This is a genomic window from Lysobacter sp. TAF61 (assembly GCF_052113485.1).
Lineage (GTDB): Bacteria > Pseudomonadota > Gammaproteobacteria > Xanthomonadales > Xanthomonadaceae > Lysobacter_J.
This window is the reverse complement of sequence record NZ_JBFRDH010000005.1, coordinates 225,696-279,238: the sequence shown is the minus strand read 5'-3', so window position 1 is coordinate 279,238 and position 53,543 is coordinate 225,696. Positions and strand designations below refer to the sequence as shown.

General features: G+C 65.0%; 62 protein-coding genes and 1 tRNA gene (2 of these 63 cut by a window edge). 32 read left to right on the top strand and 31 right to left on the bottom strand.

Annotated elements, in window-relative coordinates:
* From AB4Y64_RS13360 to AB4Y64_RS13325, 8 genes are all read right to left on the bottom strand, one after another.
* Positions 1–565 carry the start of a 4Fe-4S dicluster domain-containing protein gene (locus AB4Y64_RS13360; RefSeq protein ID WP_441816942.1) on the bottom strand. 998 nt of this gene lie to the left of the window's left edge, so 565 of the gene's 1,563 nt are visible here — the first part of the coding sequence; its start codon is at positions 563–565; its stop codon lies beyond the left edge, outside the window.
* A gap of 15 nt (positions 566–580) precedes the next feature.
* Positions 581–877: a hypothetical protein gene (locus tag AB4Y64_RS13355; RefSeq protein WP_441816941.1), complete on the bottom strand. Its 297-nt coding sequence runs from the start codon at positions 875–877 to the stop codon at positions 581–583.
* A 10-nt stretch (positions 878–887) separates the two neighbouring features.
* Positions 888–1,820, bottom strand: a complete 933-nt coding sequence (gene ccoP, locus AB4Y64_RS13350; protein ID WP_441816940.1) for a cytochrome-c oxidase, cbb3-type subunit III — start codon at positions 1,818–1,820, stop codon at positions 888–890.
* Positions 1,817–1,972, bottom strand: coding sequence for a cbb3-type cytochrome oxidase subunit 3 (locus AB4Y64_RS13345; RefSeq protein WP_441816939.1), 156 nt, complete (start codon positions 1,970–1,972; stop codon positions 1,817–1,819). The genes ccoP and AB4Y64_RS13345 overlap by 4 nt, the downstream gene beginning before the upstream one ends.
* A gap of 1 nt (position 1,973) precedes the next feature.
* On the bottom strand, positions 1,974–2,588 hold the full coding sequence (gene ccoO / locus AB4Y64_RS13340) for a cytochrome-c oxidase, cbb3-type subunit II (RefSeq protein WP_441816938.1): 615 nt from the start codon (positions 2,586–2,588) through the stop codon (positions 1,974–1,976).
* Positions 2,589–2,606: 18 nt separating this feature from the next.
* On the bottom strand, positions 2,607–4,046 hold the full coding sequence (ccoN, locus tag AB4Y64_RS13335) for a cytochrome-c oxidase, cbb3-type subunit I (RefSeq protein ID WP_441816937.1): 1,440 nt from the start codon (positions 4,044–4,046) through the stop codon (positions 2,607–2,609).
* A 203-nt stretch (positions 4,047–4,249) separates the two neighbouring features.
* Positions 4,250–4,456: a twin transmembrane helix small protein gene (locus tag AB4Y64_RS13330; protein WP_441816936.1), complete on the bottom strand. Its 207-nt coding sequence runs from the start codon at positions 4,454–4,456 to the stop codon at positions 4,250–4,252.
* Entirely contained in the window at positions 4,453–4,803 is a 351-nt protein-coding gene (locus AB4Y64_RS13325) for a hypothetical protein (RefSeq protein ID WP_441816935.1), read from the bottom strand. The genes AB4Y64_RS13330 and AB4Y64_RS13325 overlap by 4 nt, the downstream gene beginning before the upstream one ends.
* 128 nt (positions 4,804–4,931) lie before the next feature.
* On the opposite strand from AB4Y64_RS13325, the gene AB4Y64_RS13320 reads away from it, so the two are divergent.
* Together AB4Y64_RS13320 and AB4Y64_RS13315 are read left to right on the top strand one after the other, a co-directional pair.
* Positions 4,932–6,356, top strand: a complete 1,425-nt coding sequence (locus AB4Y64_RS13320) for an aminotransferase-like domain-containing protein (protein ID WP_441816934.1) — start codon at positions 4,932–4,934, stop codon at positions 6,354–6,356.
* Between the two features lie 57 nt (positions 6,357–6,413).
* Positions 6,414–7,208 carry a lytic transglycosylase domain-containing protein gene (locus AB4Y64_RS13315; RefSeq protein WP_441816933.1) on the top strand — a complete coding sequence of 265 codons (795 nt, stop codon included), beginning with the start codon at positions 6,414–6,416 and terminating at the stop codon, positions 7,206–7,208.
* A 19-nt stretch (positions 7,209–7,227) separates the two neighbouring features.
* Here the strand turns inward: AB4Y64_RS13315 and AB4Y64_RS13310 are convergent, their stop codons facing one another.
* Entirely contained in the window at positions 7,228–7,725 is a 498-nt protein-coding gene (locus tag AB4Y64_RS13310; protein WP_441816932.1) for a hypothetical protein, read from the bottom strand.
* Between the two features lie 180 nt (positions 7,726–7,905).
* Here AB4Y64_RS13310 and AB4Y64_RS13305 point away from each other — a divergent pair, with 180 nt between their 5' ends.
* The 8 genes from AB4Y64_RS13305 to AB4Y64_RS13270 all read left to right on the top strand — a co-directional run bounded on the left by AB4Y64_RS13305 (position 7,906) and on the right by AB4Y64_RS13270 (position 12,228).
* On the top strand, positions 7,906–8,421 hold the full coding sequence (locus AB4Y64_RS13305; RefSeq protein ID WP_441816931.1) for a hypothetical protein: 516 nt from the start codon (positions 7,906–7,908) through the stop codon (positions 8,419–8,421).
* A 67-nt stretch (positions 8,422–8,488) separates the two neighbouring features.
* Positions 8,489–8,677, top strand: a complete 189-nt coding sequence (locus AB4Y64_RS13300; RefSeq protein ID WP_441816930.1) for a CPXCG motif-containing cysteine-rich protein — start codon at positions 8,489–8,491, stop codon at positions 8,675–8,677.
* A gap of 391 nt (positions 8,678–9,068) precedes the next feature.
* Entirely contained in the window at positions 9,069–9,431 is a 363-nt protein-coding gene (locus tag AB4Y64_RS13295) for an EF-hand domain-containing protein (RefSeq protein ID WP_441816929.1), read from the top strand.
* Between the two features lie 111 nt (positions 9,432–9,542).
* Positions 9,543–10,262, top strand: coding sequence for an HAD family hydrolase (locus AB4Y64_RS13290; RefSeq protein WP_441816928.1), 720 nt, complete (start codon positions 9,543–9,545; stop codon positions 10,260–10,262).
* A gap of 150 nt (positions 10,263–10,412) precedes the next feature.
* Positions 10,413–10,895, top strand: a complete 483-nt coding sequence (locus AB4Y64_RS13285; protein ID WP_441816927.1) for a hypothetical protein — start codon at positions 10,413–10,415, stop codon at positions 10,893–10,895.
* A 2-nt stretch (positions 10,896–10,897) separates the two neighbouring features.
* Positions 10,898–11,065, top strand: coding sequence for a hypothetical protein (locus AB4Y64_RS13280; RefSeq protein WP_441816926.1), 168 nt, complete (start codon positions 10,898–10,900; stop codon positions 11,063–11,065).
* A 12-nt stretch (positions 11,066–11,077) separates the two neighbouring features.
* On the top strand, positions 11,078–11,674 hold the full coding sequence (locus AB4Y64_RS13275; protein ID WP_441816925.1) for a hypothetical protein: 597 nt from the start codon (positions 11,078–11,080) through the stop codon (positions 11,672–11,674).
* Positions 11,675–11,739: 65 nt separating this feature from the next.
* On the top strand, positions 11,740–12,228 hold the full coding sequence (locus tag AB4Y64_RS13270; RefSeq protein WP_441816924.1) for a GNAT family N-acetyltransferase: 489 nt from the start codon (positions 11,740–11,742) through the stop codon (positions 12,226–12,228).
* 16 nt (positions 12,229–12,244) lie between these two features.
* Here the strand turns inward: AB4Y64_RS13270 and AB4Y64_RS13265 are convergent, their stop codons facing one another.
* Together AB4Y64_RS13265 and AB4Y64_RS13260 are read right to left on the bottom strand one after the other, a co-directional pair.
* Positions 12,245–12,988, bottom strand: coding sequence for an SDR family NAD(P)-dependent oxidoreductase (locus AB4Y64_RS13265; protein WP_441816923.1), 744 nt, complete (start codon positions 12,986–12,988; stop codon positions 12,245–12,247).
* Positions 12,981–13,244, bottom strand: coding sequence for a hexameric tyrosine-coordinated heme protein (locus tag AB4Y64_RS13260; protein ID WP_441816922.1), 264 nt, complete (start codon positions 13,242–13,244; stop codon positions 12,981–12,983). The genes AB4Y64_RS13265 and AB4Y64_RS13260 overlap by 8 nt, the downstream gene beginning before the upstream one ends.
* Before the next feature lie 127 nt (positions 13,245–13,371).
* Here AB4Y64_RS13260 and AB4Y64_RS13255 point away from each other — a divergent pair, with 127 nt between their 5' ends.
* Entirely contained in the window at positions 13,372–14,280 is a 909-nt protein-coding gene (locus AB4Y64_RS13255; RefSeq protein ID WP_441816921.1) for a helix-turn-helix domain-containing protein, read from the top strand.
* 5 nt (positions 14,281–14,285) lie between these two features.
* Here the strand turns inward: AB4Y64_RS13255 and AB4Y64_RS13250 are convergent, their stop codons facing one another.
* The 8 genes from AB4Y64_RS13250 to AB4Y64_RS13215 all read right to left on the bottom strand — a co-directional run bounded on the left by AB4Y64_RS13250 (position 14,286) and on the right by AB4Y64_RS13215 (position 23,474).
* Entirely contained in the window at positions 14,286–15,203 is a 918-nt protein-coding gene (locus AB4Y64_RS13250; protein ID WP_441816920.1) for a catalase family peroxidase, read from the bottom strand.
* A gap of 856 nt (positions 15,204–16,059) precedes the next feature.
* Positions 16,060–17,325, bottom strand: coding sequence for a ThiF family adenylyltransferase (locus AB4Y64_RS13245; RefSeq protein WP_441816919.1), 1,266 nt, complete (start codon positions 17,323–17,325; stop codon positions 16,060–16,062).
* A gap of 10 nt (positions 17,326–17,335) precedes the next feature.
* Positions 17,336–17,809: a Mov34/MPN/PAD-1 family protein gene (locus tag AB4Y64_RS13240; RefSeq protein ID WP_441816918.1), complete on the bottom strand. Its 474-nt coding sequence runs from the start codon at positions 17,807–17,809 to the stop codon at positions 17,336–17,338.
* Positions 17,796–18,254 carry a DUF7665 family protein gene (locus tag AB4Y64_RS13235; RefSeq protein WP_441816917.1) on the bottom strand — a complete coding sequence of 153 codons (459 nt, stop codon included), beginning with the start codon at positions 18,252–18,254 and terminating at the stop codon, positions 17,796–17,798. Before AB4Y64_RS13235 ends, AB4Y64_RS13240 begins: the two co-directional genes overlap by 14 nt.
* A gap of 3 nt (positions 18,255–18,257) precedes the next feature.
* Positions 18,258–18,740: a hypothetical protein gene (locus AB4Y64_RS13230; protein WP_441816916.1), complete on the bottom strand. Its 483-nt coding sequence runs from the start codon at positions 18,738–18,740 to the stop codon at positions 18,258–18,260.
* Between the two features lie 162 nt (positions 18,741–18,902).
* Complete coding sequence (locus tag AB4Y64_RS13225; protein WP_441816915.1) at positions 18,903–22,220, bottom strand: UvrD-helicase domain-containing protein; 3,318 nt, start codon at positions 22,218–22,220, stop codon at positions 18,903–18,905.
* Positions 22,221–22,230: 10 nt separating this feature from the next.
* Positions 22,231–22,836, bottom strand: a complete 606-nt coding sequence (locus tag AB4Y64_RS13220; RefSeq protein ID WP_441816914.1) for a hypothetical protein — start codon at positions 22,834–22,836, stop codon at positions 22,231–22,233.
* Positions 22,836–23,474, bottom strand: coding sequence for a sigma factor-like helix-turn-helix DNA-binding protein (locus AB4Y64_RS13215; RefSeq protein WP_441816913.1), 639 nt, complete (start codon positions 23,472–23,474; stop codon positions 22,836–22,838). Before AB4Y64_RS13215 ends, AB4Y64_RS13220 begins: the two co-directional genes overlap by 1 nt.
* Positions 23,475–23,901: 427 nt before the next feature.
* Here AB4Y64_RS13215 and AB4Y64_RS13210 point away from each other — a divergent pair, with 427 nt between their 5' ends.
* Complete coding sequence (locus AB4Y64_RS13210; RefSeq protein WP_441816912.1) at positions 23,902–24,891, top strand: type II toxin-antitoxin system PemK/MazF family toxin; 990 nt, start codon at positions 23,902–23,904, stop codon at positions 24,889–24,891.
* A gap of 562 nt (positions 24,892–25,453) precedes the next feature.
* Here AB4Y64_RS13210 and AB4Y64_RS13205 read toward each other — a convergent pair.
* The 3 genes from AB4Y64_RS13205 to AB4Y64_RS13195 all read right to left on the bottom strand — a co-directional run bounded on the left by AB4Y64_RS13205 (position 25,454) and on the right by AB4Y64_RS13195 (position 29,180).
* Complete coding sequence (locus tag AB4Y64_RS13205; protein WP_441816911.1) at positions 25,454–26,854, bottom strand: VapE domain-containing protein; 1,401 nt, start codon at positions 26,852–26,854, stop codon at positions 25,454–25,456.
* Between the two features lie 296 nt (positions 26,855–27,150).
* On the bottom strand, positions 27,151–28,143 hold the full coding sequence (locus AB4Y64_RS13200) for a hypothetical protein (protein WP_441816910.1): 993 nt from the start codon (positions 28,141–28,143) through the stop codon (positions 27,151–27,153).
* A 5-nt stretch (positions 28,144–28,148) separates the two neighbouring features.
* A complete protein-coding gene (locus AB4Y64_RS13195; RefSeq protein ID WP_441816909.1) occupies positions 28,149–29,180 on the bottom strand; it encodes a site-specific integrase in 1,032 nt (343 codons plus the stop codon).
* 116 nt (positions 29,181–29,296) lie between these two features.
* Between AB4Y64_RS13195 and dusA the strand changes: the two genes are divergently transcribed.
* From dusA to AB4Y64_RS13170, 5 genes are all read left to right on the top strand, one after another.
* On the top strand, positions 29,297–30,322 hold the full coding sequence (gene dusA, locus AB4Y64_RS13190; RefSeq protein ID WP_441816908.1) for a tRNA dihydrouridine(20/20a) synthase DusA: 1,026 nt from the start codon (positions 29,297–29,299) through the stop codon (positions 30,320–30,322).
* Positions 30,323–30,325: 3 nt separating this feature from the next.
* Positions 30,326–31,237 (top strand): arginine deiminase-related protein, encoded by a 912-nt coding sequence (locus tag AB4Y64_RS13185; protein WP_441816907.1) that lies wholly within the window; start codon positions 30,326–30,328, stop codon positions 31,235–31,237.
* Between the two features lie 204 nt (positions 31,238–31,441).
* Positions 31,442–31,813, top strand: a complete 372-nt coding sequence (locus AB4Y64_RS13180) for a hypothetical protein (protein WP_441816906.1) — start codon at positions 31,442–31,444, stop codon at positions 31,811–31,813.
* 66 nt (positions 31,814–31,879) lie between these two features.
* Positions 31,880–32,563 carry a response regulator transcription factor gene (locus AB4Y64_RS13175; protein ID WP_158733946.1) on the top strand — a complete coding sequence of 228 codons (684 nt, stop codon included), beginning with the start codon at positions 31,880–31,882 and terminating at the stop codon, positions 32,561–32,563.
* Between the two features lie 66 nt (positions 32,564–32,629).
* Positions 32,630–34,030, top strand: coding sequence for an ATP-binding protein (locus AB4Y64_RS13170; protein WP_441816905.1), 1,401 nt, complete (start codon positions 32,630–32,632; stop codon positions 34,028–34,030).
* A 9-nt stretch (positions 34,031–34,039) separates the two neighbouring features.
* On the opposite strand, the gene AB4Y64_RS13165 is transcribed toward AB4Y64_RS13170, so the two are convergent.
* On the bottom strand, positions 34,040–34,741 hold the full coding sequence (locus AB4Y64_RS13165; protein ID WP_441817018.1) for a zinc-dependent peptidase: 702 nt from the start codon (positions 34,739–34,741) through the stop codon (positions 34,040–34,042).
* A gap of 87 nt (positions 34,742–34,828) precedes the next feature.
* Positions 34,829–35,095 (bottom strand): hypothetical protein, encoded by a 267-nt coding sequence (locus tag AB4Y64_RS13160; RefSeq protein ID WP_441816904.1) that lies wholly within the window; start codon positions 35,093–35,095, stop codon positions 34,829–34,831.
* A 574-nt stretch (positions 35,096–35,669) separates the two neighbouring features.
* Here AB4Y64_RS13160 and birA point away from each other — a divergent pair.
* The 4 genes from birA to AB4Y64_RS13140 all read left to right on the top strand — a co-directional run bounded on the left by birA (position 35,670) and on the right by AB4Y64_RS13140 (position 38,292).
* Complete coding sequence (gene birA / locus AB4Y64_RS13155) at positions 35,670–36,680, top strand: bifunctional biotin--[acetyl-CoA-carboxylase] ligase/biotin operon repressor BirA (RefSeq protein WP_441816903.1); 1,011 nt, start codon at positions 35,670–35,672, stop codon at positions 36,678–36,680.
* The gene (locus tag AB4Y64_RS13150; RefSeq protein WP_441816902.1) at positions 36,677–37,426 is read left to right on the top strand and encodes a type III pantothenate kinase; all 750 of its coding nucleotides are present in this window, start codon (positions 36,677–36,679) and stop codon (positions 37,424–37,426) included. Before birA ends, AB4Y64_RS13150 begins: the two co-directional genes overlap by 4 nt.
* Positions 37,427–37,435: 9 nt before the next feature.
* The gene (locus tag AB4Y64_RS13145) at positions 37,436–38,158 is read left to right on the top strand and encodes an SPOR domain-containing protein (protein WP_441816901.1); all 723 of its coding nucleotides are present in this window, start codon (positions 37,436–37,438) and stop codon (positions 38,156–38,158) included.
* 58 nt (positions 38,159–38,216) lie between these two features.
* Positions 38,217–38,292 (top strand) — tRNA-Thr (locus AB4Y64_RS13140).
* Between the two features lie 80 nt (positions 38,293–38,372).
* On the opposite strand, the gene AB4Y64_RS13135 is transcribed toward AB4Y64_RS13140, so the two are convergent.
* A complete protein-coding gene (locus AB4Y64_RS13135) occupies positions 38,373–38,696 on the bottom strand; it encodes a hypothetical protein (protein ID WP_441816900.1) in 324 nt (107 codons plus the stop codon).
* Between the two features lie 184 nt (positions 38,697–38,880).
* On the opposite strand from AB4Y64_RS13135, the gene rocF reads away from it, so the two are divergent.
* The 4 genes from rocF to AB4Y64_RS13115 all read left to right on the top strand — a co-directional run bounded on the left by rocF (position 38,881) and on the right by AB4Y64_RS13115 (position 40,893).
* On the top strand, positions 38,881–39,804 hold the full coding sequence (rocF, locus tag AB4Y64_RS13130; RefSeq protein ID WP_441816899.1) for an arginase: 924 nt from the start codon (positions 38,881–38,883) through the stop codon (positions 39,802–39,804).
* A 127-nt stretch (positions 39,805–39,931) separates the two neighbouring features.
* Entirely contained in the window at positions 39,932–40,066 is a 135-nt protein-coding gene (locus AB4Y64_RS13125) for an entericidin A/B family lipoprotein (RefSeq protein WP_158733936.1), read from the top strand.
* A 237-nt stretch (positions 40,067–40,303) separates the two neighbouring features.
* Complete coding sequence (locus AB4Y64_RS13120; RefSeq protein ID WP_441816898.1) at positions 40,304–40,456, top strand: entericidin A/B family lipoprotein; 153 nt, start codon at positions 40,304–40,306, stop codon at positions 40,454–40,456.
* A gap of 236 nt (positions 40,457–40,692) precedes the next feature.
* Entirely contained in the window at positions 40,693–40,893 is a 201-nt protein-coding gene (locus AB4Y64_RS13115) for a CsbD family protein (protein WP_200606993.1), read from the top strand.
* 131 nt (positions 40,894–41,024) lie between these two features.
* Here the strand turns inward: AB4Y64_RS13115 and AB4Y64_RS13110 are convergent, their stop codons facing one another.
* Positions 41,025–41,831, bottom strand: a complete 807-nt coding sequence (locus tag AB4Y64_RS13110; protein ID WP_441816897.1) for a hypothetical protein — start codon at positions 41,829–41,831, stop codon at positions 41,025–41,027.
* A gap of 96 nt (positions 41,832–41,927) precedes the next feature.
* Here AB4Y64_RS13110 and AB4Y64_RS13105 point away from each other — a divergent pair, with 96 nt between their 5' ends.
* The 4 genes from AB4Y64_RS13105 (at position 41,928) to AB4Y64_RS13090 (ending at position 45,756) form a co-directional block, all read left to right on the top strand.
* Positions 41,928–43,268 carry a tryptophan--tRNA ligase gene (locus tag AB4Y64_RS13105; RefSeq protein ID WP_441816896.1) on the top strand — a complete coding sequence of 447 codons (1,341 nt, stop codon included), beginning with the start codon at positions 41,928–41,930 and terminating at the stop codon, positions 43,266–43,268.
* Positions 43,265–43,576 carry a hypothetical protein gene (locus AB4Y64_RS13100; RefSeq protein WP_441816895.1) on the top strand — a complete coding sequence of 104 codons (312 nt, stop codon included), beginning with the start codon at positions 43,265–43,267 and terminating at the stop codon, positions 43,574–43,576. The genes AB4Y64_RS13105 and AB4Y64_RS13100 overlap by 4 nt, the downstream gene beginning before the upstream one ends.
* A gap of 10 nt (positions 43,577–43,586) precedes the next feature.
* Positions 43,587–44,522, top strand: coding sequence for an MBL fold metallo-hydrolase (locus tag AB4Y64_RS13095; RefSeq protein WP_441816894.1), 936 nt, complete (start codon positions 43,587–43,589; stop codon positions 44,520–44,522).
* A gap of 130 nt (positions 44,523–44,652) precedes the next feature.
* The gene (locus tag AB4Y64_RS13090) at positions 44,653–45,756 is read left to right on the top strand and encodes a GGDEF domain-containing protein (RefSeq protein WP_441816893.1); all 1,104 of its coding nucleotides are present in this window, start codon (positions 44,653–44,655) and stop codon (positions 45,754–45,756) included.
* 4 nt (positions 45,757–45,760) lie between these two features.
* Here AB4Y64_RS13090 and AB4Y64_RS13085 read toward each other — a convergent pair whose 3' ends face one another.
* The 5 genes from AB4Y64_RS13085 to pdhA all read right to left on the bottom strand — a co-directional run bounded on the left by AB4Y64_RS13085 (position 45,761) and on the right by pdhA (position 50,154).
* Positions 45,761–46,147: a VOC family protein gene (locus AB4Y64_RS13085; protein ID WP_441816892.1), complete on the bottom strand. Its 387-nt coding sequence runs from the start codon at positions 46,145–46,147 to the stop codon at positions 45,761–45,763.
* A gap of 10 nt (positions 46,148–46,157) precedes the next feature.
* Positions 46,158–47,528, bottom strand: a complete 1,371-nt coding sequence (locus AB4Y64_RS13080) for a dihydrolipoamide acetyltransferase family protein (protein ID WP_441816891.1) — start codon at positions 47,526–47,528, stop codon at positions 46,158–46,160.
* Between the two features lie 125 nt (positions 47,529–47,653).
* Positions 47,654–48,016 carry an SH3 domain-containing protein gene (locus AB4Y64_RS13075; RefSeq protein WP_441816890.1) on the bottom strand — a complete coding sequence of 121 codons (363 nt, stop codon included), beginning with the start codon at positions 48,014–48,016 and terminating at the stop codon, positions 47,654–47,656.
* Positions 48,017–48,031: 15 nt separating this feature from the next.
* A complete protein-coding gene (locus AB4Y64_RS13070) occupies positions 48,032–49,084 on the bottom strand; it encodes an alpha-ketoacid dehydrogenase subunit beta (RefSeq protein WP_441816889.1) in 1,053 nt (350 codons plus the stop codon).
* The gene (gene pdhA / locus AB4Y64_RS13065) at positions 49,084–50,154 is read right to left on the bottom strand and encodes a pyruvate dehydrogenase (acetyl-transferring) E1 component subunit alpha (RefSeq protein ID WP_441816888.1); all 1,071 of its coding nucleotides are present in this window, start codon (positions 50,152–50,154) and stop codon (positions 49,084–49,086) included. Before pdhA ends, AB4Y64_RS13070 begins: the two co-directional genes overlap by 1 nt.
* 361 nt (positions 50,155–50,515) lie before the next feature.
* Between pdhA and AB4Y64_RS13060 the strand changes: the two genes are divergently transcribed.
* The 3 genes from AB4Y64_RS13060 to AB4Y64_RS13050 form a co-directional block, all read left to right on the top strand.
* Entirely contained in the window at positions 50,516–51,397 is an 882-nt protein-coding gene (locus AB4Y64_RS13060) for a tryptophan 2,3-dioxygenase (RefSeq protein WP_441816887.1), read from the top strand.
* A gap of 210 nt (positions 51,398–51,607) precedes the next feature.
* Positions 51,608–53,152 (top strand): peptide MFS transporter, encoded by a 1,545-nt coding sequence (locus AB4Y64_RS13055; RefSeq protein WP_441816886.1) that lies wholly within the window; start codon positions 51,608–51,610, stop codon positions 53,150–53,152.
* A gap of 137 nt (positions 53,153–53,289) precedes the next feature.
* Positions 53,290–53,543: the 5' end (the start) of a M14 family metallopeptidase gene (locus AB4Y64_RS13050; protein WP_441816885.1), read on the top strand. Its footprint extends 1,255 nt past the window's final position; the window shows 254 of its 1,509 coding nt (coding positions 1–254); it begins with the start codon at positions 53,290–53,292; the stop codon falls past the right edge of the window.

Below are 53,543 nucleotides of genomic sequence, written 5' to 3'. Positions count from 1 at the left end.
TGCCCAACAGCGGCGCGCGTGCTGCCAGGTCGGTGATCGGGGTAAAGAAGCCGACGAAGGTGAAGCCGGTCCACAGCGCGAACACCAGCCACAGCAGGTGCTTGCTGCCCTTGCGCACGAACTTGTTGCGGTTCCACGGGCCGGCGTCGAGCTTCATCCGCGCATTGCGGTCGCCCTCGGTCCATTGCTCCATCCACAGGAACACCTCGGTCCACACTGTCTGCGGGCAGGCGTAGCCGCACCACAGGCGGCCGGCGAGGGCGGTGAAGAAGAACAGGGCAAAGCCGGCGATCACCAGCAGCGCCGCCAGGAAGACGAAATCCTGCGGCCAGAAGTTCAGGCCGAACACGTAGAACTTGCGCGCCGGCAGGTCGAACAACACCGCCTGGCGGCCATCCCAGCGCAACCACGGGAACCCGTAGAACATTCCCAGCAGCACCACCACCGCGACCTTGCGCCAGGTCTGGAAGCCGCCATCGACATCGCGCGGGTAGATCTTGCGCTCGCTCACATACAGCGCGCTGCCACCGTCATCGAGCAGGTCGAGCGGGATCTTCTTGGTCATTGCGGGTTACTCGGCTCACTCCGGCGGCAAGGGCCGGTTGTAGCGACTGGCAGGGCGAAGCAGGATCCAGGTGAACAGGCTCGAGGCGGCAGTGGCCAGCCAGAACATGAAGAAGGCGATGGAATAGCCGAGCGTGCGCGTCAGTGGCAGGTCGGGGAAGGTCATGTCGCGCAGCGCCAGCGGGTCGACGAAGGCGAAGAACACCATCGTCATCACTGCGGCCGAGAAAAAGCTCGGCCACAGGATCGCCCCGAGTCGCTGCGTCAATGGACGCGGCGGATGGTCGAAACGCGGGGCGGTGTAGTCGGTCATCTGCGCTCGGTCATCGGGTCGCGGTGGTGGCCGGTTTGCCGGAGTGCGACAGCGACCAGACGTAGGCGCCGACCAGACGCGCGCGGGTCTCGCCAAGGATCTGCCGGTGCGCCGGCATGCTGCCGTGGCGGCCGCTGGTGATGGTCTGGCGCATGCTCTGCGTAGTGTTGCCGTAGAGCCAGTAGTCGTCGGTAAGGTCCGGCGCGCCCAGCTCCTGGTTGCCCTTGCCGTCGACGCCGTGGCAGGCCACGCAGACGCCGTTGTAGAGGCCCTTGCCCTGCGCTGCCATGTAGTTGTTCTGCATGCTGTCCGGGTCCGACAACGTGCGCACGTAGGCGATGACGTAGTCGACGGCGTTGTCGCCACCCATGCCGGTCAGGACCTTGCCCCATTCCGGCATCACGCCTTCGCGGCCGTCCAGCACAGTCTGCAGGATGCGGTCGGGCGAACCGCCCCAGTGCCAGATGTCGTCGCTGAGGTTGGGATAGCCGATCGCGCCACGCGCCGACGAGCCGTGGCAGGTCGCGCAGGTGTTGTTGAAGATCGAACGGCCCAGCGCCACCGCCTTGGGGTCGCGGGCGATGATGTCGATCGACTTGCCCGCATACGGTGCGAAGGTCTGCTCGAGCTTGCGGTCGTCGCGCGCCTTCGCTTCCGCCTGCTCGCCGGCCGAAGTCCACTTGCTCACGCCAGCGAACGCGCCCAGGCCCGGGTAGTAGATGAGGTAACCGATGGCGAAGACGATGGTGATGTAGAACAGGTTGATCCACCAGCGCGGCATCGGCTTGTTGTATTCGGTGATGTCGCCGTCCCAGTAGTGGCTGGTTTCGGTCGGTCCCGGATCGCCGGGCTTGCGCTTGCCGGTCCACCACAGCAGCCACACGCAGCCCAGGATGTTGAGCGTGACGATGGCGATCACGTACCACGACCAGCCGGCGGTCATGACCTTTTCTCCTTCTTGGCGTCAACGCCCCACTCATCGAGTGGAAGTTGCGCGGCCGCATCGAACTCCGACTTTCGCCGCGGGCTCCAGACCCAGATCCAGCCGCCGACGAACAACACCAGCAGCAACGCCGTGATGATTCCCGACACCATGTCAGCCTCCCCTCGGTGCGTGCTTGCCAAGGCCCTGCAGGTAGGCGACCACTGCGTCGAGTTCGGTCTTGCCGCTGACCGCGGCGCGCGCGCCGCTCAGGTCCTTCTCGGTATACGGGTCGCCGATGCGCTTGAGCGCGCGCATGCGGCGCTCGACCTCCTCGCCGTCGACCTTGTTCTCGGCCAGCCACGGGAAGCCGGGCATGTTCGACTCGGGCACCACGTCGCGCGGATTGAGCAGGTGCACGCGGTGCCAGTCATCGGAGTAACGGCCGCCGACGCGGGCCAGGTCCGGGCCGGTGCGCTTGCTGCCCCATTGGAACGGATGGTCGTAGACCGATTCGCCGGCAAGTGAGTAATGGCCGTAGCGCTCGGTCTCGAAGCGCAGCGTGCGCACCATCTGCGAGTGGCAGTTGTAGCAGCCTTCGCGGACGTAGACGTCGCGACCGGCCAGTTGCAATGCCGGGTACGGCTTGACCCCGGGAAGCGGCTTGATCGCCTCGGCCTGGAACATCAGCGGCACGATCTCGGCCAGGCCGCCGAACGACACGGCCACGGCGATCAGCACCGCCATCAGGCCTACGTTGGTTTCGACTTTCTCGTGGGAGTGGCTCATGGCTGCTCTGCGTCCTTGTCAGGCGTGGGCGCGGACGGTGTCCGGCGGCATCACCGGGGTCGGAACGATTTCAGGCGCCCGTTGCCAGGTGCGACTCACGTTCCACGCCATCACGAACATGCCGGCCAGCACCACCAGTCCACCGGCAAGCCGGCCGAGGTAGTAGGGGTAGGTGGCATTGAGTGCCTCGACGAAGCTGTAGGTCAGCGTGCCGTCAGGGTTGGTCGCGCGCCACATCAGGCCCTGCATCACGCCCGCTATCCACATCGAGGCGATGTACAGCAGCACGCCGATGGTGTGCAGCCAGAAGTGCAGGTCCACGGCCTTGACCGAGAACATCTCCTTCTGCCCGAGCAGGCGCGGCAGCAGCGAGTAGATCGAGCCGATCGAGATCATCGCCACCCAGCCCAGCGCGCCGGCATGGACGTGGCCGACGGTCCAGTCGGTGTAGTGCGAGAGCGAGTTGACCGTCTTGATCGACATCATCGGCCCCTCGAACGTGGCGATCATGTAGAACGAAATCGCGACGATCAGGAACTTGAGGATCGGGTCGGTCCGCAGTTTGTCCCATGCCCCGGACAGGGTCATGATGCCGTTGATCGCGCCGCCCCAGCTCGGCGCCAGCAGCACCAGCGAGAACACCATGCCCAGCGACTGCGCCCAGTCCGGCAGCGCGGTGTATTGCAGATGGTGCGGGCCGGCCCACATGTAGATGGCGATCAGCGCCCAGAAGTGCACGATCGACAGCCGGTACGAATACACCGGGCGCCCGGCCTGCTTGGGCACGAAGTAGTACATCATGCCGAGGAAGCCGGCGGTCAGGAAGAAGCCGACCGCGTTGTGCCCATACCACCATTGCGCCATCGCATCGACCGCGCCGCTGTACATCGAGTACGACTTGGTGAACCCGACCGGGATCGACATGTTGTTGACGATGTGGAGCAGCGCAATGGTGATGATGTACGCGCCGAAGAACCAGTTGGCTACGTAGATGTGCCGCACCCGCCGCTTCACGATCGTGCCGAAGAACACCACGCCGTACGCCACCCAGACCGCGGTGATCAGCAGGTCGATCGGCCACTCGAGCTCGGCGTATTCCTTGCCCTGGGTCATGCCCATCGGCAGGGTGATCGCGGCGGCGACGATCACCGCGTTCCAGCCCCAGAAGGTGAACGCAGCGAGCTTGTCGGAGAACAGCCTGACGTGGCAGGTGCGCTGCACGATGTGGTAGCTGGTGGCGAACAGCGCCGAGCCACCGAAGGCGAAGATCACCGCGTTGGTGTGCAGCGGCCGCAGGCGTCCGTAGCTGAGCCAGGGCACGTCGAAGTTGAGCGCGGGCCAGTACAGCTGCGCGGCGATGAGCACGCCAGCCGCCATGCCGACGATGCCCCAGACCACCGTCATCGCCGCGAACTGGCGGACGACCTTGTCGTTATAGGTTTCTGCAACCGCTTGCATTTGGGCGAGCCCCTTTCCGTGCGCCGGGTCGGCGGCATTCTAGGAACGCGCAGTCCAAGCGCGTTTGACCTGGATCAATTTGCTGGTGGGCACTGCAGGGCGGACTGGTTTTCCCCCCGCGCACAGCGTTCCGAGCCTAGTGCTCGGCGCGTGAAGGTCGTTTCATTTCGTGAAGGTGATCTGGTGACGGCCGCGGGTGCCTGTCACGCGCCAACCCCGTGCGGCTGGATCAGGCCAGTCGCGATGCCCGCTGCAACCATGCCGATGAGCGCGATGGACAGACCGATCCGCCAGGTAAGTGCATTGACCGCGCGTTTGCTCTGGCCTCGATCGACCAGCATGTAATAGAGGGCCGCGCCGAGGTTGTAGGCGATCAGGCCGAGGAAGGCGACGACGAAAAGGGTTTTCATGGGAGGGCCGGACCTTGGGAGTCATGGGGCTGGCGGGGGCGCAGGCGCTGGAACCAGGCCCGGCGCAGGAGCAGGGCGAGGGTCATCACCCCGAGGTAGAGGCCGTAGGCCAGCGAAGTCGCCAGGACCTGCTTCCACATCGGCCCGAAGCCGGGATCGGCATGCCACATGCCCCAGTACATGCCGGCCATGGCGGCCGCGGTGGCCAGCGCCAGCGCCGCCGAGTCGGCCAGCAGCCGTGCCGGCCCGCGCGGCTGGCGCGGATAGAGCCAGTACAGGACCGAAAGGATGGCGAACCAGGGGGCGAAGAGGATCAGGGCAAGGTGCAGTTGCACGTCCGCGGACATGGCGGTCGGGCTCGTGGTGGGGAGTGCGCGCAGTCTAGGCCGAGGGTATCAGTAGGCATAGAATCAGAAATGGCGAAAAAAACCAGATCAGATGGGGTGTCAGACGGGCCGTCAGTTGGACTGGACCAATGAAGCGCTACCAGGCCCTTGCCGACGACCTCGCCCACTCCATCCAGGCCGGCGTCTTCCGCCCTGGCGAGCGTCTGCCGTCGGTGCGCCAGACCTGCGCGGCGCGCAAGCTCAGCCCGGCAACCGTGTTCCAGGCCTATTACCTGCTCGAGGCGAGGGGGCTGGTGGAGTCGCGGGCGCGTTCGGGCTACTACGTCGCCCCGCACCCTCGTTTGCTGCCGCCGGAACCGGAGATCGCCTCGCGCCCGGACGGCGACTCGCGCAGCGTGGATGTCAGCGAGCTGGTGTTCGAGGTGCTGCAATCGGCGATGGACCGGGAGGTGGTGCCCTTCGGTTCCGCCTTCCCGAGCCCGCTGCTGTTCCCGCTGCCCAGGCTCGGCCGCGCCGTTGCCGCCACCGCGGTCGAACTCGATCCGTGGAGCACGGTCGACGACCTCACACCGGGCCTGGCCGAACTGCGTCGACAGATCAGCCAGCGCTACCTCATCGATGGCATCGAGGTCGCTGCCGACGAGATCGTCATCACCAACGGCGCGATGGAGGCGCTGACCCTGTCGATCGCCGCGGTGACCAAGCCGGGCGATGCGGTGCTGGTCGAGTCGCCGTGCTTCTATGCCGTGCTGCAGACGCTGGAGCGCAATGGCCTGCATGCCATCGAAGTGCCAACGCATCCGCGCGACGGCATCGACCTGCCCGCACTGGCGGCCGCGATCCGTCGCCATTCACCGCGTGCGTGCTGGTTGATGCCGACCTTCCACAACCCGCTCGGCGCGACCGTGCCCGAAACGGTCAAGCGTGAGCTGGTGTCGCTGCTCGCCCTGCATGCGATCCCGCTGATCGAGGACGACGTCTACGCCGAGCTGCACTTCGGCCCGAAACGCCTGCTGCCGGCCAAGGCGTTCGACCGCGACGGCCTGGTGATGCACTGCTCGTCGTTCTCCAAATGCCTCGCGCCGGGCTATCGCATCGGCTGGGTCGCCGCCGGCAAGTTCCGCCAGGCGATCGCGCGCAACAAGCTCACCACCACCCTCAACACCAACGTCCCGGCGCAGCTGGCGATCGCACGCTATCTGCAGCGCGGTGGCTACGACCGCCATCTGCGCCGCCTGCGTTCGACACTGGCAACGCAACAGGAGCAGTACATCGCTGCGGTCGCGCGTCACTTTCCGGCCGGCACCCGCGTGACGCGACCGCTCGGCGGATATTTCGCATGGATCGAATTGCCCGCCGGCAGCGATGCGCTCGGATTGCAGCGGCAGGCGGTGCGCAGCGGCATCAGCATCGCGCCGGGGCCGATCTTTTCCGCCAGTCGCGGCTTCGGCCATTGCCTGCGACTCAACTTCGGCCACCCGCTCGATGCGCGCGCCGACGCGGCGTTGCAGCGGCTGGGCGCCATGGCGGCCATTCAGACCGGGCCCGCGTAGCCTGCGCTGCGGCGCGGCTTCATCTCCCCTATAGGTGCAGTGCCTAGAATCCGCGGCATGAGCCGGTTCCACGCCACTGTGGTCGTCGCAGTGCTCGCGCTGTCCGTGGCCGCGCCTGCGCAGGCGCGCAAGGTCTACCGTTGCGTGCGCGACGGCACGGTCAGTCTGTCGACCGCGCCGGAGCCGGGCTCGCGCTGCAAGGCGCGCGAGATCGACGACAACGCGGTTGCCGTGCCCAATCTGTGGGGCAGTGGCGGCGCGGTCAGCGGCACGCTCTACCAGCGCGAGCAGGACGGCAAGACCGTCTACGGCACGCGCAAGCTACCGGGCTCGATCAAGGTGCTGGCCTTCACCGTGCCGGCGCCGCCGGGCGAGCCGGCGCATACCGGCCTGGGCCAGGTGGGCCCGGCGCAGATCGACCGCTACCCGAAACAGTTCCGCGCCGCCGCACGCGCGACCGGTGTCGATGAGGCCTGGTTGCGCGCGATCGCGCATGCCGAAAGCGGCTTCGACGCGAATGCCGTATCGCCCAAGGGCGCGCAGGGCGTGATGCAGTTGATGCCTGCGACCAGCCGCGAATACGGCGTGGTCGATCCGTTCTCATCGGGGCAGTCGATCGATGCCGGTGCGCGTCACCTGCGCGCGCTGATGCGCCGTTACCACGACGACCTCACCCTCGTCGCCGCGGCCTACAACGCCGGCATAGGCGCCGTTGCCCGCTATGGCGGCGTGCCGCCGTATGCCGAAACCCAGGCCTACGTGGCCAAGGTGCAGGTGCTGCACGCGCGTTATCGCAACGCGCTGGGAATGAAGCCGCTGGCGGTGCCGAACGCGTCGGCTGCGTTGCCTTGACGGCACCGCCCAGGACGGCTCAGGCCATGGCCTTGGTCGATTCCCAGGGCAGCGGCGTTGCCCCGGATGCGATCAGGGTCGGCTCGAGCGCGTCGAGGAATTCCTTCTTGCCATCGAGCACCACCAGGATGCGCCCGGCCTGGATCTCGGCGTCGAATTTTCGCCGGATCGGATCCGGGATCGACGAGCCCACCAGCGCCGATGCCCAGCAGCCCACGGCTGCACCGGCCACGGTTGCCGCTGCTGCGCCGGCCAGGGTCAGGCCGATCGGGGTCAGGACCACCGCCGCAAGTCCGGCAAGCAACCCTGCGGCACCGCCGTAGCCGGCGCCACGCATCGCGGCCGGCATCAGGTCGGTGTCGGCTTCCTTGCGTTCGTTGGGAATGCCTTCCAGCTCGATGTCCGAGCGCGCGACCAGGAGGATGTCGTGATCGTCGATGCCCGAGCTGCGTGCGGTGTTCATCACCGTTTGCGCGGTGTCCAGATCGGGCGTGCTGAATACGTGCCGCATCTTCATTGTCTGTCTCCCGCACTGCGATGGGAGCCTGCCTGCCGGGCGTGCATGGCTGGGCGGGGCCCACTACTCGCAGCCGATGGCGCAAGCTTTGCCGTGCCCGGGTTAGAGGCGCGTGATGAGCCGGCTGCCACAATGACGGTGCTAAGGTGCCACGCATCCAGACCCTGCACAGGTGTGCCAATGACTGCCGCATCCCGCCCGTTGCTGATCGCGATCACGCTCCTCCTGGCCGCCTGCAAGGCGCAGGCTCCCACGCCTCCCGCGCAGCCCGAGCCGGCAACGCCGCAGGTCACCGCCGATACGTCCGCCGAGCCGGCACGCTCCACCGATGCACCGCTTCCGGCCGAACCCACGCCGGCGACGGGCACGCCAGCAGCCAGCACCACCGCGGCACTGCCGTCGGCGTTCGTCGACAAAGTCTGGAAGGTCAAGCAGACGAGCGCGGGCCAGCCCGGTTCGACCTACACGTTCCTGGCCGATGGCACGCTGGTGGTGGATTCACCCAATGCCACGCCGATGCATGGCCGCTGGTCGTTCGACAAGGGCGCGCTGGTGATGGTGGAGGAAGGCATCAGCTACCCGACCGACATCCTTGCCATCGATGCCACGCAGTTCCACATCCGCAGCAACAACCCGGGCGAGCCGGTGGACATCGTGCTCGAACCGGCCCCTGACCAGACGCTGCCGAAGCCCTGAAACCCAGGCAGCGTCCCACGCCATCCGCGGTGACAGCGCCGCGGCCCCGGCCACCGAGGAGGAAGCCATGCTTCCCACCGTCGACGTGCAATGCCCCTACTGCGGTGAAACCATCACCCTGGTGATCGATGACTCTGCCGGTTCTCAGAACTACATCGAGGACTGCCAGGTCTGTTGCCGGCCGATCACCGTCGTCGTCGAGTTCGACGAAGAGGGCGTGCCTTGCGCGGACGTCCGTGGCGAGGACGAAGCCTGAGACGGCATCGCTGCTTCGCGCGCATGCAATCGCGCGCATGCAATCGCGCGCATGCAATCGCATGTAGCGCCGCATGCCGTCGCGCTTGATCGAATCGGCCGGTTGAAGCCCTCACTGGTGAAGGTTGTGTTGTGTTCATCAATCCAGCCGCGTCCGGGCAGGCTTGAACTTCGGCCTGCGTCACATTCATCGGCAAACGCGGTCACCAAAACGGGTCCGCGCTAGCGGCATTGGCCCGGCGCGTGGTTAAGAAAACGCTGGTTTAACGATCGCCGCCGCAGAAGCGTTCATGCGCGCGCCGGCAAGGTGGGGTCGTGCGGCACGTCAGGGGCAACGTTGCCCTTCCGCGCAATTGAACTGGCATCAATGCCGCCCACCCCAGGAGACACGCATGACCATCCATTCCCGCAAGCCGCTGCTCGCCGCCGTCGCCCTGATGGCCGCGCTGTCCGCACCGCTGGCGTTCGCCCAGTCGGCCACCCCGGAAGCGACCCAGGCCCAGGATGCCGCCGCGGCCCCGGCCGAACCCGCCGCTGCCGCTTCGACGGCTGCGCCGCAGAAGAAGAGCTGGTCCGACGTCGACTCCAACAAGGACGGCGCGCTGAGCAAGACCGAAGCCGCCACCGTCCCGGCCCTGGGCCAGGTGTTCGACAAGGCTGACGCCAATGCCGATGGCGCGCTCACCACCGACGAATACAAGGCCTACGTCGCCAAGGTCCAGACCACCCCGGGCAAGAGCCACAGCGGCGGCTAAACCCGCTCCGCGTTTTCACCTCCCCCACGACAGGGGCGGCCTCGGCCGCCCTTGTTCTTTTGCGCCAGGCGATGCCCCGGCGAAGGCACCATTCGGCCTCATAATGCGCACATGAGTACGATCCAATTGATCGGCTTCGATGCCGACGACACCCTCTGGCGCAGCCAGGACTACTTCGACCAGGCACAGGACGACTTCGAACGCATCGTCGGCACCTACGTCGACCTGCACGACGCACGCGTGCACGAACGCCTGTACGAAGTCGAGAAAGGCAACATCGCCCTGTTCGGCTACGGCGTGAAGGGCATGGTGCTGTCGATGATCGAAGCGGCCGTCGACATCACCGGCTCGCGCATCAGCGCCCAGGACCTGCACCGCATTGTCACGCTCGGCAAGGACCTGCTGCGCCACCCGGTTGAACTGCTGCCGGGCATCCGCGAAGCTGTGGAAGCGATCGCGTCGGAGTTCGACGTCGTGTTGATCACCAAGGGCGACCTGTTCCACCAGGAAGCCAAGGTGCGCCAGTGCGGATTCGCCGACCTGTTCCGCCGCATCGAGATCGTCAGCGAGAAGGACTCCGCCACCTACGCGCGCCTGCTCGAGGAGTTCGACCTGCCGGCCGAACGTTTCGTCATGGTCGGCAACTCGCTTCGCTCCGACATCGCACCGGTGCTGGAACTCGGCGGCTGGGGCATCCATGTGCCGTATCACACCAACTGGGTGCACGAGAACGAAGCCGACGTCGCCGACGATGCCCCGCGCCTGCGCCGCGTCGACCATGCCGCGCAACTGCCGGCGATGGTCCGGCAACTGGCCGCCGCAGCCGGCTGACCGCAGCCAGCCGACCACCGACGGACCGGCCAACCCCAACGCCAGTTAAGCGGTCCCGGGCAGGGGCGGTTTCATTAAAAAGCTGTTCACCCGAGTCGCCCCATCTTGATGTCGTGCCCGCCGGGGGGTGGGCAAACAAGGAGAATCAAGATGGCTACCGTCCTGTCCCGCTGGATGGCTACTGTGGTACTTGCCGCCGGCCTGGGTACGGTTGCGATGGCGCCGACGCCTGCGCGTGCCGGCGAGGGCGACGACTGGGTGCGCGTGGTCGTGGATGTGGCCGACGTGATCTACCACAGCGGCTACCCCTATTACCGCTACGACAACGGTTACCGCGACCGCCTGATCGTGGTCCAGGACTACGGGCGTCCCAGGTACTACCGCCGCGTATATCGCGCCGGCCCGCCTTACGGCAACGCGTACGGCTACTACAACAACGGCAACTGCAACAAGCACGGAAAGTGCACGGTGCGTTACTACGACGGCCGCTACGACCACCATCGCGACCGCGTCTACTACTCCGATCGCGACCGTGGCCGTTACGACAACCGCTACGACGGCAACCGCTACGTCCGTTACGACGACGACGGCTATCGCGACGACCGCCGCCACCGCGACCACGACGACGACTGATCATGGCCGCACCGCAGTTCGACAACGGCACCGCATCGGTGCCGTTGTCGTTTCTGGTCGCCCCGGCGAAAACCTCGTATAAATGCCCGGCCAACGGCTTTCGGGTTCCCGGCGCGGTTTCAGAACGGATTCACCCCCGCGCCCCCAGCATTCCCGCCATCCGCAGTTGAGAGCACAACGCCATGCCTTCCCCCTGGAAGTCGAAATTCGCCGGGCTGTTCGTTGCCGTGGTTGGCCTGTCAGGCGCCGGCGCGGCTTCGGCGCAGGACTACACCTTCGGCTGGAACCCGCGCAGCGGCGACGGCTGGGTGGACACCTGGGCTGGCGACATGAACCGCTATGGCAGCCGCTATCGCGACCCGTTCGTCGACGAGATGGTCCGCTACTACGGCGCGCCGCGCGAGCTGGTGACCGATCTACTTGGCGATCGCCGATGGGCGCCGGGTGACGTCTACCTGGCCTGCTCGATCGCCTCGATCATCGGACGCCCGTGCCGCTACGTCGTCGACATCTGGGAACGCGACCACGGCCAGGGCTGGGGCAACGTTGCCCAGGGCCTGGGCATCAAGTCGGGCTCGGCGGAGTTTCATCGCCTGAAGAAGGGCTTCGTGCCCAGTTACGACCGCTGGGGTCGCACGATCACGATCGACTCCGACCTCGAGCGCGACTTCCCGGGCCGCGGCAAGGGTGTGCAGGGCAAGTCCGGCAAGGGCAAGCCGGCCCAGGCGTCTGCCAACGGCAACAGCTCGGGCAAGAGCAAGGGCAACGGAAAGGACTGAGGCCTGCGCAATGGCCGGCAGGCAGTGGTGAACACGCACTGTCGCTGCCGCACTATCATTGCGGCATGACCACCTCATCCCCCATCCGCATCGTCGCTTACGCACCGCGCTGGCGCGAAGACTTCGCCACGCTCAACCTGGAATGGCTCGAACGCTGGTTCACTGTCGAACCGATCGACCGTGAAGTGCTTGGCGACCCGGAGACCCACATCCTCGCCGGTGGCGGGCATGTGTTGTTTGCAATCGACGCAGAGGATCGCGCAGTCGGCACGGTCGCGCTCAAGCGCGAATCCGATGGCGTTTACGAACTGACCAAGATGGTCGTTGCGGTGGACCTGCGTGGCGCCGGGGTCGGCCGCCTGCTGATGCAGGGCGCGATCGACGCATTCCAGGCCTGTGGTGGCAAGGAACTGTTCCTGGAGTCGAGCAAGCAACTCGGTCCGGCGCTTGCGTTATACGAGAGCGTCGGCTTCCGCCATTACCCGGCGCCGCGACCGGGATCGCACTACGCGCGCGCTGACGTTTACATGGTGTGGGAGCCTGGCGCGGGCTAGGCAGCGCGTCGCCGTTTCAGAGCTTCGACCCGCCATCGACGCGGATCGTGACGCCGGTGATCCAGCGCGCATCTTCTGAGGCGAGAAAGCGGACGACGCTGGCAATGTCGTCAGGCATCGCCAGGCGTTTCAATGCCTGGATGCCAAGGGCGTAGGTCCGTCCGGACTCGGTCTTGGTGAAGTTGGACATGTCCGTATCGACGATGCCCGGCGCAATCGCATTGACGCGTATGCCGCGTTGGCCAAGCGCGGCGGCAAAGTGCTTAACGAGTGTTTCCACTGCACCTTTGCTTGCCGCATAGGCCGGGAACCCGACGGACGTATGCGCTGCCAGCGATGAAAGGAAGACCACGCTGCTACCCATCCCCATCGTGGAAAGCAGGTGCTGCACAAGGAAGAACGGCGCGCGGACATTCAGTGCGAACAGCGCGTCGAAGTCTTCGATCGTCGTGTCCTCGATGATGGCGGCCTTGGCCATGCCGGCATTGGCGACAAGGATGTCCAGGCGATCGCCCACGACACTGCGTACCTGGTTGGCGAGCCGGGTAGCACCGTCAGCCGCGAGCAGATCCTCGCCAATCGTTTCGGCATGCCCGCCGTTGCTGCGGATCACCGAAGCCACGGCCTCCGCCTCTCCCTGGCCGCGGCCGTAGTGGAGCAGGACACGTGCCCCGGACGCGGCCAATGCGAGCGCACTGGCGCGGCCGATGCCACGCGAGGCCCCGGTCACCAAGGCAGTTTTTCCGCTCAGGTCAGTCATCGTGGACCACCTTGGCCGGCTCACCGCGCCAGTAGCTGTTGGCGGCCGCGATCGTGGCGAACTCCGTAGCCACCACCTGACTGATCTGGATCAACGCCGAGGCATCGGACTCGTAGACCGCCCGCAGCCGCGCGCGGACCTGTTCATCGGGCTGGGTTGCCTTCACGGTCAATCTGGCCATCTTCACGGCGAGCTTGCGGCCGTCCTCGGGCGTGGCGGTGATGAGGGAATTTCCCGGTACCAGTTCCAGGCTCATGCCGGATTCTCCTGTCCTGAGAGGCGCTCGTCCGCTACCCGGCGAGAGCAGGGGGTGCAGTGGCCAATACCGGTTAACATCGGCCCGTCAGACGATCGACCTGTCCGCCGCCGGGGGTGAGGCAACGATGAGTCAAGGTGCCTATGGCCAGCGACTGGCGCATGCGTTCCGCATGCAAGCGCCGCCTACCCTGCTTTCCCGGACGCAGGGCGGCGCGCAACTGGCGGTTACGGAGCTTGTCGGCAACATGCCAGGCTTTGGCTTCACCGCTCCGCAACCCATCGAGGATGCGTACCTCATCGGGCTCCAACTGCGGGGATTGCTGCGCCATGAGCTGTGGACGAACGGGCGCTCGGTGAAGGTCATGCCCATCGGGCAGGGAACGACGCATATCTACGACATGCGGTGCAATCCGATCGCCTACATTGAAGACCCGTTCCATCCTCTGTTCCTGTATCTGCCGCGCGCGGCTTTGACCGAGCTCGGCGACCACCAGGACATCGCCGTCTCGGGCGAACTGCGACACGTAGATGGCGTCTGGTTTGAAGATCCGGTCATCCTCCACCTGATGACGAGCATGCTGCCCGCGGTCCGGGCGGAACAGGCGACCAACGCGCTGTACGTCGATTACGTGTTGCTGGCGTTGCGTACGCATCTGGTTCACGCCTATGGCGACGTTGGAAGGCAGGCGCAACCCGCTCGGGGCGCGCTGGCACCGTGGCGGGAACGGCGCGCCAAGGAGCTCATGCGCGCCCATGTCAGAGAAGGCATTTCGCTCGCCGAACTTGCCCAGGCCTGCGGGCTGTCTGCTGGCACCTTTGCCACGTTGTTCAAGCGGACCACAGGTGTGACCCCACACCAGTGGCTGTTGCAGCGCCGGGTGGAGTGCGCCATCGAAATGATGTCGGACGCCGCGGTATCCCTTGCCGACGTCGCACTGCTATGTGGATTTGCAGACCAGGCCCACTTCACTCGTGTGTTCTCCCGGCAGGTGGGGGTGAGTCCAGGCGCGTGGCGGGCCGGCATTGCCCCCTGAGCCAATCACTTCGACGCCGCGGCCACCGGCTCCTGGGCGGACTGGCGGTGAGCGAATGAGATGGGATACGCGCCGTGTCGGATGGTGAGCATCGGATCGGCTGCCACGATGCCGTCGGGCACGTTCAAAGGAAGGAACACGGTGCTTCGGTCCAGCCTGGCTTCATCCGGCGCCATCGCCTCGATGCGGATCGTGCCCAGCTCGACCAGCTTGCGATCTTCAGGCCAAGCCACGGACGGGTTGTCGATGACGTCGCCGGGCGCGGCGATCTGCGCTTGCCAGCGATACTGGACAGCGCCCTTGCCCAGGTGCCCGGGCAATTCCTTCGACAGGTAGTCAGGGCCGGCCGCGGCGATGGCCTGCCTGGACAGGAATGCCTCGCCTGCGACTGGGATCAGGCGGTAGCGGACGTACGCTTTGGCACCACTGGCGTTGGTGAACTGGAACGCATTGACGCCGAAGTAGCTCAAGCTCAGGTAGCTCTGCGCAAGCGGCTTCTGCGTGGTAAGGAAGGTCTTGGCGACAGGATGGCTCTGCAAGAACGTGTCGAGTGCCGTCGGTTTCGCAGCGTCCGGGCCGCTGCTGCCAATGGCGATCAGCAACTCCCTGAACTCGGCGGCCGTCGCCGTCGGGAAGCCGTTGAAGCTGTGCGATACGACATCCATGCTGCTGCCGTCAGCGAGCTTGAACTTGATCGCCATTCCGCGCGGGTTTGCGTGGCCGTCCGTGTCGGGAATGTCCGGGATTCCGGTGAAGTCGGAGAAGCGCACCAGCACCGGGACAGAGTGCTCACGGAACAGCGACCCTTTGCTCAGTGACGAGGCTTCCCGGGAGGGGGTGAAGGTGCCGGTCACCATGACACCCTTTGCGTGCACGGCGCGGACGTGGTGATCGCCGAACGCGGTGTGCAGCGCGTCGACCATCGCTCCTGGCGTGGGTTGGGGAGATTGGCTCGCGGCGGGAGCTGCCGTGGGTGCTTTGGTGGCAGTTGCTGGCGCAGGCACCCTGGCACTGCTTGAGCAGGCGGCCAGAGCAAGGCCAGCGAGGGGCACCAGGCACATGAGCCTTGCCCGGGAACGATGCTCGGGGGAGAGTCGCTTGTTCATGGGCGCACCCGTTGTTTGGACCAGGAGCGATGCTAGGTTCGACGAAGTGCGCCGGATTGCATGTTCCTTCGCCGGTTTGAACAAAGCCGCCAGATCGGAGCGCTTCGAGCGGGCGCTCAGCCACCGCGCCGTACAATGCCCGGCAATGAGCCTTACCCCCGCCATCCCCCCGCCGCAGCTGCGCCTCTCCGTCGCCCCGATGATGGACTGGACAGAAAAAGCTATTTTCTAAGCGTTTTTAACGACTATCGGCGTTGTGTGTGTGCGTGTGGTGTGCAATTTGGCGTGGCTCGCCTATCCCCTTCTCGGTCACGGCTTTTCCCATGCCCTCCTCGGTGCCGGCTCTATTCGCAAGGGTATCGAGTCAGGTGGCCTTCTGGAGCTCGATGGGACCTCCATTACCACCTGAGATGCCGCCAGGTCGTCATTGGCAAGCCATCAACCTAATGAGGGGCGAGGCCTTTGATCTTTATGTACATCCACGTGCACGCCACGAGCAGTACTGCCAATTGCGCCGCCCTGGCGATCAGGGCCGCTTTGGCCCGGCGGGTAGGGCTGCTACACCTCTCGCAAAAGAAATCGCGCTTTAGCAGCATGAAGCCACAGCTGTGGCATGAAATTGTCCTGTAGCGGGGCATTGAATCACCTGTGAGATTGAGTGAGCGGGGATAGCTCAGAGTCCAGCGCCTGATGTGTCGCATTCCACTTTGTCCGGCTCGCGAAGATTGAGGTCAACGTATCCGTGGCGCGGGCCGCCTGTGGTGCTCCGCACGAGCTCCGCGATTACGTAAGCTGCTGCGACACAGCCAACGAAGGGGGCGCCGACGGCACGTGATGCCAAGCGCGCCACTCCACAAGCATCGGCGCCGTGTGCGAGCAAGTCTTCGTACGCAGGCGCCAAGGGCTTGTTCTCAGGGGGCGTTGTTGCGGCCCAAAGGTCTGCAGCTTGGGAGGGCCCTGGAAACGTGCGCACTCTTATGCCCTTAAAGTCCTGGTAGCCGGCTCCCAATCCGGCGTCAATTGCAAATCTGAACCCACCGCTTTCAATGTGGCGCCTGGTCGCGGAGTTATCTACACCAAAAAGCGCGATGCGAGGCTCGTTCATTCCAACTCGCTGGTTCTCATCAAACCGACGCTCGACGATTGATGTCTTGTAGCCGCGGGCCTCAAGCCATTGCGCCACGACGCGTGTCTTCTTGTGTTGGATGTTGCCGGCCGAAGTGAGCACGGAGGTCGACACGGAGGAGGCCGTGATTTGGTCCACGTCTTGGATATAGAGCTCGCAACTCGACTGGTGCTCCATGAGGCCCAAGGTCCACGCGTAAGCCTGACCCAAGTGCCCAAGGCCCACTATCCAAAGGTTGGGGATGGGGCCTGCGTCCTCGGGGCCGTCCGCATGTGGGTGCTGGGGTTCCCACAGCGATAGCTCAAGCTGGCGGCGCCCTGCATAGGGATTGTCATTGCGAAGGAGAGAAAAGGCCTCATTCACAGCTAAGGCACCTGCAGCCACTGCGGCGGGCGCGAACAGCTTCCTGGCTACAGGCGCCCGGCCTAGCCCAAAACGCCAGCCACTGGCCCACGGCATAACACCCGCCACGCCCGTCGGCGCCGTCCCGATGACGATGGTGGGCCAGCTCGCTGAAGCTTCGGTCTTGGTAATGCCAAGCCAGTCGAGGAACTCACCCAAGGTTTGCTCGAGCTCGACATCTACGATCGCGTCCAGATCGCCTTCCACCAAGACATTGCCTTCGAAGGTCCTGGCTGCGATGTTCAGCGCCGTCATGGCGATGACGCGATGCGTAGCATCCTCCAAAGCGTTCTGGCCGATTATGACGCGCACGCCATAGGCCGAAAAGGTTGCCTGTGCTTCGGACAGGCTGGAAGCCTCGCCACTATCGAGCAGCACTTTGGTGAGGCGATGGAGGGAATCAGCGTCCATTTGGCAGGCCCTAGGTTAAGTGGATGGCGGCAGCAGCTTCAGCGCCGTAGTGGCTGATCCAATTCCCACCGCCTTGGTAGATGTTCACGCTCACGTCGCCCGGGTGGATATCACCTTGAGCAAAGTTGGGCACGATCAAGGCCACGTGGCCACAGACAGAAACCATGGGGTGATGCTTGTCTGACGCGCTCTGGCGAGGCCCCCAAGGGTGAGTGTGGACATCGGCAAGCACCTCGAGTTCGCGTGCTTGGCAGTAGTCCCAGAGCAAGGGAAAGGCCTCTGTCCGGATGCGGATGTAGTCGTGCTCAGCGCAATGGGGATCGAGCTGTTCGTAGTTGAGCCACGCACTGACCCTTCTGGGTCCGTTTGAGCCGTTCGCTGTGCCCAAAAGGAACGCTCCGGACTCTCGTCGCCCTTTCCCCCGCAGTCTCAGCTCGAGGATGAGCGATCGCCAGTGGATGGCCGACATCTCAAGCAGTTTCATGTTGTAGCTCTGCGCTGTTGAGGGTTTCATGCACGGCCTGGATGTATTGGACCAAGCCGATGTCTGGGTTCCAGATCAGCCACGGGTAGTCGGCGAACCAGTTGTTGTGGCCCTCGATCGCTTGGCGATCGCAAGGAATATAGACAGCGCCGTCCTTCCAGCCCGGGTTGAACATCTGGCTGACCCTGCCGCCGCGCGGCCACTGGGGGACAGGCAGCGGATGCTGATGGGTCGCGTCCCAAAGGCGCGCAGTCGGGGCCTGGTCGGGATAGCCAGTGCAGTCAAAACGCAATACGAACTGCCGGCCGTCTCCGGCGGTAACGGCGATCTGAACGAATGGCCACAATTGATCCAGAAGCTTCCATCTCCCACCAGCCACCCCGGTCAGAAAGCGACCGGAGTGGAGGTGGAAATCCAGCAGTGCATCACCCGGGGTAGTGTTCATACGTTAGCCGTTGATGCGAGGGGAGGGGACCAAATCGAAGGTGATCGCAGAACGCGGCGCGGCCACCAAGGAGCCGACGTGGACATCTTCGTCAGGACGGATCTCGGTGCCGCTGACCTGCAACATCAGCTCCTTGGCATCGGAAGTGGTGATACCGAACTCACGAACGGACCAGCGCTTGATCCGGCGAATGGTGGCGCTCGGGCGAAAGGTCCGACGGACGTCGCGGCCTGCATAGCGAACATGGACGTCAATGGCCTTGAGGCGATGCAGATGGACGCGCAGTCCTTCAGCGATCAGCTGCTGCGGATCGAAGTCGCCTTCATCGTCATCTTCCAGATACATCCGGAACTGGCTGGGATCAACGCCAGCAGGCAGGAGACTTTCGCAGGCCTTGCGAAGCTGGGCCAAGGTCGCCTGGTCATCGACCCCCAGCACCGCGATATCCTTTAGAACTTCAGACTGGACGAATACGTGAGCGTTCATAAGCACCTCGAGTTAGAAGGTCGTGATCATCACGTCCTCATGTCTAACTAACCGAGGGCTGGGAGAAAAAAAGAAAACGGGGCGTTTTGCCCCGTATGTGTCGACTCGCCGAAACCCCCAGAGCGTCAGCGGTGTCCCAAATCCATCAACCTGCCAGTGCGATCAGGGCTGCGGCCGGGAGGGGCACAAGGTGAGAAAGGCGCAATGCTTGCAGTGGTAGCCCTTGCTGGGTGCCTCATGCCCCGCCATGAAGCGCGCGATAGCTTTTGCGGCATTCGTCAGCGGCAGGTTCTTGGGGAGGGTGGGTTTCGAGGTCCCCACCGAGTCGGACATGATGTGAACAATCTCGACAAAGGAGACTTGAGCCGAGCCGGTGCTGAGCGCATTCAGTAGCCTCTGAGCCTCGTCGAGGCCTCCATCAAAAAAGCGAATCCACCTATGCGAGGTAATCGGTCCTTGCTTCTTGGCCATCATCCAAGGCAGCGCGACGGAAACTCCCGCGATGCCACCCGTCGCCTCCACAAACGTTCCGCCAAACTCAGCCAATAGCTTTAGGCCCCGTTGGAAAGCGAGGTTGGCGTCTTGCCATAGGCCGGGGTCCAGATGCGGTTCTGGCAGGCGAGACGAGGCCCAGGCCTGTTGCAGACGAATAGCTGGATTGAGGCCAGGGTTCTGCGCGCAGTCCTCCAGGCTCTCCATAACCGCCAACCTAGCGCGGGTGGCTGCTTCAGTGTCTTCTTCCCGCGGAAGCTTCAACACATACCGATACCAGTGTTGCAATGGGCATCGGGCATAGGTCTTGAACTCTTCGAACGATAGCGACGCGGTCTTGGAGTTTGAAGATGCAGGTTGCACGGTCCCGGGGCGGAGCTGTGGCTGATACTCAACGAGTTGCAACGGCGCTTCAGGGATTGCGCACTGCGGCGGCAAGGAACCCAGCCAGTCCGAATAGCTATACATGCAAAGGGTGCGCTTGGCGCGTGAAACCGCGACATAGAGAAGGTTCTGCCGTTCTATCGCCTGCTCTCGCGCGTAGTTCAGATTGTTGCTCTGGAGCACTTCAGGGGGTACTAGTGCCTTGACTTCCTCCGGAGGGCTCCACTTGGGTTTGGCCTGGCCATACTGATCGTCCACATTGGCCACATGCACCGCTTCAAACTCCAAGCCTTTGCACCCGTGGACCGTTTGCAAGCGCACTGCATCCAGCGTCGCCGCTTCGGCAGGCAGCTCTCGATCGCCGTAGGTGTCGTTTATGCGTTGTCTGACAAGGGTTCGCAGGAGGTATCGCGTGAGGTTTGAGGCTTTGAGGTCGCCATCCCCAGAAAGCAACGAATTGGCGAACTGCCACAGCGCGATGCGCTGAGCGTGAGCAGGAATGGATTGATCGGCGGCACTGGGTAGGCAAAATCTGCGCTCCAGCAGCAAGTCGCAGACAAAATTCCAAGGGGTCGAGTAGCGGGAATGTGAACCTAACAAACTATGCAGCGCCCCTTTGGCGGCCTGGCCCTGGGGCGACAGGCCTGGGAGATTTGCTGAGATCCATCGGCCGCGTTGGAGCGAACGATCTGCGGCGCAGGCTGCGGCAATTTGCTCTAGGTCACTACGTGAGAACGCTAAAGTAGGCACAGCGCTAAGACCGACTACGGCGCGGGGGCCGCGCTCGGTGAGAAGCTGCATTAGACACAACAGCTGTTTGATCTCAGAGCGCTGCGTCAACTCCCCGATGTAAAGCGTAGGTATTTTGCGATATGCAAACTCGTCGGCGATATGATCGATGTGCGAGGTCCATCGGCTCAGGACTACCTGATCGCTAAAGCGCACGCCAGCTTTCCTCAGATCAAGGACTTTTGCTGCAATGGCTTCTGGAACGCTTTCCTTTGGTGTTAGTACCATCTGTGGCTTCTGGCCCGTTTTCCCCATGGCAGAAGTCGTTCGGTCTAGTCGTATAGTCGGCTGTAGCATGTGAGTCTCGCCACAGCGGATTACCACCTCCAAAATCTCTTGGGAGCTTCGGCGGTTGATCGCCAAAGGGTATTTGCGAATGGATTTGTGCTCTGCCTGGGTCTTAAAGGTGTCTTCGAATCGGGTCAGGCTCTCCACAGAGGCGCCGCGCCAATGATGGACAGCCTGGCGCACGTCGCCGACTACCCATACGGCGTTATGTTTGCCAGCCAAGACACGAACCATCTGCACCATGGCCTTAGTGACGTCTTGGTATTCATCGACCAAGATATGTTGGAACTTGTCGGCCAGTTCGGAGAACTTCGCCCGATCATGGGTCATGGCGATGGCGGGCTTTGCAATGAGGTCAACGAAGTCGACCAGCTTCACCTGCTGCATGGCTGCTTCATGTGCTTCATAAAGCGTCGCAACATCCTCGCGCTGACGAATCAGATTTGGCTCAACGCTCGTGAGCATTGCCAATCGAGCGCGATACTCTTGAGGTGTTACCAACTCCTCCTTGAGACGCTTGATAGAGGACACCACATCGCCCAGCCAGTGGTAGGGATCTTCGACCCGCTTATAGTGTTTGAGGGTGAGTTGGGGCAATGCCCTGTTCAAAAGCATCACGGAGTTGAGCAAGTCTCCGACTTGAACATTGCTATCCAATCCGAACCTATCGTGATACTTGCGTAAGAATTCCAGGCCAAACGCATGGAAAGTTCCCGACCAGACGTTCGATGCGTCGGGGATGCCAGCCACCCGCAAGCGTTCAACCAACTCGAAGGCTGCCTTGTTGGTGAAGGTCAAAGCCAGGATGTGACTCGGATTGACGCCTTTTTCACTCACCAAGTACTTGATGCGCTCGATCAAGGTCGAGGTTTTTCCCGTTCCTGGTCCCGCTACAACGTTGACAAATCGCTCTTCGGCTCGCGCGGCTTGCGCTTGGTCGGCACTCGGGGTGATCGGTGGTTTGGGAATGAGCAGCGGTGCCTGAGGTAGTAGAACCGCGTCGAGCGTTTGTTGTCGGACTATCTTGATTGGGATATGAAGCGAGTGAGCGACTTCCATGGGCCCCCTGCCGGCGGCAGACAGCTGACGCGCCACATCCCGCGGGAGCAGCAGCTCTCGTGCGAATACGTTGGCTTGGAGCTCCTGTCGTTCACGCGCGCCGTAGGCCTCGACCTTGGCAAGTGCTGGCGAGCCCTCAACGCAGCCTAGCTCTGCAAGGTGGGCGACCGTAACAGCTGGCTTGGTGGCGTCCAGGAACCAGTGCCCCAGCTCGTGGGCTACTAGTTCGGCATAGGTCTCTTGGTCGACGTCGTCTCGCACATAGATGTATCGCTCTTCACGGTGCAAACAAGCGTCGCCCATTCCCAGTTCAATGGATCCGGGAGGAACGCAGGCAATTCCTACGTTTAGTTTGTCCTCAATCTGCCCAAGCAAGACTGCGGAGGCCACCGGCGCCAGGGCGACTTCAGCGAGAAGTTGGGTCCTGACTTGTATAGCCTCGCGACGAGAGCGCTCAAAAGGACTCAAGAGATTGCCCCTATTCGGCCAACTTCATCAGTCGCTCTGTTTCGGACCTAGACAAGTTCAGTCTGGCCACAGCCTCTTGCCAACTACAAGGCTCAGTGCGAACTGTGGGTTGCGCCTCTGTGGCCTTGAACGCAGGGGCGCTTAGTTGAACAAAGTTTCGTCGAAAAACTTCGCTCAGCGCGCTTACTGGAGCATCCAAATATTGTTCGAGCATTTCATAGACGCGCTTGGGTGGGAGCGTCCTGCCCACCAGAATGCCGCTCAAAAGCGACGGATAAGGCCCTATTCCGATCTCGGTGGCGACCTTCTTTACGGTGGGCCCTTGGATCTTCTCGATCTTGCTTTTCACTTCACCTAGAACGGGAGAAGGCATTCTGTGCACGAGAGTCAGCACCTTGCTGATCGTTTGATCGAAGACGTCTTTATCGAAGAACGCCTCATCTGTAGCGTCATATGCTTGGAGATTTGCGCCGCTCAAGATTGCTGCATCGACAATCTCGTCGAGATGCTCGGGGTGCTCTTCTATCAGTGCCCGCCAATCTTCTCTCGTAGGCTTGCCACTTCTAGCCAACAAACCCTCGATCACTTTGTCAATGTGGATGGAATTACGTGCCATCACAGCTCTCCCTTCATTTTCTCTACGCTGTTGTTGCAATGTTTGCGAGCAGTCGGCACAGAGCAGCCAAGGAGCTTGGCAACTTTGGTCCAGTCAAACTCGCACTCTTCGCGCAGGTAGAACGCCTTTTGCTCAATGCGGGGAAGTTTTATCAATGCGCTAAGCACGCGTTCGTGCCGCTCCACGCGCAGAGCGTAATCCTCCGGGGTTTCCCCCTCGCGATCCACCAGGGTGTCCACAAGCCTGATCGCATCGCCCTCATCGCCTTCAAGGTCCATGTCATCGGAAGACGGCAGCGCATTATCGAAGGTGTCCTGGTGGCGCATGTAGTCGTCGACGCGGTTCCCCAGGAACACGGCGAATCGCACCTCACAATTGGGCACGGGACCGGGGTCAGCCAGCAGCTTGTCCCAGACATAGGAGACCGTGTCTGCTACCAGCTCGCTCCGACTGTCGGCCAGGCACTTGTAGTAGGTGCTGGTCTGGATCTGCTTGTTGACCGAGGCAACTACGCGCCGGTTCAACGCATTTACGGCGGCGTCTAACTGGCCTGTGTCTTGGCCGTAGCGAGCTCGTATCAAGGACGCAAGAACCTCTGATGCGACATAGTCGGGGTCCTTGTAGTCGGTGATTGCCACCTGCCGTCGCCACTCCGCCTGAGACTGGCTCTGGAGGAGTGCCTGCCGAGCGGTATGCCGTGGATCGCGTGTTCTCATCACGCCCTTCCTTTTGTGCGATGAAAGACCATTTTCGTACCCTATTACCTATCAACCGAGGGCTAGAGGGCAAACGGAAAAGGAAGGGGATCCAAAAAGCCTGCCCTAGAGTTGCCGGCGGGCACAACAATATCCTCTCTAGCGGGTGCCGCGGGGTGGGGCCGGGCGGTGCACTGCGCCAAACGAACCGAGCGTGCTCGATCGCTGGACCCCCCTTAGCGGATCAGGTCCTTCTCGCTAGACTTGAAGGCTCCAGCCAGGTGGGCTGCACGGCCGGGGGGGTGGACTGGCGTTCACCGTCAAGTCCTGGCTATGCGACCACGACGATTTCGTTGCCTGAGCAACTTTTATGACCAACTTGATAGTGCGGTATTTCGAGGAGGTGTCCGACCCCTACGGGGTGACCGCTCTGAATCTGCTGGGGTCAGAAACGCTAGATGGCGTGGCCGAGGCTCTCCTCCCCGGCTTTTCCCCAGATTTCAAAGTGTTCTGCACCAAGAAATTTTCGAACAGCGCTACCTACAATTGGTTCGTCGCCAGGATCAACGCCGTGCCTGCCGGCGCTGGCACGCCCGCCAGCTTCGAAGTGGTGCTCAAAGAGCCCTATATCGCCAGCCCTGTAGAGTATTTGAATCAGACCGTCCGCAAGTCTGGATCCACCGTTGAAAAGCGAGTCCGGCAAGGTAGCTTGGTCGAGGTCGATTACGGTTTCGTGCAGTCAATCGGCAGGGAAGATGGATCGCTAAAGAGCAACAAGCGGTACAGCGACACTATCCAGAAAGGGGAGATGCACAAGCGGCGCCTTTGCATCGTAGTCAAGGTGCGGGGTCCCATAATCCAGGTCGTGCCCATCACCTCGGACCCGCAGAATGCCGCCGATAAGACGTCATTTCAGATCGAACCGGCCACGCTCTCAAAGCTGACCCGCTACGGAGCTAGCGGCAAGGACAGCTACGCCATTTGCAGCATGATTGAGACCGTATCGATCCGTCGCGTGTTGCCACCGGAGACCTTCTACATGGTCGGCGGAAAGCGCCGCCAAGGACGAAGCGTGTCCTACCCGACGGCGCTTGGCGGGGCCGATACCCAGCAACTGCGAGAAGCATTGCTGCACGCCATTGGCGTGACGGACTATGCGGATATCAAGGAAGATGTGGTGAAGTACCGGAGGAAATGCGCCGACTTGGCTCCGCTAACCGGTGAGCTTGCAGCAACTCAAGGTTATGTCACCGAACTTGAGAACCGAACGCAGGGGCTTGAGTGTTACAGGCGGCTGGCGGCGAAGTGGGCGGGCGACCTAGGCTTGGATCTGGCGCAGGAAGCGGCAAAAATGGCCTAGCGGCCGATCCTGAACAGGTTCTCCGGTCCGTTTGACATGCCTTTGGGACCCGGTACAATGCATGCACTGGCGGGGAAGGCTGGAGCAGCACCGGAACCCCGCGACGGCTTAAGTGCCCTGCTGCAGAAAAAAATAGTAAGCAAAAGAGCCGCCGAGAGGCGGCTTTTTTGTTTCTTGCCGCAGACCCACGGTCGGTCTCCGTCCACCGCCCAGAACTTTGCCTGCTAGGGCATGCGCCATTTGGTGCAGTAGGCGACTGCGTCGCCTGGCCGCATTCCCGATAGGGACTAATCGCAAGGAAAACAACAAAAGCGATTTCAGCGGGCTCGCACAATGCGAGATCTGCGGTGTCGACGACCCCGCATGGACCCTCCCTCGGGAAGGACCCAGGGATTTCAGGCAGGTGGTGGATGGTGACGAGATTCCGCAAATCTGTTTGATGATTGAAGCTCTTTCAACTGCTCGAGTACTTTTGGAAACTAGCCACCATTCGTCACCTCTGCCGATAGGCCATGTTTTCATGTTGTCGTTGGTGATGGCGAGCTGGTGGCTCGTTGCTCGTCTATAAGGGGCCATCACCATATCGCTCGGAGCTAGCGGAGTAGCTTCCGCCAGGCTTCTTCGCGTATGGCACGTGATAGACGGTGTAGCCCTTGGAAACTTTGGACGCAAACAGCTTCCTCAGCACCTTACCGGCGGTGATGGTATCGGCACGTTTGGGGCTGGCGACACCAATCTCGTCCAGAACCTCACTGGCGGACAAGTATCTGCAGGGGGCTAGAGTGGAGTCATAGCTGGCGAGAATTTTCTCCTCAACTCGATCCATGCTCCTAAAGCCATCGTTGTACACACCCAACGCCGCATTCAACTCGGGTCCCGCATGCCAGGAGTCTCCCTGGTCGAGCCACCAGAGCGCCTCGGCCCAAACCTGCTGCATATCTATCGCGTGGCGGTAGTCAACTTCGGTCACTTCGATTGGCCAAAAGCGCCGGTTGTTTGTGTCATCAACGAGAAATCGCACGTTGTTGACGCTGCCGAAGAATGCCGTACGCCGAGGGAAGCGGTTTGCAGCGCGGGAATATGGCGGGCGGACTTCATCCGACGATCGGCTCAAAAAGGCCTTCAGCGCTTCCGTATCCGACTTTCCAAACGTGGCGCCGATTTCTCCCAGTTCGACAAGCCACTTGCCGATGACCTGCAGAACCGAGTCTTTGTCTTCTACATTGAGCGTGACGCCATCAGCCTGGAAAGCCGGCGGGCAAAGACTGTTGAAGAATCGCGTCTTGCCGATACCACCATTCGGGTCGACCAGCACAAGCACATGCTCAAACTTGTTCGTCCGGCCAGAAATGATTGCTGCCGCGCCCAAGAGCCACTTTCGGAAGAGCGTCCAGGACAACTGAGCCTTGGAGATATCCTTGAACGTCAAGCAATCGCAGAGTTCGGAGAACCTGTGCTTCCCATCCCACGGTTTTGACCTAATCCAATCCAGGGCCGGGTTGTAGCTGTCACGCTCGGCCAGGGCGAATATGTTTCCTGCAACCTGGGTGTGTGGATACTTGTTGAGTCGGCACAGGTCCTCGATAAGGGACAAGTTCGTATTCCTCGCGAGTTCACCGTCTCGAGCGACGCCATCTATGCTGACCTCGATGTCCCTGGCTAGCTCGTTGTAACGCACGCGAATTCCGTACGCGAGCAGCAGCCGCCACAGATTCTCAACGGTTCCCTGGGCGCGTACGAAGATCCGCTCGGAAGTGTCTTTGCTATGACGAACTTCAACCTGTTTTGCGTGGTAGACGTCTAAAGGTTGTTCCAATGGGGCGTTTAAACGGTTCCGTTGGAAGAGGCCAGCCAAGGAAAGATCGCAATTCGGCAGATCCTCATCCGGGGCCTTGAGTTGAGAGTCTTGCTTGGCAATCGAACCAACGATTTGCCCCTGGGCGACAGCAGGTAATTGCTTCACAGGAACCTGGCCCCCTGCGCGGAACGCTCGCGAGTCACGGACTTTAGGTACTCCGAGACAGCTTCCCTTGGGTAGAGGACCCGATTGCCAAGCCGCACATAGGCCGGCCCTTGGCCTCGCTTGCGCCAAGCTTCCACCGTCAGGCGAGTGGCGCCCGCGAGCAGGCGGAAGTCATCTTCCAGGAGGCAGTCAAGAGCTTCTGCCATCTCGCGGACACGTTCAACGTCTTCTTGGTGGTCTGTGACCATGTTTCCCCGATGTTTCCGGCAGGATGCCGGGCTGTTCACGGGGCTATTTCACTGCGCCGGTTCCCTTGGCGCCCCTACACTCATCTCGAAAATTCGGGGATCAGTGTCAGGGTTTGGCAGATCTGGCGCGCCGTTTCGCCCGCCACCGCACTTTCGACAGTTCTGAGGCTCCGGAGTGCTGAGGGGCAGCGGCCAGTCGTGACCGCACCAGGGCCTCACATTTGTTGAGTCCCGCTCGATGGCGTCGTACCAATCTTGGTCGTGTTTCGGCTTCTCAACCAACTCAATCCCGGTCCTCGGGATGCGGCCGCCGATGAAAGGCATGCCGTCTATCGGTTTCGCGTTTGAGTCTTCGAAGTGAAGACCCATATGCCCCCCAAGAGCCCGCACAAACCGTGCAAACCAAGCCGCGTTGGATTTGGGTGGAAACTCACCAGTCAATTGGTAGTGATAAGCCGCCAGGTTTGCGACTAACCCGCGTTGCTGCGTCTCCAGGGGCTTATTGCTTTTGGACGCCAGGAGTTTCAGTTGAACGCTCGCGTGTCTGGCTACGCTCTCCAACGCCTCGACCATATCCCACGACTGCGACAGGAACTCAGCGGAACCAATCTCTCGAATGTGTTCCGCTATGTCGGCAGTTAACGGCGAAGGCGGCACAATGCAGGCCTCGTTGGCATACATGGTCAGGGTTCCAGCCGTCGTGCTGGTTAGGACCCTCATCCGTGCCAAAAGGTTCTGCGCGTCGTTGGCGATCGCGTCAATTTGACTACGTTGGTCACCAATTGAATCGCCACTAGTGTGCGGCCGCTGCGCAAGCTCGGTCGCGAATGTCACCAGCTTTTCCTGCTGCGCTGGAGCAAGCTTAGAGCGTCTAGCCGCCTGCTGGAGTTCGTAGCGCACGTTTTGAGGTAGAAAATCCGGGTCGACACCGAACCCGAAAATCGGCGCAGCGTTCCGGGTCTTTCTCGACTGGGCGGCGGCACTATCGCTGACCTTAAACGCAGGGCGGCGCGAGAAATCGGGCTTTGCGCGTTTGATCATGTCATTTACCCGATGCGAAATATGTGAACGTCTTCGGGCTTGATCGACGTGTATCGGCGCAACATGGTCCAGGTCTTGTGCCCGGTTAGAAGCGAAACGCGAGGGATGTCCAGACCTATGCGGAAAAACTGGGCTGTCGCACGATGGCGCAGATCATGAAAGTGCAAATCCACGATTGGTGGCTCAATCAGCTTGCATGCCCGTGTGAACGCAGTAGATACGGAGTCAGATTGCGCGCCGAACACGCTGCCAGCCTCACGGTCGTCAATCAGGTCCCTCAAGATTTCGATCGCAGCGGGCAGCAGCGGCACAGTTTGATTGTTGCCAACCTTCTTGCGGGGATCTTTGCGGTCGCGGATCAGCGCAGTCTTGCGCTTTAGGTCAACGTCCTCAACGCGAAGGGCGCATATCTCGCCAAGACGCATGCCGGTCGCCAAGGCGAAGCGGCAAAGGGTCGGCATATCGATTCGATGACGGCTACTGGCGGCCCAATGCGCGTAAAGCCGATTCAGTTCATCGTCGGTTGGCTCCCGCTCGCGTTCCTTGCTGCGCGTGTCCAATCCGCGATGTTTCAGGGACGCGCGAACCTGTGACGGAAGGTCGGCGGGGATATCCAAGTGCCGGACGTGGCGCCCCCACTTCAGCACGGCCCCCAGGAAGGACAGGTCGGCGGCGATCGTGACGCCGCCGGCGCCGTCCTTCACTCGCTGGTCGACGAAGTCCCGCAGCACGATCGCCGAGAGGGACGACAGCCGGACTTTGCCGAGCCGCGCGCTCAGCATCGCCAGGGTCGCGGACTTGGTCTTGCCGCCCGCGCCTGCACCTGTCCCCTTGTATGCGTCGATCAAGTCACACAGGGTGGCGCCCTTCGGCGGCTGTGCGTGCCCACTAGCTGCCACCTGGTGAGCCTGACCCTCGATCGTGCGCGCCCAGGCTTCAGCGTCCCGTTTCAGCGGGAACGTAGCGGCCCGATACAATCCTCCCCGGCGCACTTGGGCGCGCCACTTGCCAGACGGAAGCTGGGTAAAGGTCGCCATGTGTGCAATCTGTGTCCGTTCAGTCGTTTACCGAATGTTACCCGACCGTTCCCGCCGTGTGCACGTTGTGTGCACAACAGTCCGCACACAGAGTGTTTAAACGCACTGAAGTCGCAATGATAACTGAATCAAAACAGCATCTTATGGATGTTCGCCTGTCCGTCGCTCCGATGATGGATTGGACCGACAGCCACTGCCGGGTGTTCCACCGCCTGCTGGCGCCGCATGCCCGCCTGTACACCGAGATGGTCCACGCCAACGCGGTGATCCACGGCGATCGTCCGCGGCTGCTGGCGACGGACCCGATCGAGCATCCGGTGGCGCTGCAGCTCGGCGGCAGCGAGCCGGAACTGCTGGCGCAGGCGGCGCGCATCGGCGCGGAGTGGGGCTTCGACGAGGTCAACCTCAATTGCGGCTGCCCGTCCGATCGCGTCCAGGCCGGTCGCTTCGGCGCCTGCCTCATGCGCGAACCGCAACTGGTCGCTGACAGCGTCGCGGCCATGGTCGCCCACTGCGACGTGCCGGTGACCGTGAAGTGCCGGCTTGGCGTCGACGACGACCACGACTGGGGCCGCTTCCTTGCCTTCATCGATACCGTCGCCGCCGCCGGCTGTCGCATGTTCGTGATCCACGCGCGCAATGCCTGGCTCAAGGGCCTGTCGCCGAAGGAAAACCGCGAAGTGCCGCCGCTGCGCTACGACTGGGCCTACCAGCTCAAGCGTGAGCGGCCGCAGCTGCAGATCGTGGTCAACGGCGGCATCGCCGGCGAAGCCGAGGCCACCGCGCACCTGCAACACACCGATGGCGCGATGCTCGGCCGTGCCGCGTACCACGACCCGTACCTGCTGCACCGGCTCGATGTCGCCTGGTTCGGTGGCGAGGTGCGCAGCCGCGGCGACCTGCTGCGCTCGATGCGCCCGTATATCGAGGACCAGCTCGCGCGCGGCGTGTATCTCAAGCACATCAGCCGGCACCTGCTCGGGTTGTTCGCCGGCGAACGTGGCGGTCGCGCGTTCCGGCAGGTATTGAGCGAGGGTGCGCACAAGCCGGGAGCCGGCTGGTCGCTGATCGAGCAGGCGCTGGCGTTGACCGAATCGTTCGCCGGTGAACCTGCAGAGCAGGCACAGCGAGAGCAGGCATAGCGCATGGTCACCCGCGACATCGCCGCTTTCATCGCAACCGCCCGTGCCACGCCCGCCGACTTCGGCCCGGCGACGGCGCGCGCCGCGTTCCTCGTTGCCCCCGACGGTTTCCGCCTGGCCGAGCAGTCCGCTGCCGACAACCGTTACATGGCGCAGGCCGCCGGTTTCGATGCCGCCAGTGCCAGCGCCGAGCACCGCGAACTCCACCGCGCGTTGTCGCAGGTGCTGCCGACGGTGTGCTTCGCCGGCGATCCGGAAACGCCTGACGCGCTGTTCCCCAACAACGTCTTCGCCACCGCCGCAGGCCGCTACGTCGTCGGCCGGATGCGCCACCCGGTGCGCCAGCGCGAGGCCGGGCGCGAGGACATCCGCGCCTTCTTCGGCGGCGTGCTCGACTACGCCGAGATCGACCTGTCGACCCAGCCCCATCCGTGCGAGCTCACCGGCGCGCTGGTCATCGATCGCGCCCGCGGCCTCGGGTTCTGCGGGTTGTCCGAACGCTGCGACGAAGCCGGCGCGCGATTGATGCACGAAGCCCTCGGCCTGCGCGCAACGTTGCTGTTCGACCTGGCCGCGGGCGAGTACCACACCAATGTCGTCCTCGCGATCCTGGCCGGGCGCGCGGCGCTGCTGTGCGCCGGCGGCTTCGCCGATCCGGCGGTGGTCGATGCCATCGCCGGCCTGTATGCCCCGCATGCGCTGCGGCTGTCGCCGGCCGAGCATGCCGCGTTTGCCGGCAATGCGATCGCGCTGTCCGACGACGCGGTATGGATGAGCGCCCGTGCCGCCGCGGTTCTCACGCACGCCCATCGCGAGGCTTTGGCCGCGGCGGGTTTGGGCGTGCGCAGCGTGGGGCTCGAGGCCATCGAGGCCGGCGGCGGCTCCCTGCGCTGCTGCGTCGGCGAGATCTTCTGAGGGCGGCTCAGAGCAAGCCGCCGTAAGGCATGGCAACGGTGCTGGGTCTGAATCCCGGCCATGGTCAAACGGAAAAGTTCAGACCGGATTCACCGCATTGTTCCGAGAATGCGCTCTAGTCGCACGATCGTGCGATATTGCGCCGTTGTTGAAATCGCCCGCCCACTTGATGTTGCCCCGACCCTTGCTCCGAGCATGATGACGTTGATCCGACGCCCCTTCGCCCTGTTGCTGCTTGCCACCCTGGTGGTCGGGGGCGGCGACGCGTTGGCGCAGGATCGCGGACAGGGTGGTGGCCAGGGACACGACCGCGGTGGCCAGGATCGTGGTGGTCAGGACCGTGGCGGCCACGACCGCAGCAACGATCGCCGCGAACTGTCCGATTCGGTGCGCCGGGTCGAGCGCCGGACCGGTGGCCAGGTGCTCAGCGCCGAGCGGGTGCCGTACGATGGGCGCGATGTGAATCGCGTCAAGGTGGTCGATTCCAGCGGTCGGGTCCGGATCTACATGGACGACCCGCAGACACGCGAGCGTGGTCGCGACCGTGAAGAACCTACACGCCGCGACGACGACTGACCCGCCACGCTCTGGGCAACCCGCCCGGGAAGCGGCCGAGACAGAACGATAGACATTGGAGTCAACATGCGAATTCTGCTGGTCGAAGACGAAGCTCCGCTGCGCGAAACCCTGGCAGCACGCCTGAAGCGTGAAGGCTTCGCGGTCGATGCCGCCCAGGATGGCGAAGAAGGCCTCTACATGGGCCGCGAGGTACCGTTCGACCTGGGCATCATCGATCTCGGCCTGCCGAAGATGTCGGGCATGGAGCTGATCAAGGCGCTGCGCGACGAAGGCAAGAAGTTCCCGGTGCTGATCCTGACGGCGCGTTCGAGCTGGCAGGACAAGGTCGAGGGCCTCAAGCAAGGCGCCGACGATTACCTGGTCAAGCCCTTCCACATCGAGGAACTGCTGGCCCGCCTCAACGCCCTCGTGCGTCGTGCCGCTGGCTGGAGCAAGCCGACCCTGGAGTGCGGCCCGGTCGTGCTCGACCTTGCCGCGCAGACCGTCAGCGTCGCCGGCAGCAACGTCGACCTGACCAGCTACGAATACAAGGTGCTCGAGTACCTGATGATGCACGCCGGCGAGCTGGTCTCGAAGGCCGACCTGACCGAGCACATCTACCAGCAGGACTTCGACCGCGACTCCAATGTCCTGGAAGTCTTCATCGGCCGCCTGCGCAAGAAGCTCGACCCCGACGGCGCGCTCAAGCCGATCGAGACCGTGCGCGGCCGCGGTTACCGCTTCGCCATCGCGCGCAGCGGCGACTGATCTTCTCGCGCTCGCATCCCTGGGCAGGGTTCTGATGACAGGGGCGCCCACGCCCGGTCCACAGCCATGAGCTGGGGCCAGCCGCGTTCGTTGCAGGCCCGGCAGCTGCTGGGTGCAAGCCTGGGCCTGATCGCCTTCCTGGCGCTGGCCGGCTACGCCCTCGACCGCGCCTTCCTGGAAACGGCCGAAAGCAACATGCGCCAGCGCCTGCGCAGCCTGGCGCTGGCCTACGTGGCCGGCGGCGAGTTCGCCCGCAACGGCGAGTTCATCCCGCCCTACGAAACCGTCGATCCGCGCCTGGACCGGCCCGGCAGCGGCCTGTATGCCGAAGTGATCCTGCCCAACGGCCACTGGGACTCCGCCTCGGCGCAGGGCCCGTCACTGCCGGCCGGCAGGATGCTGCAGGCCAACCAAGAGCATTTCGAAGGCCCGCTGCCGATCACCGAGATCAACGGCCAGCCCGGCGAGGCCTACCGCTATGGCCGCGGCCTGATCTGGAGCGCCGGTGGCGACGACGCCAAGTCCGAGTTCCCGTACACGATCTACATCCTCGAAGACACCACCGCGCTCAGTCGCCAGGTCAGCGTGTTCCGCCAGGCGTTGTGGCGTTATCTCGGTGGCGCCGGTTTCATCCTGATGCTGCTGCAGGCCGTGGTGCTGCGCTGGAGCCTGCGGCCGCTGCGGCGCGTGATCGACGAACTCAAGAAGGTGCAGCGCGGTGTCGCCTCGCGCATGAGCGGCCGCCACCCGCGCGAACTGGAACCGCTGACCGAAAGCATCAACGCCTTCATCGAGAGTGAGCGCGAGAACCTCGACCGCCAGCGCAACACGCTGGCCGACCTCGCGCACAGTCTGAAAACGCCGCTGGCGGTCCTGCGCGCGCGTGCCGGCGAGGACGTCCCGGCCGAAGAGCTGCGCGAGGAAGTCGACATCCAGGTGCGGCGCATGAGCGACCTGGTGTCGTACCAGCTCGCGCGCGCGGCACGATCGGGTCACATGCTGTTTGCCGCGCCGCTGGAAATCGAACCGTATGCCGACCAGATCGTGCGCAGCCTGGAAAAGATCTACGCCGCCAAGGGCGTGCTGTGCGAGTTCGATATCGAAGAAGGCGTGAAGTTCTACGGCGAGCCCGGCGACCTGCAGGAAGTGCTCGGCAACCTGATCGAGAACGCTTTCAAATGGGCGCACACGCGCGTGCTGTTGACCGCCAAGCGGGGCGAGATCGCGCCCAACCGGCGCCCCGGCCTGCTGCTCGCCATCGACGATGACGGTCCGGGCGTGCCCGAGGACAAGATCGACCTGGTGCTGCAGCGTGGCGTCCGCGGCGACGAGCGCGTGCAGGGGCATGGCATCGGCCTGGCGACCGTGCTGGACGTGGTGCGCAGCTACCGCGGCACGCTCGATGTCAGCCGCTCGCAGGAACTGGCTGGCGCGCGTTTCGAAGTGGTGCTGCCGCCGGGACTGTGAGGTTTTTTGCTACGCCCGGATCGCCGCAAACGACGACGGGCCGTAGAACCTGCGCAGATGCGCGGCCACTTCCGGCATCTCCTCTTCCAGCAGCTGCGGATCGCTGAAGTGATACTCGGTGGCGACGGCGAAGAATTCTTCCGGCGATTCGCTGGCGTAACCATCAATGGCGGTGTCCTCGCCGGCATCCACGCGTGCAGCCAGCGCGTCGTAGGCGGCCTGGAAGTCGCGCGCCCATTCGCGCTGCCACGGGCGCGGCAACGGCGGCGTGCCATCGAGCGCGCCATCGAGGGCATCGATCTTGTGCGCCATCTCGTGCGCCGCCACGCAGAACCCCGCTTGCGGATCCTCGCAGTCGGCGACGACGTCTGCCCACGAGAGGATCATCGGCCCGGATTCCCACGCTTCGCCGATCAGATCGTCCTGCCACTCATGCAGCACGCCGGCGGCATCGACGTGGCTGCGATTGACCCGGAACGCATCGGGATAAACGATCAGCTGCGACCAGCCGCGAAGGCCTTCGGCGCCGAACTCGATAAGCGGCAGGCAGCACAACGCGGCGAGCATGCAGCGCTGGACCGGGTCCAGTGCCAGCTCGCCAATGGGGCTGATGGTTTTCTCGTGGAGGAAGCGCGCGGCAAGTTCGCGCAGGCGCGCGTCGCGTTCGGACTCTAGTCCGCCGAGCCAGGGAACCCGCGCGCGCGTTTCCAGCCAGAGCGCGTCGGGTAGGGCGTCAGGAGCGCGCCAGAGGCGACGGATCAGGTTCAGCAAGGGCGACCGTTACGGTGGAGCGCAGCCTCAGCGGAACATGCCCGGCAGGAAGCTGTGCCAGCGCGGCGACTGCATGCGGCCAGCGCTGCTGGCGGTGTCGCTGTGCAGGGCCGGCTTGGCCTTGACGGTGCGGGCAGGAGCCGGGGTGGCGCGGGCTTCGGGACGTGCAGCCTCGCGCTCGAGCGCGATCGATTCCGGGCAGCTGCCGCTGTTGGCGGAGCTGAGCTTGATCTCGCGCGCAGCCGAAGTCGAACTGGCGACCACGATCAGCAGGCACAGGCAGATCCGGAACATGACGGATTCCTCGGACGGGCGTGAAGCCACGGGCTTCAGGCAATGCTGGAATATAGCGCGAAACGACTGGGTCGATCTGGCCGTTGGGCGGCCGGGGGCATGGTGCATTGCAGCAACTCTCCTTGTGCTCTCTAGAACGGGTTCCGACCCTTCCGCCGGGTCGGGCCCGGAGATGCTGCATGGGTATCTTCTCTTATCGATGCAGCCCCGGGGCGGATGGTTGCAACCGCTTGCCGCGCCGCGGCGTCGTTCTGCCGATTCGCCGGCGTCATCGTTGCCGGCTTCACCGGTGGGAAGGGGCGGGGGCGGCCAACTCCCCCCCGGCGCGGCCGCCCAGCCAGTGCCCCTTCGACCACCGGCATCCCGACTTACGGCCCGCCCCGCCGGCATCGGCCAAGGGCCGGAGGGGATTGATTCAGCCGGGCCAGCAGGCGGGCGCCCTCACTGGCGGCCTCGCGCATAATTCCTCCATGACGTTCGACGACTGCCCGCAGCCGCGGTTGCCCCATGCCCTTTCGCCTCACGCTTGCTCCTGGATGCCGGGCAGGTCGGGGTGCGGCCGCAGGTGGGGTTGATGGACGACCGCGCATTGCTGTTGCGGCTGATGGCCGGTCCGGCCTCGGGCGATGCCCTGGCTCAGGCCAGTGGCCAGACCCGGGCGGCGGTCTGGAAACGGATCGAAGCGCTGCGCGAGGCAGGTGTCGCGATCGAAGCCCAGGCCGGCCGCGGTTACCGGCTGGCTCAGCCGCTCGATCTGCTCGACGCCGAGGCGATCCGCAGCGCGCTTCCGGCGGCCGCCAATGCTGCGCTGGCCGGGCTGGAGACGGCCTGGACCATCGACTCGACCAACTCCGAGCTGCTGCGCCGGGCCACTCCAGAGCGCGGCGCGCTGGTGCTGCTGGCAGAGCGCCAGAGCGGGGGTCGCGGCCGCCGCGGCCGTGAGTGGGCCTCACCCTTGGCCGCGCATCTGTACCTGTCGCTGGCGCGGCAGTTCGGCGGCGGCCTCGCTCGCCTCGGCGGTCTCAGCCTGGTGGCCGGCATCGCCGCCGCCGAAGCCCTGCACGCCTGCGGCTTCGGCGCAGTACGACTGAAGTGGCCCAATGATCTGGTCGTGATCGACGCCGACGGCACGCTGCGCAAGCTCGGCGGGATCCTGGTCGAAGGCGGTGGCGAACATGCAGGCCCGGTGCGCGCGGTGATCGGACTGGGCATCAACGTGCGCATGCCCGAAGCCGCCGCCGCGCAGATCGACCAGCCGTGGTGCGACCTGGCCTCGCTCTCCATCTCGGCGTCGCCGCGGGATCGCAATGCCATCGCAGCGGCGGTGCTGGCGCAATTGCTGCCGGCGCTGGAAGAGTTCGATGCCGGCGGCCTGGCGGACTTCATTGCCCGGTATGCCGCACTCGATGCACTGGCCGGGCAGGGCGTGAGCATGCACGGCGCCACCGCCACCGAGCATGGCGTCGCCATGGGCCTGGCCGACGATGGTGCCTTGCGGGTGCGATTGGACAACGGCGAGGAACGGCATTTCCATGCCGGTGAAGTCAGCGTGCGCCGCGGCGCGGGACAAGGGGGCGGGGCATGAGTGCGTGGCTGTTCGATCTTGGCAATACACGGCTCAAGTGCGCGCCGCTGCGCGCCGACGGTCGCGCCGGCGCTGCCGTCGCGCTGCCGCACCGCGAGGACGACGTGGCGGCGGCATTGGCGCAACTGCTGCCCGAGCGCATCGACGTCGCCTACCTGGCCAGCGTTGCGCAGCCGACGCTGCGCGTGGCGGTGCTCGATGCCCTGGCCACGCGCTGCCGGCGCATCTCGCTGGCGCGCACGCAACTGCGTTTCGGCGCTGTGCAGATCGCCTACGCCGATCCGCGCAAACTGGGCGTCGACCGTTTCCTCGCGCTGCTGGCGGCGCACGCGCGCATTGCCGACGCGGCGCTGGTATGCGGCGTCGGCACCGCGCTGACCATCGACCTGATCGACGCCGATGGCCGCCACCTCGGCGGTCGCATCGCGCCCTCGCCGACGCTGATGCGCGAAGTGCTGCACGAGCGCGCACCGCAGCTACCGGAAAGCGGTGGCGACTACGTCGACTTCGCCCGCGACACCGAGGACGCACTGGCTTCGGGTTGCGACGGCGCCGCGCTGGCCCTGATCGAGCGCAGCCTCGACGCAGCACGCCAGCGCCTGGGCCGGACCCCGCAACTGATCCTCCATGGCGGTGGCGCGCAAGCCCTGGTCGCGCAACTGCCGAACGCGACACAGGTCGCAACGCTGGTGCTCGAAGGCCTGGCGCAGTGGGCCGGCGCCGAGATTGCCGTCGCCGCCCCTTAGAATCGACCCATGCTCATACGCGCCCTGGTCGTCCTGCTGATCGTGCTCAATCTCGGTGTCGCCGCCTGGTGGACGCTGCGCGCGCCGCCGTCGGCACCGGCTGCGATCGAGCAGCCGCTGGGCGTGGCGCGCCTGCAACTGGCCCGCGAGGCACGGCCGACGGCCAAGCCGGCCGCCGCGCCGACGCCGACGCCGGCCGCGGCACCGGTCACTACGGCTGCGCCCGTGCAACCGGCCAAGGACGTCGCGGCGGAGAAGGTCGCCATCGCCATGCCCGCGCAGTGCTACAGCTTCGGCCCGTTCGCCGATGCCGCCGCGGCAAAAAACGCGCATGAAGTCCTGCTGGCGGTTTCGACCCGGGTGGTCCCGCGCGAGACACGCACCGGCACCACGCGCGGTTGGCGCGTGCTGCTGCCGGCGGCGGCCAGCCTGGCCGAAGCGCAGGCGACGGCGCAGCGCATCTCGGCAGCCGGTTTCGGCGATTACTTCGTCGTCCGCGAAGGCGCGGAAGCCAATTCGATCGCACTGGGTCGTTACCGCAGCGAGGACTCGGCCAGTCGCCGCGCCCAGTCGCTGGTGGCGGCCGGTTTCCCGGCGCGCGCCGAACCGCTCGGCGACGGCCGCGCCAGCTACTGGCTCGACCTGGTGCCGGGACCTTCGTTCGATACCGCGCGTGCACAGGCCGCTGTGCAGATCGTGCCGCGGCCGCTCGACTGCGCGCGGCTCAAGTAGCGGTCAGCGGCGGGCCGCAGGCGCGCTGACCATCGTGGCAGGCTAGAATGCGAGCCTTGCCGGCATAGCTCAGTTGGTAGAGCAACCGCCTTGTAAGCGGTAGGTCGTCAGTTCGATTCTGACTGCCGGCACCATCGAAGGCCCCGCATCGCCGGGGCTTTTTCATTTGCGCGCGGATGCCGAAGCTGAGGCGCGAACAAACAGACCATGGCCGTCAGCCGCGACGGAACAGCAACGTCCAGCCTTGCTCCGTGGCCACGGAAGCGACCGATTGTCGCCAGCCGGCGGTCGCCGGGAACACCGCGGCCATGACCTGCTCAAGCCCGTCGAATCCGGGCTGGTCCACGCTGACGCGGACGCTCTGGCCGCCACACGAGAACTCCAGGAAGGCCGCGTCTTTCGTGCGCGGATCCGCGTCGTACGCGCGGATTTCGGCGACCGCCTGCCAAGCGACGAAGGCCGGGCCGACCGTGAAACCGAACGCCGTGACCACGATGGGTGGCTGGTCGGGCCTGGCTGTCCGCGCGAGGCGGTCCATCAGATTCGAGATGGTTCCCACGTGCCCTGGTCCCTGGCAGGCCCCGCAGCGGGGCATGCATTCGATGTTCTGGCCGCCGGCAGTGCGGCGTCAAGGGAACGGGTCAACTGAAACGGCGGCGGTCCGGGACCCTGCAACCACAACGGTCTAAACTCGGGCGGACTACAGACAGGAACGTCACCGCATGAGTCGCAACTTCCCCGGGGTTTCGCTGATTGGTGCGCCGACCGACGTCGGTGCCGGCCACCGCGGTGCACGCCTGGGCCCGGAGGCCCTGCGCATCGCCGGCATCGGCGAGGCGCTGGTCAAGCGTGGCGTCGATGTCATCGACCGCGGCAACCTCGACGGTCCGCGCAACCCGTGGCAGAAGCCGGTCGAGGGCTACCGCCACCTGGCCGAAGTGGTTGCCTGGAACCGGGCCGTGATGGATGCGGTCGGATCCGAGCTGGCCGATGGGCGCCTGCCGATCTTGCTCGGCGGCGATCATTGCCTGGGCCTGGGCTCGATCACCGCCGTGGCCCGGCATTGCCGCCAGAGCGGCAAGCAGCTGCGCGTGCTCTGGCTCGATGCGCACGCCGACTTCAACACCAGCCAGGTGACGCCGTCGGGCAATGTGCACGGCATGCCGGTGGCGTGCCTGTGCGGGCTCGGCCCGGATGCGCTGACCCAGCTGGGCGGGGAGTCGCCGGCGCTGCGTCCGGACGAGATCCGCCAGATCGGCATCCGATCGGTCGACGAGGGCGAGAAGCGCCTGGTCCGGCAGTACGGTCTGGACGTGTACGACATGCGCTACATCGACGAGATCGGCATGAAGCGGGTCATGGAGGAGGCGCTGGAAGGCGTGGACGAGAACACCCATTTGCACGTCAGCTTCGACGTCGACTTCCTCGATCCCAGCATCGCCCCGGGCGTGGGCACCACCGTGCCGGGCGGGCCGAACTACCGCGAGGCGCAGCTGGTGATGGAGATGATCGCCGACACCGGCCGCATGGCCTCGCTCGACATCGTCGAACTCAACCCGATCATCGACAAGCGCAACCGCACCGCCCGCCTGGCGGTGGACCTGGTCGAGAGCCTGTTCGGCAAGTCGACCCTGATGCGCGACTGAGCCGGGCCCAGGGCAACGGCGGCTGAACTGTGGCGGCCGTCGCCGCGCTGCCGCCCGCCGTCCGGATGCGGCGCCCGCGGCGCCATGCCATCCTTACGCCATCACTGCCAACGTCCCCGGGGACCCGATGAAACGCTTTGCCGCAATGCTCCTGCTCGCCACTCTGTCGCTCGCCCTGCTCAGCGCCTGCAACACCATGGAAGGCCTCGGCAAGGACGTCAAAAAGCTCGGCCAGAAGGTCGAGGACAAGGCCAGCGGCTGAGGCATCGCAGCACCGCGCAGGCGGTTGTTCCCTCGAAGGCCGGCATGTCCGGCCTTCGTGCCGTCTGGCGCCCGAAGGCTGACGCCACATGCTGTCCCCTCATGGCTGCCCCCTGAATCGGAAGTCGGATCTTTCGCTCACGTCCACCTCGGCTTCACACCCCCTCACGTCAGATGGCTCCGCGGCACGCAGCCCGATTGTGTGCGCCTTGCTTCCCATTTAGCTGAGGAGATTTCCATGAAGCGTTTGATCGCCCTGATGCTGCTCGCCCTGTTCTCGATGGGCACCCTGACCGCCTGCAACACCGTGGCGGGCGCCGGCAAGGACGTGAAGGGAGCTGGTGAGAAGGTCGAAGATGCCGCGACGAATTGCAAGGACGGCAAGTGCTGATCGTCCGCTGCGATTGCCATCGCAATCGGTAAACAGGAAAGGCCGGAGCAATCCGGCCTTTTCTTTTTTGCAATGTTCGATGCGAGCGCGCGTCATGCGCGTTGCAAGATAACTCGCATTCACTGAAATCAATCTTCGGCTAACGCAATTGCGACCCGGTGCGAATGCACGCATTGCGATGCTGTGCGTGCGGCATCTAAGCAGATGCGTCGCATCACCCGAACCGAGGATGAGTGATGAACAAAGACATCATTGCTGGCAAGTGGACTCAGATCAAAGGCCAGGCACAGGCCCGTTGGGGCGACCTGACCGATGACGATTTCGCCGTCGCCGAAGGCAATGCCGAATATCTCGCCGGCAAGCTGCAGGAACGGTATGGCTGGGAGCGCGACCGCGCCCAGCAGGAAGTGCGTGACTTCGAGAAGACGCTGAACTAACTGGCAGTCCGTCGATCCACGCACGCGGTGCGCGTGCCGGGCGGTGCGGCTGAAGGCCGCAACCGGCGCGCGCCACGCCAGACCCACGCCAAACCCAGGGGCCGGCCGCAAGGCCGGTTCCTTTTTGCGTTTCACTGACCGCTGTAGTCCGGCGGATCGGCGACGAAACCCTGCGGGAATGCGCGCGGCCGCGAATCGGGCAGGTAACGCGGTCGCGACGGCAGCACACCGCGCGCGACCAGCGTCTGATAGTCGTCGTAACGCAGTTCGCTGACCTGCGTCGGCGCGCGGGTGGCGCGGACGAATTGGGTGTGGCTGGCCGGCGACCACTCGCGCTGGCCATGACCGGTGCCGATCGACTGCGCCGCCGCTTCGGCTTCGCGCGCCGCCGGCGCGGCGGCTTTCGCCGCATCGGCACGTTCCAGCCGGTCGAGCGTCTCACCGCGACGCCGTTCCTCCAGCGCCACGCCGGCTTCCTCGAACACCGCCACGCCGATCACGCCGACGTTGTCGGGCCGGCCGGTGCGCGCGGCGTAACTGTCGGGCAGGTCGGTGAATACGAACTGGGCGACCTGGTGGAGCGATTTGCGCCAGCCTTCGATCTCCATCGTCTGCCACGGTGCCAGCACATAGCCGGTCTGGGCGGGATGGGCGGTCTCGCCGCTGATGGCGTTGACGCCGTCGACCGACAGCACCACCAGCACGCGGCGGCCGCTGGTGTTGGCCAGGCGCACCGAATAGCGGTGGCCGGGCGTTCCGGCAATCCAGCGCTGGCCGCGATGGTGGACCGGTGAAAGCCATTGGCCGCTGTCGCGATCGACCACTGCCAGGTCGACCGGCCCGCCACCGGCCACCGCGGTGGCGGCGACGGGCGCGGCAAAGGCGAGGGCCGCCGAGGCGGCAAGACTGGCAAGCAGGCAGGGCAGGGTGCGCAACATGGTCGGTGCTCCGGAAGGGACGCCGGGGTGAACGGACCAGTCGCGGCTGCGGGGTTGGGTACACTGTGGGGCCGTTTTCCCCGGCGTCAGCGTTCGATGAGCCTTACCCGCGTCCTCACCGGCATCACCACTTCCGGCACTCCGCACCTGGGCAACTACGTCGGTGCGATCCGCCCGGCCGTGGCCACCAGCCGCCAGGCCGGCGTGGAGAGCTTCTACTTCCTCGCCGACTACCACGCCCTGATCAAGGTGCAGGACCCGGCGCGCGTGCAGCGTTCGACGCTGGAGATCGCGGCCAGCTGGCTGGCCTGCGGCCTGGAGCCTGACAAGGTCTGGTTCTATCGCCAGAGCGACGTGCCGGAAGTGCAGGAGCTGAACTGGTTGCTGACCTGCGTGGCCAGCAAGGGCATCCTCAATCGCGCCCATGCGTACAAGGCGTCGGTCGACAAGAACCGGGAGATCGGCGAGGACGACGACGCCGGCGTCAATGCCGGACTGTTCATGTACCCGGTGCTGATGGCCGCCGACATCCTGCTCTTCAACGCCAACAAGGTGCCGGTCGGCCGCGACCAGGTCCAGCACATAGAGATGGCACGCGACTTCGGCCAGCGCTTCAACCATCTCTACGGCGAACCGGTTGGCGAGGAGTTCTTTGCCCTGCCCGAGGCGGTGATCGAGGAGAACGTGGCCACGCTGCCCGGCCTGGACGGTCGCAAGATGAGCAAGAGCTACGACAACACGATCGCGTTGTTCGCCGCGCGCGACACGCTGAAGAAGTTGATCTACTCCATCGTCACCGATTCGCGCGCGCCCGGCGAAGCCAAGGACGCTGACACCTCCAACGTGTTCCAGCTCTACCAGGCGTTCGCGTCCGCGCAGGAAACCACGGCCATGCGCCAGGCCTTCGCCGACGGCATCGGCTGGGGCGAAGCCAAGCAGGCGCTGTTCGAACGCATCGACAGCGAAGTCGCGCCGCTGCGCGAAAAGTACGAGGACCTGATGGCGCGGCCGGCCGAAATCGAGGCAGTGCTGCGCGACGGCGCCAGCCGCCTGCGCGCGCGCTATGCGCAGCCGACGCTGGCGCGACTTCGCGAGGCGGTCGGCCTGCGCGACCTGTCGCGGACGAGCGATGGCGGCACGAAGAAGGCGCTGAAGACCTCGCTTCCGGTGTTCAAGCAGTACCGCGAAAAGGACGGCCGTTTCTACTTCAAGCTGGTCGATGGCGAGCGGCTGCTGCTGCAAAGCGCTGGTCACGAATCGGCGCGCACGGCAGGTCAGCTGATCGGCCGCCTGAAGCAGGAGGGCGGCGCCGCACTCCACGGCGCGGGCAATGCTGCGGTGCACCTGGGCGACGAACTGGTCGGACACCTGCACGACGGCGTTGAACTGGCAGAGGTGGTCGAGGCGCTGGCGCAGATGGTGGCCGAGGACGCATGAATCCCGCGGTCGAACTCAACCTGGCGCTGATCCTGTTCCTGCCGTGGTTTGCGATCCTGGGAGTGCTCTACTGGTTGTTCCCGCGACAGCCGCGGCATGCCGCGCGCAAGCTCTACGACACCGTTGCCCTGCTGCTGGCGGTGACCGCTTTCCTGCTCAGCATCTACTGGTCGCATGACCACGCCGACCCGGTCTATGGGCGGATGTGGCAGCAGATCCTCGCCACGGCGCTGGGCTATGGCGTGTTCCTGGCGGTGCTGACGGTTGCCTTCGTCGTGCGCAACGTGTGGTTTCGGCGCACGCGATGAGTGCCATTGCATGAGTGGCAACAGCGGCATCGTCACCATCGACACCGGCTTCCAGCGGCCGGCCTTCGACGCGGCCTATCTGCTGGTGGAGAACGGTCGCGGCGCCTTCATCGATTGCGGCACGCAGCATTCGATCCCGGCGATGCTGGCGGCGCTGGAAGGGCAGGGACTGACGCCGTCCGACGTCGACTGGCTGATCCTGACCCATGTGCACCTGGATCACGCCGGCGGCGCGGGTGCGCTGATGCGCGAGCTGCCCAATGCGACGCTCGCCGTGCATCCGCGTGGCGCGCCACACATGATCGATCCGACGCGGCTGGTCGCAGGCGCGACCGCGGTCTATGGCGAAGAGGAGATCGCGCGCAGCTATGGCGACATCGTCCCGGTCGCGGCCGCGCGCGTGCGCGTGCTGGCCGACGGCGACGTGATCGAGCTGGCCGGACGTGCGCTGCTGTGCATCGACACGCCCGGACATGCGCGCCATCATTTGTGCGTGTGGGATGAGCGCAGTCGCAGCTGGTTCACCGGCGACACGTTCGGCCTGTCGTACCGCGAGTTCGACAATGCGCTGGGCGCGCCGTTCGTGATCCCGACGACCTCGCCGGTGCAGTTCGAGCCCGAGCCGTTGAAGGCATCGATCCGCAGGATGCTGGCGAAGATGCCCGACGCGATGCATCTCACCCACTACGGACGCGTGGGCGATGTCGCGCGACTGGCCGGGGATCTGATCGCGCAGATCGACGCGATGGTCGCACTGGCGCGCGCTGCAGACGGCCATGACGACCGTCACGCGCGACTGGTCGCAGCGCTGACGGATCTCTATGTCGAACGCGCCCAAGCCCACGGTGCACCCCTGGCAGCGGCCGAAGTGGCGCGGCTGCTGGAGATCGACATCGAGCTGAACGCCCAGGGCTTGGAAGTGTGGCTCGACCGCGATACGGCCTGATCCCTGTTCAGAAATCACGGCGTTCAGCTGAATGGCTTAACGGCCGCGTCGGATCCATGCAGCTGTGGCCTGCGTCACAGGTCCGGCGGCCGCGGGGGAGTAGCCTGAGCCGCCTTTCAGCACCGCCCTGATGTCCGCCGTCCGAGCCCTCCCTCCGCCACTGCCAGACGAAGCTCCGCGCCAGGCGGCGCTGGATGCCTATGCAGTCGTGGACACGGTGCCGGAGCAGGCCTACGACGACATCGTGCGCCTGGCCGTGACCCTGTGCGACGTGCCCGCCGCGGCGATATCGCTGATCGATCACGACCGCCAATGGTTCAAGGCGCAGATCGGTCTCGACGCCAGGCAGACGCCTCGCCATGAAGCGATCTGCGATCGCGCAATAGAGATGCCCGACCGCACGCTGGTGATCGAGGATCTGGCCGCGCAGACCGCATACCCGCGCCCGAACCTGCGCATCGGCAATGCGCCGCTCCGCTTCTATGCCGGCGCGCCGTTGCTGAGTCCGGATGGCCACGCCATCGGCACCGTCTGCGTACTCGACACGCGCCCGCGTCGCCTGACCCGTGCGCAACGCGAAGGCCTGGAAGTGCTCGCCCGCCAGACCCAGCACCTGCTCGAGCTGCGGCGCTATGCGCTGGAGCAGCGCCGGCTGCTGTCCGAGCGCGAAGCGTTCGCGCAACGTCTCGAAGACGCCCGTGCCGACCTGCAGCGCCGCAATGACCAGCTCCAGCACAGCGCCACCCACGACGCACTGACCGGCCTGCTCAACCGCGCCGCGCTCGCGCAGCTGCGCGACAATCCGGAGGCGATGCTGCAGCTGCAGAAGTCGCCTTACACGCTGATGCTGCTCGACGTCGATCACTTCAAGGACGTCAACGATCGCCATGGCCATCTGTTGGGCGATCGCGCGCTGCGCGCCGTCGCCGATGCCGTGGCGGCGTCGATCCGCCACGGCGACGTGGCCGTTCGCTACGGCGGCGAGGAGTTCCTGATCCTGCTGCCGGACACACGCCTGGAAAGCGCGTCGCAGGTGGCCGAGCGCATCCGCCTGCGCCTGTCGCAGGCGGCGCTGCCGTTTGCGTTGACGGTGTCGATCGGCATGGCCGCCGGCGAGCCGACGCGGGACTGGTCCGAGCAGGTGTTCGATCGCGCCGACCAGGCGCTCTACCGTGCCAAGGCCCGCGGCCGCAATTGCGTGGTCGCCGACGACACGCAGCTGCACGGCATCTGAAGGCTCATTCCCACGTGGTCGGCGTCATGCCGATCTCGGGGTGATGCATCTTCACCACGCAGAAGCGTTGCCCGGTTGGGGCTTCCATCACCCACCAGCGTTTGACGAAGGCGATCTTCTTCGCGCCGAGCTTTTCCAGGCGCGCGGCCTCGGCGTCGATATCGTCCGATTCGATGTCCAGGTGCACGCGCGAGGCATGGTCGACCTTCTGCACTTCGATATGCATCCCGTCGCGCGTGTCGCCGAACTGGACGTAGGTGCCAGGCACGTCACCAGCATCCGGATCGGCGATGCTGGCGCCCAGCGCCTCGCACCAGAACCTCGCCGCGGGAGCGAGGTCGTCGGTCTGGCAATCGATGATGAAGCCGGCAAGGCGACTGCGATGGGCCACGGATGTTTCCTTAGTTGGGAAGGGCCATGTCGTCCAGCAGCGCCTTGAGGAAGCGCGCGGCTTCGCCGCCGGTGCAGGCGCGGTGGTCGAAGGTCAGGGAGATCGGCATGCGGCGGTGCACTTCGATGCCGCCGATCACCGCGACCACGTCGTGGCTGAGTTTGCCGGCACCGACGATCGCCACGCACGGCGGCACGACCACCGGGGTCGCGTAACGGCCGGCGAACATGCCGAAGTTGGACAGCGAGATCGTGTAGCCGCTGAGCTCGCTGGCCGGCAGCGAACGCTCCTCGACCTGGGCGCGCAGGCGCTGGATCGCCATGCGCACGCTGGCGCCATCGAGCATGTCGGCATTGCGCAGCGCCGGCACGAACAGGCCGTCGTCGGTGTCGACCGCGATGCCGATGTCGACGTGCGGGTGCAGGGTGCGGCTGAGGTTGTCGCCATCGAACCAGGCGTTGAGGGCCGGCACGGCCTTGCAGGCGGCGACCATCGCCCGCACCAGGCGCGCGGTGATGTCCTGCTTGCCGATCCAGGCGTGCAGGTCGGCGTCGTCGCACAGCGTGGTCGGGACGACCTTGGCGTGCGCATCGGCCATCACCCGCGCCATGTTGCGGCGCACGCCCTTGAGCTGCTCGGGCTGGCCGCTGGCGCTCACGCCCGGCGGCTGCGTGCGGACCGGCTTGCCGGCCTGGGACAGGGTGCTGCGGGCAGGTGCACCCTCTCCCGCCTGCGGGAGAGGGCTGGGGTGAGGGCCAGCGGGAGAGCGGAGCGGAGCGGCCGGACCATCGGCTGCAGCACGCTTGACGTCGTCCATGGTCACCACGCTGTCGGCGCCGGTGGCGCGCACGCGGGTGAGGTCGACGCCGAGCTTGCGCGCCAGTGCGCGCACGGCCGGCATCGCCTTGACCCCACCGACGGCGATGGCCTGTTCGCTGCGGACCGCGTCGGAACTCTGCATGGCGCCAACCACGGTGCCGGCGTCGTCGCGCTTGCTCTCGGCCTGTGGTGCGGCTTCGCCGGTGCTGATCGTGCCGCCATCGTCGGAGGCGACCACCTTGTCGCCGTCATCAGGGGCGTGGCTGCCGGCGCCGTGGTGGTGGCCGGTGTCCTGGCCCTCGGCACGCTGCGGCATCGACGGATCGATCTCGAATTCGGCCAGCATCTTGCCGGTGATGATCACGTCGCCCGGGCCACCGGCGAGCCTGATCACCTTGCCCGACACCGGCGAAGGCACCTCGACCACGGCCTTGGCGGTCTCCATCGACACCAGGTTGTCGTCGAGGCGGATCGTGTCGCCTTCCTTCACGAACCACTCGACGATGGTCGCGTCGGGCAGGCCCTCGCCGAGGTCGGGAAGGAAGAAGGTCTTCTTGCTCATACGGTGTCGTCCCTAATGTCTTGTCACTTGGGTGAGGCAATGTCGGGTGGCAACGCGGCGGACCGCGTCACGTCGGAATTCCCGGATCCATACATTGTTGCGCGCGGTCGGTTCGCCGGCGTCGTTCATGCGTCTTCGCCTTCGTCGTCGTCGAGCACTTCCAGCGCCCGCGCCGGGATCCAGCCCTGGCGGCCGAGGGCGTTCTCGGCCCACCACCACTGCGCCAGTTCGTAGTGCAGGGTGACGATCTCGTCGGCCTGGGCGTCGAGCTCGCGCGTGTCGTAGTCCGACAGCGCGTTGGCCGTGCCCTGCTCGTTGTCGAACAGGGCCACCGGCACCCAGCCGCCATGGCCTTCGGCGATCGTGGTCCAGACGAATTGCGGCCAGTCGCGGTCGCGTTCGCCCAGCGTCACCGCCTCACCGCGTGCGATCCGGATCGCCGGGCGATCCGGTGCGCGATGGGCGACGACGACGCGGGCGTGGCGCATGCTCGACCCGTGTCCTCAGCTGGCCGCGACGGTGCGCTTGGCCGCGGCCACGATCCGCTCGACGCTGGGCAGGTACTTCATTTCCAGGCGGAACAGCGGAATGTGCGTGTCGTAGCCGGTGACGCGCTCGACCGGAGCGACCAGGTCGAACATCGACTCCTCGGCCAGGCGCGCGGCGATCTCGGCGCCGAAACCGGCGGTCTTCGGTGCTTCGTGCACGATCACACAGCGACCGGTGCGGCTGACCGATTCGGCGATGGTGGCGAAGTCGAGCGGTCGCAGCGTGGCAACGTCGATGACCTCGGCGCTTATGCCCTGCGCGGCCAGCTTCTCGGCGGCCTCGAGCGTCTCCTTCACCTGCGCGCCCCAGGTCACCAGGGTCACGTCGGTGCCGTCACGCAGCACGTAGCACACGTCCAGCGGCAAGGCCTCGCCGTCGTCGGGCACCACTTCCTTGTACTGGCGATAGATGCGCTTGGGCTCCATGAAGATCACCGGATCCGGTTCGCGGATAGCGGCAAGCAGCAGGCCGTAGGCACGCGCCGGCGACGACGGCATGACCACCCGCAGCCCCGGTACGTTGGTGAAGATCGATTCGTTGGCTTCGCTGTGGTGCTCTGGCGCGCGGATGCCACCGCCCCACGGCACGCGCAGCACCATCGGGCAGGTCAGGCGGCCGCGGGTGCGGTAACGGAAGCGCGCGGCGTGGCAGATGATGTGGTCGACCATCGGGTAGACGAAGCCGTCGAACTGCGACTCGGCCACCGGTTTCATGCCCTGTGCGGCGAGGCCGACGGTGAGGCCGGCAATGGTGGTTTCGTCGAGCGGCGTGTCGAGCACGCGCTCCGGGCCGAACTGCTGCTGCAGGCCGGCGGTGGCGCGGAACACACCGCCATTGACGCCGACGTCCTCGCCCAGCACCAGCACGGTGTCGTCGGCGCGCATCTCGTAGGCCAGTGCCTGGGTGATCGCCTCGATCAGGGTGATCGCGGTTGGCGTTGCCGGAGCCTTGGCCATGGCAGTCGTCCCCTTGGTTGCGCCGCTCTTGATGGGGTCCTCGACGCTCATCAGCGACCCTCCTGCGCCAGCGCGTACGCGCGCTGTGCGGCGACGTCGGGCGGCATGTCGGCATAGAGGTAATCGAACATCGCCTCGACCGGCTGCACCGGCGTTTCCAGGTAGGCGTTGATCTCGACGTCGACGCGCTTGCCGCATTCCTCGGCCCAGGCCTTCTCCTCGGCCTCGCTCCACAGGCCCTGCGCGGTCAGCCAGGTGCGCAGGCGCGTGATCGGCTCGCGCGTCCACGCCGACTTGACCTCGTCGTCGTTGCGGTAGCGGCGGGCGTCGTCAGCGGTGGTGTGGTCGTGCAGGCGGTAGGTCATGAACTCGATCACGCTTCCGCCTTCGCCGCTGCGGGCGCGCTCGCTGGCGCGGCGCATGCCTTCCATCACGGCGATGATGTCGTTTCCGTCCACCTGCAGGCAGTGCAGGCCACCGGCCAGGCCCTTCTGCGCGAGCGTCTGGGCGCCGGTCTGCGCCGAGCGCGGCACCGAGATCGCCCAGCCGTTGTTGATCACGCACAGCACCAGCGGCAGCTGGTAGGCGCCGGCGGAGTTGAGCGCGGCATAGAAGTCGGTCTTCGAGGAACCACCATCGCCACAGCAGGCCACGGCCAGCTGCTTCTGCTTGCGCAGCTTGAACGCCAGCGCGGCGCCGGCGGCATGCAGGCATTGCGTGGAGATCGGCACGCACCAGGAGAAGTCTTTCTTCGGGCCCGAAAAGTCGTTGCCGCGTTCGTCGCCGCCCCAGTACAGCAGCACTTCGCGCGGCAGCACGCCGCGCATGAACTGCGCGCCGTACTCGCGGTAGCTCGGTGCGAACACGTCGTCGGGCTGCATGGAGGCGCCGATGCCGATATGGGTGGCTTCGTGGCCCAGGCAACTGGCGTAGGTGCCAAGCTTGCCGGTGCGCTGCAGGGCAATGGCCTTGGTGTCGAAGGTACGCACGAACAGCATCTGCTTGAACAGCGGCAGCAGTGCCTTGGCGTCGCGGAAGGCGGGCGGAAGCTCCGCCACCAGCGTGCCGTCCGGGCCGAGGTATTGCAGGTATTCGATTTCGAAGGTCGCGGCGACCGTCATCGCGGAGGTCCTGGAGGATGTGTGGCTGGGAGTCCGAATCGGCCGCGTTCCGGATCCAGTGCCGGCGCATCACCGCATCGGGTGGCTGGGCCCGGAAGACGCACCGGGCCTGGCTCCGCGGCGTCTGGGTGGCCCCGAACACAGGCCTGGCCGACGCGCTTTCGCAAAGATCATAACCAACGCGGTGTTAAGGGCCGTTGCGCGCTGCGGCATGAAACTTTGCTGGAAAACGGGTATGCGACGCCGCCCGACGTTCCCGGACGGCGGGGTACGGCGGCTCGTGCCGAAGGGGCGGGCGGCGCCGATGAGGTACCCTTTTGACCCCTCAGCCGGCATCAGCTCCGGCCACAACGAGCCTGCAATGACGGTCGAAAAGAACGAGCGCGAACTGGAATCCGGCATCCATACCGACCTGTCCGGGCGTATGAGCTATTCGGGCTACCTGCAGCTGGACACGCTGCTGTCGGCACAGCAACGCCTGTCCAATCCGCCGCACCATGACGAGCTGCTGTTCATCGTCCAGCACCAGGTCGCCGAGCTGTGGATGAAGCTGATGATCCACGAGCTCAAGGCCGCCATCGCGCACCTTCGCGCCGACCGCCTCGGCGAATGCCAGAAGATCTTCTCGCGCTGCAAGAACATCCTGCGCCAGCTGACCGAGATGTGGTCGGTGCTGGAGACGCTGACGCCGTCGGAGTACATGGAGTTCCGCGAGATCCTCGGTCCGTCCTCGGGGTTCCAGTCGCTGCAGTACCGCACCATCGAATTCCTGCTGGGCAACAAGAACGCGGCGATGCTCAAGGTGTTCGCCCACGACGCCAAGGCCGAGGCCAGCCTGCGCGAAGTGCTGGAAGCGCCGAGCCTGTACGACGAGGCGCTGCGCTACCTGGCCCGCCACGGTCACGCGGTGCCGGCGCGACACCTGGAGCGCGACTGGTCGCACGCGCACGTGGCCGACCCGGAGCTGCTGCCGGTGTTCGAGCGCATCTACGAAGATACCGATGCCGACTGGCAGGCCTACCACCTGTGCGAGGACCTGGTCGACCTGGAGAGCCAGTTCCAGCTGTGGCGCTTCCGCCACATGCGCACGGTGATGCGCATCATCGGCTTCAAGCGCGGCACCGGCGGTTCCAGCGGAGTGGGGTTCCTCAAGCAGGCGCTGGAGCTGACCTTCTTCCCGGAACTGTTCGACGTGCGCACGATGATCGGCGGCGGCAGCAGCTACGGTGCTCCGCCGGCCTGAGGTCGAACGCTGCGGAGGCGCCAAGCCGCCTGCCGCAAACTGCTACCGCTATTCAGGTTTAATGGTGCGCTGCAGCACGTTCCTGCCAGATTTCACACAGGTTTGACGTGACCCCCCTCAGCCGGTAAATCTCCCCGGTCCCGCGCCAGCCGGCGCGGGCTGCTCCATTCTGTATTCGTCCATTCAGTATCGATCCACAGGGGACACCGCATGAGCGGAACCGCTACACCTACGGCCGGCCAGGCCGCGCCCATTCCGCCGTTCAAGCAGACCTTGGGCCACCCCAAGCCGCTGTGGATGCTCTTCATGACGGAGTTCTGGGAGCGCTTCGCGTTCTACGGCATCCGCTGGGCACTGGTGCTGTACATCGTCGCCCAGTTCTACGGTGGCGATGCCACGGGTGAAGCCCCGGCCAACCGCGTCTACGGCGCCTACCTGGCGCTGGTGTACGCCGCGGCCATCTTTGGCGGCTACATCGCCGACCGGGTCCTGGGCTACCAGCGGTCGATCCTGCTCGGCGCGGTGATCATGGCCGCGGGCCTTTTCATGATCGCCCTGCCAAACGAGGCGATCTTCAAGCTCGGCCTGGCCACGATCGTGGTCGGCAACGGCCTGTTCAAGCCGAACATCTCCACGATGGTGGGCAAGCTCTACAGCCCCACCGACGAACGCCGCGACTCGGGCTTCACCATCTTCTACATGGGCATCAACCTGGGCGCGATGCTGGCGCCGCTGCTGACCCAGTACCTGGCGCGCAAGATCTTCGGCACCGACACCATGCCGGCCTACAAGGTCGTGTTCATGGCCGCCGGCGTGGGCATGCTGATCAGCCTGGTGTGGTTCTGGTTCGGTCGTCGTGGCCTGGAAGGCATCGGCCGCCCGCCGGTGAACGGCGAGGACAAGCGCAAGGTCCTGTACGTGCTGATCGGCGCACTGTTCGCCATCCCGGTCGTGTACTTCCTGCTGGCCATGGGCGCCGGCGCGCTGCAGGGCGTGCTCACCGTGATGTTCCTGGGCCTGTGCGGCATGCTGCTGGTGGAGGCCTTCCGTGAAGGCGCCGTCCAGCGCGACCGCTGCATCGCGATGCTGATCATCTTCACCTTCAACATCCTGTTCTGGATGTTCTTCGAGCAGGCGGGCAGTTCCTTCACCTTCCTTGCCGACAAGATCGTCGACCGCGACATCTTCAGCGGCGGCCTGGCCGACATCGTGTACTCGATGAGCGGCGAGCGCGTCTTCCCGACCGCCTGGTTCCAGAGCGTCAACTCGGTGGCGATCATCACCATGGCGCCGCTGATCGCCTGGATCTGGGTGAAGCTCGGCCGCGCCAACCCGTCGATCCCGCGCAAGTTCGGCCTGGGCCTGATCTTCAATGGCCTGGCATTCCTGCTGCTGATGGTCGCGCTGTCGAAGCTGGTCACGGCCGCCGGCCTGATCCCGTTCTGGACGCTGTTCGCCGTGTACTGGATCCAGTCGATCGGCGAGCTGTGCCTGTCGCCGATCGGCCTGTCGATGGTGACCAAGCTGGCACCGCTGCGCCTGGTCGGCTTCGGCATGGGCGGCTGGTTCCTCTCGACCGGCATCGGCAACAACCTGTCGGGCATCTTCGCCGGCGTGGTCAGCGGCGAAGGCGGCATGACCAAGGCCTCGGCCCTGAGCGGTTACACCTTCGGCTTCTGGGCGCTGCTCGGCGCCGGCGTGCTGCTGTTCCTGATCGCACCGCTGGTGCAGAAGCTGATGCATGGAGTGAAGTGACGCATCGGCCGGTCCGCGCTCCACGCGGACCGCTTTGCCGATGCGTCATCCCGACGGAAGTCGGGTCCTGCTTCCATGACGGACCATTGAACTGCACCCGCGTAAGGTAGGGCCCTTCGCTCCGCCGGACCCCCGACATGCCGCAGCCGTCCCCGCTGACCCGCGCCGAAAGCAGCGACTACACCTACACGTCGCGCCACGCCGACGTCATGGCTTTCATCGACGCGCTGGCTGCGCGCAACGACCCGCGCCTGCATGTCACCGACTTCGGCCAGACACCGGAAGCTCGCGCCTTGCCGCTGCTGGTGCTGTCGGCGACCGGCGTCACCACGCCGGAACAGGCCAGACAGCTCGGCCTGCCGGTAGTGCTGGTGATGTGCGGCATCCATGC

Bases quoted from the DNA above. Each gene is read 5' to 3' on its own strand.
- AB4Y64_RS13305 (WP_441816931.1), top strand. From the start codon at position 7,906: ATGACTGCCGCATCCCGCCCGTTGCTGATCGCGATCACGCTCCTCCTG.
- dusA (WP_441816908.1), top strand. From the start codon at position 29,297: ATGATAACTGAATCAAAACAGCATCTTATGGATGTTCGCCTGTCCGTC.
- AB4Y64_RS13120 (WP_441816898.1), top strand. From the start codon at position 40,304: ATGAAGCGTTTGATCGCCCTGATGCTGCTCGCCCTGTTCTCGATGGGC.
- AB4Y64_RS13235 (WP_441816917.1), bottom strand. From the start codon at position 18,254: ATGAACACTACCCCGGGTGATGCACTGCTGGATTTCCACCTCCACTCC.
- AB4Y64_RS13300 (WP_441816930.1), top strand. From the start codon at position 8,489: ATGCTTCCCACCGTCGACGTGCAATGCCCCTACTGCGGTGAAACCATC.
- AB4Y64_RS13105 (WP_441816896.1), top strand. From the start codon at position 41,928: ATGAGCCTTACCCGCGTCCTCACCGGCATCACCACTTCCGGCACTCCG.
- AB4Y64_RS13125 (WP_158733936.1), top strand. From the start codon at position 39,932: ATGAAACGCTTTGCCGCAATGCTCCTGCTCGCCACTCTGTCGCTCGCC.
- AB4Y64_RS13080 (WP_441816891.1), bottom strand. From the start codon at position 47,528: ATGAGCAAGAAGACCTTCTTCCTTCCCGACCTCGGCGAGGGCCTGCCC.
- AB4Y64_RS13270 (WP_441816924.1), top strand. From the start codon at position 11,740: ATGACCACCTCATCCCCCATCCGCATCGTCGCTTACGCACCGCGCTGG.
- AB4Y64_RS13345 (WP_441816939.1), bottom strand. From the start codon at position 1,972: ATGGTGTCGGGAATCATCACGGCGTTGCTGCTGGTGTTGTTCGTCGGC.
- AB4Y64_RS13210 (WP_441816912.1), top strand. From the start codon at position 23,902: ATGACCAACTTGATAGTGCGGTATTTCGAGGAGGTGTCCGACCCCTAC.
- AB4Y64_RS13250 (WP_441816920.1), bottom strand. From the start codon at position 15,203: ATGGTCGACGCGCTGCACACCGCGTTCGGCGATCACCACGTCCGCGCC.
- AB4Y64_RS13185 (WP_441816907.1), top strand. From the start codon at position 30,326: ATGGTCACCCGCGACATCGCCGCTTTCATCGCAACCGCCCGTGCCACG.
- AB4Y64_RS13200 (WP_441816910.1), bottom strand. From the start codon at position 28,143: ATGATCAAACGCGCAAAGCCCGATTTCTCGCGCCGCCCTGCGTTTAAG.
- AB4Y64_RS13285 (WP_441816927.1), top strand. From the start codon at position 10,413: ATGGCTACCGTCCTGTCCCGCTGGATGGCTACTGTGGTACTTGCCGCC.
- AB4Y64_RS13245 (WP_441816919.1), bottom strand. From the start codon at position 17,325: ATGGACGCTGATTCCCTCCATCGCCTCACCAAAGTGCTGCTCGATAGT.
- AB4Y64_RS13265 (WP_441816923.1), bottom strand. From the start codon at position 12,988: ATGACTGACCTGAGCGGAAAAACTGCCTTGGTGACCGGGGCCTCGCGT.
- AB4Y64_RS13070 (WP_441816889.1), bottom strand. From the start codon at position 49,084: ATGAGCGTCGAGGACCCCATCAAGAGCGGCGCAACCAAGGGGACGACT.
- AB4Y64_RS13095 (WP_441816894.1), top strand. From the start codon at position 43,587: ATGAGTGGCAACAGCGGCATCGTCACCATCGACACCGGCTTCCAGCGG.
- AB4Y64_RS13290 (WP_441816928.1), top strand. From the start codon at position 9,543: ATGAGTACGATCCAATTGATCGGCTTCGATGCCGACGACACCCTCTGG.
- AB4Y64_RS13320 (WP_441816934.1), top strand. From the start codon at position 4,932: ATGAAGCGCTACCAGGCCCTTGCCGACGACCTCGCCCACTCCATCCAG.
- AB4Y64_RS13075 (WP_441816890.1), bottom strand. From the start codon at position 48,016: ATGCGCCACGCCCGCGTCGTCGTCGCCCATCGCGCACCGGATCGCCCG.
- AB4Y64_RS13090 (WP_441816893.1), top strand. From the start codon at position 44,653: ATGTCCGCCGTCCGAGCCCTCCCTCCGCCACTGCCAGACGAAGCTCCG.
- AB4Y64_RS13325 (WP_441816935.1), bottom strand. From the start codon at position 4,803: ATGTCCGCGGACGTGCAACTGCACCTTGCCCTGATCCTCTTCGCCCCC.
- AB4Y64_RS13330 (WP_441816936.1), bottom strand. From the start codon at position 4,456: ATGAAAACCCTTTTCGTCGTCGCCTTCCTCGGCCTGATCGCCTACAAC.
- ccoO (WP_441816938.1), bottom strand. From the start codon at position 2,588: ATGAGCCACTCCCACGAGAAAGTCGAAACCAACGTAGGCCTGATGGCG.
- AB4Y64_RS13315 (WP_441816933.1), top strand. From the start codon at position 6,414: ATGAGCCGGTTCCACGCCACTGTGGTCGTCGCAGTGCTCGCGCTGTCC.
- AB4Y64_RS13255 (WP_441816921.1), top strand. From the start codon at position 13,372: ATGAGTCAAGGTGCCTATGGCCAGCGACTGGCGCATGCGTTCCGCATG.
- AB4Y64_RS13230 (WP_441816916.1), bottom strand. From the start codon at position 18,740: ATGAACGCTCACGTATTCGTCCAGTCTGAAGTTCTAAAGGATATCGCG.
- rocF (WP_441816899.1), top strand. From the start codon at position 38,881: ATGAGTCGCAACTTCCCCGGGGTTTCGCTGATTGGTGCGCCGACCGAC.
- AB4Y64_RS13170 (WP_441816905.1), top strand. From the start codon at position 32,630: ATGAGCTGGGGCCAGCCGCGTTCGTTGCAGGCCCGGCAGCTGCTGGGT.
- AB4Y64_RS13135 (WP_441816900.1), bottom strand. From the start codon at position 38,696: ATGGACCGCCTCGCGCGGACAGCCAGGCCCGACCAGCCACCCATCGTG.
- AB4Y64_RS13240 (WP_441816918.1), bottom strand. From the start codon at position 17,809: ATGAAACTGCTTGAGATGTCGGCCATCCACTGGCGATCGCTCATCCTC.
- AB4Y64_RS13160 (WP_441816904.1), bottom strand. From the start codon at position 35,095: ATGTTCCGGATCTGCCTGTGCCTGCTGATCGTGGTCGCCAGTTCGACT.
- AB4Y64_RS13175 (WP_158733946.1), top strand. From the start codon at position 31,880: ATGCGAATTCTGCTGGTCGAAGACGAAGCTCCGCTGCGCGAAACCCTG.
- AB4Y64_RS13055 (WP_441816886.1), top strand. From the start codon at position 51,608: ATGAGCGGAACCGCTACACCTACGGCCGGCCAGGCCGCGCCCATTCCG.
- AB4Y64_RS13280 (WP_441816926.1), top strand. From the start codon at position 10,898: ATGGCCGCACCGCAGTTCGACAACGGCACCGCATCGGTGCCGTTGTCG.
- AB4Y64_RS13150 (WP_441816902.1), top strand. From the start codon at position 36,677: ATGAGTGCGTGGCTGTTCGATCTTGGCAATACACGGCTCAAGTGCGCG.
- AB4Y64_RS13060 (WP_441816887.1), top strand. From the start codon at position 50,516: ATGACGGTCGAAAAGAACGAGCGCGAACTGGAATCCGGCATCCATACC.
- AB4Y64_RS13260 (WP_441816922.1), bottom strand. From the start codon at position 13,244: ATGAGCCTGGAACTGGTACCGGGAAATTCCCTCATCACCGCCACGCCC.
- AB4Y64_RS13275 (WP_441816925.1), top strand. From the start codon at position 11,078: ATGCCTTCCCCCTGGAAGTCGAAATTCGCCGGGCTGTTCGTTGCCGTG.
- AB4Y64_RS13310 (WP_441816932.1), bottom strand. From the start codon at position 7,725: ATGAAGATGCGGCACGTATTCAGCACGCCCGATCTGGACACCGCGCAA.
- AB4Y64_RS13145 (WP_441816901.1), top strand. From the start codon at position 37,436: ATGCTCATACGCGCCCTGGTCGTCCTGCTGATCGTGCTCAATCTCGGT.
- AB4Y64_RS13115 (WP_200606993.1), top strand. From the start codon at position 40,693: ATGAACAAAGACATCATTGCTGGCAAGTGGACTCAGATCAAAGGCCAG.
- ccoN (WP_441816937.1), bottom strand. From the start codon at position 4,046: ATGCAAGCGGTTGCAGAAACCTATAACGACAAGGTCGTCCGCCAGTTC.
- AB4Y64_RS13195 (WP_441816909.1), bottom strand. From the start codon at position 29,180: ATGGCGACCTTTACCCAGCTTCCGTCTGGCAAGTGGCGCGCCCAAGTG.
- AB4Y64_RS13100 (WP_441816895.1), top strand. From the start codon at position 43,265: ATGAATCCCGCGGTCGAACTCAACCTGGCGCTGATCCTGTTCCTGCCG.
- ccoP (WP_441816940.1), bottom strand. From the start codon at position 1,820: ATGACCGCCGGCTGGTCGTGGTACGTGATCGCCATCGTCACGCTCAAC.
- birA (WP_441816903.1), top strand. From the start codon at position 35,670: ATGGACGACCGCGCATTGCTGTTGCGGCTGATGGCCGGTCCGGCCTCG.
- AB4Y64_RS13355 (WP_441816941.1), bottom strand. From the start codon at position 877: ATGACCGACTACACCGCCCCGCGTTTCGACCATCCGCCGCGTCCATTG.
- AB4Y64_RS13220 (WP_441816914.1), bottom strand. From the start codon at position 22,836: ATGGCACGTAATTCCATCCACATTGACAAAGTGATCGAGGGTTTGTTG.
- pdhA (WP_441816888.1), bottom strand. From the start codon at position 50,154: ATGACGGTCGCCGCGACCTTCGAAATCGAATACCTGCAATACCTCGGC.
- AB4Y64_RS13295 (WP_441816929.1), top strand. From the start codon at position 9,069: ATGACCATCCATTCCCGCAAGCCGCTGCTCGCCGCCGTCGCCCTGATG.
- AB4Y64_RS13110 (WP_441816897.1), bottom strand. From the start codon at position 41,831: ATGTTGCGCACCCTGCCCTGCCTGCTTGCCAGTCTTGCCGCCTCGGCG.